Below are 56,990 nucleotides of genomic sequence, written 5' to 3' on the forward strand. Positions count from 1 at the left end.
GGAACGGACGCTTCCTTCGTACTCACCCTCGCGGGCTTTCCTCCGGGCGCTTCCCTTCGGTCTTGCGTTTCCGACTCTATCAGATCTTTCCGATCCGATTTCCTCGGTGCTTTCCAGGTTCCCGCTTCCGCGTTTCCCTTTCCGGCGCTTCCGACTCTATCAGATCCTTTCGGGCCTGATCCCCGGTCAGCGGGGGTTGTCCTCCCGGCCGTTGGGCCGTTCCGACGTCTCAAACTCTAGCGCGTTCCCCCGGCGATTCCAAAGTCGGCGCCGATCGGCCCCGACAAGATCGTCGAGTTCCCTATTCGAATTGAATTCGGGCACGCCGAAATCAACCCCGTCGGGAGATCTTGCTAGTGGTGTGAGTGCCGCTCGATGCGGCGGAAGTGCCGTCGCAGAACCGTTACGGCTCTGCGGCAACCCGAAGAACTCTACGGATTGCCCGGGGGGCTGTCAACCACCCCGTGTCAAGATCTTTTGCGTCCCGCGTCAGTCCAGGTCGGTGAGGCGCCCGCCGGCGTCCGGCTGGGCGTGTTCCACCCTACGCAGCAGCCGGGTGAGGACCTCGCCGAGGGCCGAGCGCTCCTCGGCGGAGAGGTCCTGCAGCAGGTCCTCCTCGAAGACCGAAGCAAGGCGCATCGCCTCCAGCCACTTCTCACGGCCCCCAGGTGTCAGCTCGACGATCACCCGAACGCGATTGGACTCGTCCCTCTCCCGGGTCACCAATCCTTCGCCGACCATGCGGTCGATCCGGTGGGTCATGGCGGCCGGGGTCAGGCCGAGCCGCTTGGCCAGGTCGCTCGGGCCCATGCGGTACGGGGCGCCGGACAGGACGAGGGCCTTGAGGACCTCCCACTCGGCGTTGCTGATGCCGAGGGCGGCGGTCTGGCGGCCGTACGCCACGTTCATGCGGCGGTTCAGGCGGGACAGTGCCGACACGATCTTCTCGACCTGGGGGTCGAGGTCCTGGAACTCGCGCTGGTAGGCGGCGATCTGCTCTTCGAGGGTCGGCTCGGCGGCCCCGGCGGTGTCGGCCATGGGCGGCAGTATCGCACGCTCACGCTTTGCCTTGAAGTCCTTCTCTCTGTACTCTTTAGCTTCGAACTTTAGGATCGAAGTCTTCACTGCTAACTAGTGAGAGAGGTGAACGTGACCAGGGCGATGGGCGCAGCGATGCGCCGGATCCACGTGGGGAACGCACTCAGCGCCTTCGGGCTCGGCTTCACCGTCCCCTACCTGTACGTCTACGTGGCGCAGGTGCGGGGACTGGGAGCCATGACGGCGGGTCTGGTGCTCGCCGTCTTCGCCGTCGCCGCGCTGATCGTGCTGCCGTTCGCCGGGCGGGCCATCGTCCGGCGCGGCCCGCTGCCGGTGCTGCTCGCCGCCCTGGTCGCCGCCGCCGTCGGCGCGCTGAGCCTGGGGGTGTCGGGCAGCGCGGCGGCCGTGCTGCTGTCGGCGGCCGTGCTCGGGGCCGGGCAGGCCGTGATGCAGCCGGCGCTGGCGACGATGATCGTGGACTGCTCGTCGGCGGATACCCGCTCCCGGGCGTTCGCCACGCAGTTCTTCCTGCAGAACCTCGGCCTCGGGGTCGGCGGCCTGATCGGCGGGCACCTCGTCGACACCACGCGGGTCTCCTCCTTCACGCTGCTGTTCTCGATCGAGGCGGCGATGTTCCTGCTGCTGGTCGTGGTGCTGGCGACCGTGCGGATGCCGCACTCGCCGCGCGTGGAGGAGGCGCCGGCCGGTTCGGCGCGGGGCGGCTGGAAGCAGCTGCTGGGCAACCGGGCCATGGTGCAGCTGTGCGTGCTGGGCTTCGTGCTGTTCTTCGCCTGCTACGGGCAGTTCGAGTCCGGGCTGAGCGCGTACGGCGTCGAGGCGGCCGGGATCTCCACCTCCGCGCTGGGGACGGCGCTGGCGGCGAACACCCTGATGATCGTGGTCGCGCAGTTCGCGGTGCTGCGGTTCGTGGAGCGGCGCCGGCGGACGCGGGTGATCGCGGCCGTGGGGCTGATCTGGGCCGTGGCGTGGGCAGTGGCCGGCTACGCGGGGCTCGGGGACGCGAGCCCGGAGATGGCCACCGCCGCGTTCGTCTCGACGTACGCCCTGTTCGGGCTGGGGGAGGCGATGCTGTCGCCGACGGTCGCGCCGCTCGTGGCCGACCTCGCGCCGAGCGGGATGGCCGGGCAGTACAACTCCGCCTTCGCCCTGGTGAAGCAGCTGGCGCTGGCCGTGGGGCCGGCGGTGGGCGGGCCGCTCGGGGCGTCGCTGCACGGGCCGTACATCGTGGCGTTCTTCCTGTTCTCGCTGGGGATGTCCGTGCTGGCCGTGCGGCTGGGGCGGGAGCTCACCGATGTGCAGGACCGGCCGTGGGCGGCGCGGAGCCGGGTCGTGGCCCGGGGTGCGGAGCCCGTGCCGGCCGACGTGTGAGGGGAATGCGGCTGCCCCCGGACGAGCGACCGCCCGTCCGGGGGCAGCCGTGTGTCCGCGGGTGTGCTCACGCGCGCGGCAGGGCGAACTCGCACCAGACCGCCTTGCCGCCGCCCGGGGTGCGTCTGCAGCCCCAGTTCGACGCGATGGTGGCGACGATCGCGATGCCCCGGCCCGACTCGTCGCCCGGTTCCGCGCGGCGGCGCCGGGGGAGGTGGTCGTCGCCGTCGGTGACCTCGATGATCAGGCGGCGGTCGGTGCGACGCAGGCGCAGGCGCATGGGGGGCGTGCCGTGCTGGAGGGAGTTGGCGACGAGTTCGCTGGTGGCCAGCACGCCCAGGTCGTGCAGGTCGGCGGGGAAGCGCCAGCTGGTCAGGACGCCGGAGGCGAAGGCACGCGCGCGGGGGGCCGCTTCCACGCCGCCGAGGAGTTCCAGGGCGGCGTTGCGGAAGAGCTCGCCGTCCGGGCCGGTGCGGGCGGGGTGCTGGAGGACCAGGACGGCCACGTCGTCGTCGTGGTCGGCGGTGACCCCGGCCGAGCGGACCAGGCGGTCGCAGACGACCTGGGGGGTGCCGGTGGCACCGGCCAGGGCGCGTTCCAGGGCGGCGATGCCCTCGTCCAGGTCCTCGTTGCGGCGCTCCACCAGGCCGTCGGTGTAGAGGACGGCCGTCGAGCCGGGGCCGAGGGGGACCGAGCCGGAGGAGTGGATCCAGCCGCCGGTGCCGAGCGGGGGACCGGTGGGTTCGTCGGCGCGCAGGACCGTGCCGTGCTCGTCGCGGACCAGGATGGGGAGGTGGCCCGCGGAGGAGTACACCAGCCGGCCCTCGTTGGGGTCGTGGACGGCGTACACGCAGGTGGCGATCTGGTTGGCGTCGATCTCGGTGGCCAGGCCGTCGAGGAGCTGCAGGACCTCGTGCGGGGGCAGGTCGAGGCGGGCGTAGGCGCGCACGGCCGTGCGGAGCTGGCCCATGACGGCGGCGGCGCGCACGCCGCGGCCCATGACGTCGCCGATGACCAGGGCGGTGCGGCCGCCGCCGAGGGTGATCACGTCGTACCAGTCGCCGCCGACGGCCGCCTCGGTGCCGCCGGGGTGGTAGGTGGCGGCGATGCGCAGGTCGTCGGGCTGTTCGAGCTCCTGCGGGAGGAGGGAACGCTGGAGGGTGACGGCCGTCTCGCGCTGGCGGCGCTCGCTGGCGCGCAGGCGCTCGGCGGCCTCGGCGTGGTCGGTGACGTCGGTGGCGAAGACGAGGACGCCGCGGCCGCCCCCGCCCTCGGTGACCGGGGTGCAGGTGAAGGTGTAGGAGCGGCCGTCGGGGGCCTTGCGGGACTTGACCGTGCGGGGCTTGCCGCTGCGCAGCACCTGGTCGAGGAGGGGCAGCAGGCCGAGGGCGTGGAGTTCCGGGAGCGCCTCGCGCGCGGGGGAGCCGACGGGGCGGGTGCCGAAGGCGGTCGTGTAGGCGTCGTTGACGTAGGCGATGCGGTGGTCGGGGCCGTGGACCAGGGCGGCGAGGGAGGGGACGCGGTCGAGGACCTCGCGCACGCGCAGGTCGTCGACGGCGGGGACGGGCGGCGGCTCGTCGGTCGGCTGTTCGGCGCGGGCCGCGGGCACGGAGCCTTCCCCCCGCCGGTCCGGGGAGACCGCCTGCTCGGTCCGCGCCGCGGCGCGGCGCTGCGTTCCGGGGAGCCGGGCGCTCCAGCGCGTGAAGTTCACGAATCCTTGCCTCGTGTAGTTGTCGGCGGCCGGCACCGGAACCGGCCGGGGCCCCGGGGGCCGCACCGGGGTGGGCGGCGGCCCGCCCGCGGTGGTGGACCAGTCTGGCAGTGCGCCGGCCGGGCCAACATCCGTCAGACGCCGGGCCGGCCGGTGGAGTTCCTGGGTCCGGTCAGTTCGACCCCTTCGGGTTGCCCGGCGGGTCGTGAGAAGGCTTTCCACCGGCCGCGAGTTCGAACTCCGCCCGGGGGTGTTCGAGTGATCCCAGGGAGACGATCTCCCGTTTGAAGAGCCCGGCGAGCGTCCACTCGGCCAGCACGCGCGCCTTGCGGTTGACGGTGGGCACGCGGCTGAGGTGGTAGGCGCGGTGCATGAACCAGGCGGGGTAGCCCTTGACCTTGCGCCCGTAGACGTGGGCGACGCCCTTGTGGAAGCCCAGGGAGGCCACCGAGCCGGCGTACCGGTGGGCGTACGTCTCCAGGGGCTCGCCGCGCAGCGCGTGCGTGATGTTGTCGGCGAGGAGCGCGGCCTGGCGGACGGCGTGCTGGGCGTTCGGGGCGCACTCCCCGCCGGGTCCGGCGCCGGTGACGTCGGGGACGGCGGCGGCGTCGCCCGCCGCCCACGCGTGCGCGGTGCCCTCGACCGCCAGCTGCGCGGTGCACCTGAGGCGGCCGCGGCCGGTGCGGGGCAGGTCGGTGGCGTCGAGCAGCGGGTGGGGTTTGACGCCGGCCGTCCACACGACGGTGCGGGTGGGGAAGCGGGCGCCGTCGCTGAGGACCGCCACCCGGTCCGCACAGGACTCCAGCCGGGTCTCCAGGCGTACGTCGATGTTGCGGCGGCGCAGTTCGGTGACCGTGTAGCGGCCCAGTTCGGCGCCGACCTCGGGCAGGATGCGGTCCGAGGCCTCGACGAGGATCCACTTCATGTCCTCGGGCCGGACGGTCCGGTAGTAGCGCGTGGCGTAGCGGGCCATGTCCTCCAGTTCGCCGAGGGCCTCGACCCCCGCGTAGCCGCCGCCGACGAAGACGAAGGTGAGGGCGGCGTCGCGCAGCGCGGGGTCGCGGGTGGAGGCGGCGATGTCCATCTGTTCGAGGACGTGGTTGCGCAGGCCGATGGCCTCCTCGACGGTCTTGAACCCGATGCCGTGGTCGGCGAGGCCGGGGACCGGCAGGGTGCGCGAGACGGAGCCGGGCGCGAGGACGAGTTCGTCGTAGGCCAGCCGCTGCCCGGGGCCGCCCTTCTCCTCGGTGGCGAGGGTGGTGACGGTGGCGGTGCGCCGGGCGTGGTCGACGGACCGGACCTCGCCGATGACGATCCGGCACCGGCCGAGGACGCGGCGCAGCGGGACGACGACGTGGCGGGGCGAGATGGCGCCGGCGGCCGCCTCGGGCAGGAAGGGCTGGTACGTCATGTACGGGTCCGGCGTGACCAGCGTGATCTCGACGGCGCCCCGCTTCAGCTCCTGCCGCAGGTTCTTCTGGAGGCGCAGGGCCGTGTACATCCCGACGTAGCCGCCGCCGACAACGAGAATGCGCGCACGTTCCTTCACCATCCCATGACGCACCCGCCGCTTGCGTTTGTCCACAGCCCCGACGAATTGTGTGACCGCGCAGCGCGGGCGCGCGGAACGGGGCGACGGGCCGCGACACGGGCAAGGCGGCCAGGTCAGGCAGGGTGCGCAGGGGGCGTGCGGGGGCGGCAAAGGGGACGTATACGACCCGTACTCCGATCGGGGGGCGCTCCGTGCGGAATCTGCCCCTTCTGAATTGACTGCCTCTCAACTATGTTCGTGTCGACGGGGTGTAGGGGGATGCGCTCATCGGGTCCGCGACGGGCGGGTTCGGCGACCGGGCTTGTTCCGACACGCTCCGGCTTCGATGGCGGGGAGAGTCTCCGGGGGGAGACGTCGTTACCGGGGGAACACACATGCATGTTCAGGAATCGCATTGGCCGTCCGCGTCCGCCGTGGCGGCCGGCGGCACGACGATGAGCGCGGCGGGGGGCGGACGCGGCGGTACGGCGCGGACGACCCCGCTGCGCGTGGACGCACAGCGCAATCTGGAGCACGTGCTGCGCGCGGCGCGCGAGGTCTTCGGCGAGCTGGGGTACGGCGCGCCGATGGAGGACGTGGCGCGGCGCGCGCGGGTCGGCGTCGGCACGGTGTACCGGCGTTTTCCGAGCAAGGACGTCCTGGTGCGGCGGATAGCCGAGGAGGAGACCTCCCGGCTGACCGACCAGGCGCGTGCGGCGCTCGGCCAGGAGGACGAGCCGTGGTCGGCGCTGGCGCGCTTCCTGCGCACCTCGGTGGCGTCGGGCGCGGGGCGGCTGCTGCCGCCGCAGGTGCTGCGGGTCGGGGTGGCGGACGAGACCGCCGCCCGGGTTCCGCAGCAGCGCACTCAGCCGGGCTCGGGCGAGCTGCGGCTGGTGCCCGAGGCGGCGGCCCACGCGCCGGAGGACGACGCCGGGGCGGCGGAGCTGCTCGAGGTCGTGGGCCGGCTCGTGGAGCGGGCGCGCGCGGCGGGCGAGCTGCGGCCGGACGTGTCGGTGGCGGACGTACTGCTGGTGATCGCGACGGCCGCGCCCTCGCTGCCGGACGCGGCGCAGCAGGCGGCCGCCTCGGCCCGGCTGCTGGACATCCTGCTGGAGGGGCTGCGGTCCCGGCCCGCGTGAGGCGGTGGCCGCGGAGCGACGACGGGGCGCGGGCGCTGCGGCGCCCGCGCGCCGGACGGAACTCCGCGGCATCCTTCCCCGAACGGGGGTGCGCCGGCACTTCTTTTCGACAAGTCCCCTCGGACGAGTGGATGATCCGTTCCGCGAGGCTCTGACCAGCGGTCACCGTGCGATTCTGGCGCGATGTTGGGGACGGGTCGGGCAGCGGGCGGGGGCGTGCCGCGGTGAGCGTCGACGGGCAGGACGGGTCCCGCGCCGACGGGGACGCCACGGCCGGCGCCCCGGCCGCACCGCAGGTGCCGGGTCAGGGGGGTCGCGGTGGGCGGGCCCGTGGGGACCACGGGGTCAAGGGCGTCGCCGGGGGCACCGTGCCCCCGCAGCGCGGCCGTCGTGCGGAGCCTTCGCGGGCCGGTCACCGCGAGGAGATTTCGCGGGCCGGGCGTCACGAGGAACCCTCGCGGACCGGCCGTCACGAGGAACCCTCGCAGACCGGCCGTCACGAAGAGCCCTCGCAGACCAGGCATCACGAAGAGTCTTCGCGGACCGGTCGTCACGAGGAACCCTCGCGGACCGGTCGTCACGAAGAGTCTTCGCAGACCGGTCGTCACGAGGAACCCTCGCGGACCGGTCGTCACGAAGAGTCTTCGCAGACCGGTCGTCACGAGGGCGGCGTGCTGCCGCCGCCCGGGGAGCTGCCCCCTTCCGACGCCGAGCTCATCGGCCGGATGCGCGCGGGCGACGACACGGCGTACGAGGCGCTGTACCGGCGCCACGCCGAGGCGGTGCGCCGGTACGCGCGCACCTGCTGCCGGGACGCCCACACCGCCGACGACCTGACCGCCGAGGTCTTCGCCCGCACGCTCCAGGCGGTGCGCGGCGGTTCCGGACCCGAGCACGCCGTCCGCGCGTATCTGCTCACCTGCGTCCGGCGGGTGGCCGCCGGCTGGACGCGGTCGGCGCGGCGCGAGCACCTGGTCGACGACTTCGCGGTGTTCGCCGCCCAGGCCGTGCGGGGGGCCGGGGTGTCCCGCGACGACACGCAGGACCCGGGCGCCGACGCGCGGGCGATGCACGAGGCCGAGCAGTCCCTGGCGATGCGGGCCTTCCGTTCGCTGCCCGAGCGGTGGCAGGCCGTGCTGTGGCACACCGAGGTCGAGGACGAGTCGCCCAGTGAGGTCGCCGCGCTCTTCGGGCTCGACGCCAACGGCACGCGCGTCCTGGCCAGCCGCGCCCGCGAGGGCCTGAAGCAGGCCTACCTCCAGGCCCACGTCAGCGCCGCCCTGGCCGGGGACGCGGAGTGCGCGCGCCACGCCGACCGGCTCGGCACCTTCGCCCGCGGCCGGCTCCGCACCCGCGCCGAACGGGGTCTGCGCCGGCACCTGGCGGAGTGCGCCAGGTGCCGGCTGGCCGCGAGCCAGATCCAGGAGGTCGCCGGCGGCATCCCCGCCGTCGTGCCGGTCGCGGTCATCGGCTGGTTCGGCACGGCCGGGTACGCCAAGGTGGCCGGGTCCGTCGCCGGGGGTGCGGGCGCCGGTGCCGCGGGCGCGGCCGCCGGTGCCGCGGGCGCGGCCGCCGCGGGCGGCTCCTCCGGCGGGGCGGGCGGTGGTGCGGGCGGCGGAGCGGCGGCTTCCGAGGGGCTGGGCGTCCCCGCGAAGGCGGGCATCGCGGCCGGTGTCGTCGCCGCGGCGGCAGCGGCCGCGTTCGCGCTCGTCCCGGCCGGCGACGACGCACCGGACGGCAAGCCCGCCGCCGGCCCCTCCCCGGCCGCCCCTTCCTCCTCCTCTTCCTCCCCGGCGGGGCGCCCCGCCGGGGACACGCCCGCGCCCCCCGGGGCGGCGCACGATCCGCGGCCCCCGGCGGTCGTGCCCCTGCACGCCCCGGCCCGCACGCCCGAGCCGGCGGCCCCCGCACCGTCCCCGGAGCCCGCCTCCCCGGCCGCGTCCGCCCCGCCCCGGTCCTCGGCACCCGGCACCGCGCCGGCCCCGGGCACGGCTCCCCCGCCCGTCCCGTCGCCGACCTCGACCCCGGCACCGCCCGCCCCTGCCGTCCACCGGTGGAGCGAGCTGCCGTACGACGTCGCCGGCGACGGCACCGGGCCCGAGATGCGGATCGCGCAAAGCAGCTGGGTGTGGCGGCGGCACGGACTGTCGATCGCGGGCCGGTCCTACGCGCACGGCGTGACCGTGCACGGCCGCTCCTCCGTCACCGTCGACCTCAACCGCTCCTGCACCGCGTACCGGGCGCTGGTCGGCGTCGACGATCTGACCGGGCACCTCGGCCCGGTGTCCTTCTCCGTCCACGCTGACGGCGTCCCGCTGTGGAGGTCCGGGGTGCTGACGGGCGGTCACGCGGCGGTCCCCGTCCACGTGGACCTCACCGGCCGCACGACCGTACGGCTGGTGGTCGAGCCGCACAGCCGTCTCGGCACCCCGGCACTGGCGAACTGGGCGGAGTCCCGGTTCGTCTGCGACTAGGGGCTGCCGTTCGGACCAGGTCGCGGGGGATCGGCCGGGTGTCGTCGGCCCCGCGTCCGCGGCGTGATCCGAACGACGGCCCCCGGGGCGTGCCCGGGCCGGAGCCGTCCGCGCCGGGGCGGGCCCGGCGTCAGACCCGTCGCCCCCCGGCCCCCGCCCCCAGCGCACCCCGCTGCGGGGCGATCCCCGCGGGTACCGCGCGCTGGCGGGCCGGTGTGCCCGTCCAGCAGGTGCCGCGGCGGGCCAGCAGCCGGCGCAGCCACAGTTCCAGGGAGACCAGGTCGGCCAGCCCGTCCACCGGGAGGGGTTCGCCGGCCGCCGCGCCGCGCAGGGCCTTGCGGACCACGCGCGCCTCCACCAGCCCCGCCTCCGCCAGCAGCGGCGTCTCGAACAGGTCCAGCAGCGGGTCCGCGGCCACCCGCAGCCCGGTGCGCGCCGCGGCCGCCGCCGTCGCCTGGGTCGGCGTGCCCCAGCCGGGCGGCACCTCCCGTACGCCCGCGCCCTCCAGCACCCGGCGCAGGATCGCCGCCCGCGCGCCCGGCTGCACCCGCAGCGCCTCGGGGAGCGCCCGCGCGGCCCGGACGACCTGGTTGTCCAGGAAGGGCGCGTGCAGCCGCTGGAAGCGGATCTCCGCGGCCTGCTCCAGCACGCGGACGTCCGCCGCGTACCGCGCGAGGGCCGCCCGCGCCCGGAAGTCGCCGGGCCGCTGGCCCGGGCCCACGTCGGAGCGGTGCGTCGACGCCTGGAGGCGAACCGATACTTCAGCCAGCGCCTCCCCGGTCAGCCAGCGCGCCGCCGGTCCGGGTCTGCCCCAGGTGAGCGCGGCGAGCGAGGCCTCCACCGCCCCGCCGGGCGTGTCGGAGTCGTCCGTGCGGTGGTCCAGCAGGCGCTCGGCCAGGGCCTCCAGGCCCGTCCGGTACGGCGTACGGGCCAGTCGCCGGGCCGCGGCGTACACGCGCGCGGGGACCATCACCGAGCCGTCCGCCTTCGCCAGTGCGGCCACGGGCCGGACGAGGTGGCGGCGTTTGCGGTCCATCAGCAGGTCGGCGAGGCGGGCCGGGTGGGCGTCCAGCACCTGGCGCGCGCCGTAGCCGGTGAAGTGGTCGGCGCTGCCGGACGCCAGCCGGGCCCGGTGCCGGGCCGCCGTGACCAGGCACGCCCCCGGCTCGTCGGTGAGCGGCCCGTCCAGGTCGGCGTACGGCAGGGTCTCCTCGCCGCCGGCCACGACCACGTGGTGCAGGCGGGGGTTGGCCGCCAGCGCGCCGGCCCGTTCCAGCTCGGCCTCCCGGCCGCCGGCGGTCAGGTCGTTGAAGGTGACGGCCAGCAGCCGCTCGCCGGCGCCGGTGCCGTGGCCCAGCACCGTGCCCGGCATGCCCGGCAGCCCGGCCGCGAGCAGCGCGAGGGTTCCGGAGGCGGGGCCGCCGGACAGGTCGGCGCCGATGCCGGGCACCGGCATCCCGCGCGCGGCACGCCGCTCGGCGGGTCCCATGCCGGGCACCGGGCCGGGGTCGATGCCGGCGCCGGGCACGTGCCGGGGGGCGGACAGCCGGGTGCGGACGGCCTCGACCAGCGCGTCCCGCACGGCGTCGACCGCGCTGTCCGGGTCGGCCGGGGGCGCGGCGACCGCGAGGGAGGCGACCGGCTCGTACCCGGCGATCTCGCGCGCCCCGGTGCGCAGGATGAGCGCGTGCCCCGGCGGAACGCGCTTCACGCCGTCGTACGGGGTGGAGTCGTGCAGCGCGGCGGGCACGTCGGGGGCGGCGAGCAGCGCGGCGAGGTGCCCGAAGTCGAGGTTGGCCTCGACGAGGTCCGCCAGCGGCAGCGCGGCGGTCGCGTACGCGGTGCCGCCGGCCCAGGGGGTGTGGAAGACGGGCCGGGCGCCCGCCAGGTCGCCGCAGACGGTGACGCGGCGGCCGACCTGCACCACGGCCGTGTAGCTGCCGGGCCAGGCGGTCAGGTGCCGCAGTGCGCCCCCGCGCGCGGCGAACAGGGCGACGCGCAGCTGCTCGTCGGAGGCGCCGCAGGTGCCGAGCACGGCGATGCGGGTCTGGGCGTCGGCCGTGACGACGCGCACTTCGTCGGGGCGCCAGTCGCCGACCGCCCAGAGCGGATCGGGGCCGTCCCACAGGAGCTGGGAGCCCACCGGCTGCACGATCTCTCCGTCGTGTCCGGCGCCGTACCCGGTGCCGTGTCCGGCGGCTCCCGCGGAGCCGGCCCGGACGGAGCCCGCGGCGGTGCTGCTCCAACCCACCAACCACCGCATCGACGCCTCCACAGGCTGTGGACAACCAGTGCACCGTACGAACTGGCTCACCATGCTGCCATGAAGGACACGCCGTAGAGGGTGCGCGAATCCGCTCGCGCTCCGTCGAATGCGCCCCGGCGTGCGCGTCCGCGCCCCGGCGGACACCGGCCACGCCATCGCGTCGCTCCCGTACGAGACGAGACGTGCGATGTGAATGCGCCCCGAAGCGCGCCCCCGAAAGCCTCAACGCGCCGTCAAGTGCCGTGGTAGAAGCGATGTCGACCCACGCAGAACAGGGTCTATTTTCAGCCAAATCGGAGCGGTGGAAACGGCGGCGAACACGCTCCGTACAGGCCCTGCGGACCGCCCGGCGGTCGCGCAGCCCGGGAGACGGAGGCCGCCTCCCGGACCGTTCCGCCACCCGCGGGGATGAAGGCGGCGGTGTCCCCCAGCCCACTGGATCCAGTACAGCGGGCCGACCCACGCGAGGACCATGGAACCGCTCCCGCGATGGCCGGAGAAGAGCGCACGGGCGGGCGCACGGCCACACACCGGGAGCACGTCGCGACTGCGCGTATCGGACCCGCACTTCAGTACGGACCACAATCCCGCCATCCGGAACAATGCCCCTTAACGCTTGGGATGCGGCGAACTACGCTGGGTTTACGAATGCCGCGTGGTTATGCCATCGCGGCAGCCGTCTGTGTCGAGGGGTGGCGCATGTCCAGGGAGCAACGCGGGCCGAACGAAAAACTCGGCGCCGTTCTCGCCCTCGCGGGAATCTCGAACGCGGGCCTCGCCCGGCGCGTCAACGACCTCGGCGCCCAGCGCGGCCTGACACTTCGCTACGACAAGACATCGGTGGCGCGCTGGGTGTCGAAGGGCATGGTGCCGCAGGGCGCCGCGCCGCACCTCATCGCCGCCGCCATCGGCCAGAAGCTCGGCCGCCCCGTGCCGCTGCACGAGATCGGCCTGGCGGACGCGGACCCCGCCCCCGAGGTGGGCCTGGCCTTCCCCCGCGACGTCGGACAGGCGGTGCGGTCCGCGACGGAGCTGTACCGGCTCGACCTCGCCGGGCGCCGCGCCGGCTCCGGCGGCATCTGGCAGTCGCTGGCCGGCTCGTTCGCAGTGAGCGCATACGCAACGCCCGCCTCGCGGTGGCTGATAACCCCGGCCGACAGCTCGGTGGCGCGCGAGGCGAACCCTGCGGAGGGCACCGGCGCACCGATCAAAGTCGGCCACAGCGACGTGCAGAAGCTGCGCGAGGCCGCCGAGGACGCACGGCGCTGGGACTCCAAGTACGGCGGCGGGGACTGGCGTTCGTCGATGGTCCCCGAGTGCCTGCGGGTAGAGGCGGCCCCCCTGCTGCTCGGCTCCTACTCCGACGACGTGGGCCGGGCGCTGTTCGGCGCCTCCGCCGAACTCACCCGCCTCGCGGGCTGGATGGCCTTCGACACCGGCCAGCAGGAGGCCGCCCAGCGCTACTACATCCAGGCGCTGCGCCTGGCCCGGGCCGCGGCGGACGTCCCCCTCGGCGGGTACGTCCTCGCCACGATGTCCCTGCAGGCCACCTACCGCGGCTTCGGCGACGAGGGCGTCGACCTCGCCCAGGCCGCCCTGGAGCGCAACCGGGGCCTGGCCACCGCCCGCACCATGAGCTTCTTCCGCCTCGTCGAGGCGCGCGCGCACGCGCGCGCCGGGGACGCCCAGGCGGCCGGCGCGGCCCTGAAGGCGGCCGAGAGCTGGCTGGAGCGCGCCCGCCCGGGCGACCACGACCCGAGCTGGCTCGGCTTCTACTCCTACGACCGCTTCGCCGCCGACGCGGCCGAGTGCTACCGCGACCTGAAGGCCCCGCGCCAGGTCCGCCGCTTCACCGAGCAGGCGCTGTCCCGGCCGACGGAGGAGTTCGTCCGCTCGCACGGCCTGCGCCTGGTCGTCTCGGCCGTCGCCGAACTGGAGTCGGGCAACCTGGACGCGGCCTGCGAGCAGGGCGTCCGGGCGGTGGAGGTGGCCGGACGCATCTCGTCCGCCCGCACCACCGAGTACGTACGGGACCTCCTGCACCGGCTGGAGCCCTACGGCGACGAGCCGCGCGTGGTCGAGCTGCGCGAGCGCGCCCGGCCGCTGCTGATGGCCCCGGCCTGAGTCGGGCGGCCTCCCGGGTTTGAGGGCATTGTCAGTGGCGCAGTGCACTATCGGAGCCGGGAGGTGGAACAGGTGCGGGCCCAGAGCGCATACGACTGTGACGTGCTGGTGATCGGCGGCGGGATCGTCGGCCTGTCGACGGCGTACGCGATCACGCGCGCCGCGCCGGGCACCCACGTCACCGTGCTGGAGAAGGAGCCGGGCCCGGCCCGCCACCAGACCGGCCGCAACAGCGGCGTCATCCACAGCGGCATCTACTACCGCCCCGGCTCCCTCAAGGCCCGCTACGCGGTGCGGGGCGCCGCCGAGATGGTCAAGTTCTGCGCCGAGTACGACATCGCCCACGCGGTGACCGGCAAGCTGATCGTCGCCACCGACCGCGCCGAGCTGCCCCGCCTGCACGCGCTGGTGCAGCGCGGCCGGGAGAACGGCATACCGGTGCGGGAGCTGGGCGCGGCCCAGATCGCCGAGTACGAGCCGGACGTGCGGGGCCTGGCCGCCATACACGTCGGGACGACCGGCGTCTGCGACTACACCGGCGTCGCCCGCCGGCTGGCCGAGGCGTCCGGCGCGGACATCCGCTACGGCGCGCGGGTCGTCCGCGTCGACCGCCGCCCCCACCTCGGCGTCGCCGCGCTCACCGCGCGCGGGGACGTGGTGCGCGGCCGGGTCCTGGTGAACTGCGCGGGCCTGTACTGCGACGAGGTCGCCCGGCTGACCGGCGACGACCCCGGCGTGCGGATCGTCCCCTTCCGCGGCGAGTACTACGACCTGGCCCGCCCCGAGCTGGTCCGCGGCCTGGTCTATCCGGTGCCCGACCCGGCCTTCCCGTTCCTCGGCGTGCACCTCACGCGCGGCATCGACGGCAGCGTGCACGTCGGGCCGAACGCGGTGCCGGCGCTCGCCCGCGAGGGGTACGGCTGGGGCACGGTCCGCCCGCGCGAGCTGGGCGCCACGCTGGGCTGGCCGGGCTCCTGGCGGATAGCGCGGCGGCACTGGCGGTACGGGGCGGGCGAGCTGCGGCGCTCCCTGTCGAAGACCGCGTTCACCCGGGCCGTGCGGCGGCTGCTGCCCGCGGTGACGGAGGACGACCTGGTTCCGGCGGCGGCGGGGGTGCGCGCGCAGGCGGTGCTGCGGGACGGGACGCTGGTGGACGACTTCCTGATCCGGGAGGGGGCGCGGGCGGTGCACGTGCTGAACGCGCCGTCCCCCGCGGCTACCGCCTCGCTGCCGATCGGCCGGGAGGTGGCTCGCAGGGCACTGGCCGTGCTGGGCGGGTGAGCGGGGCACGGCACCGGTGCCCGGCACCGGTGCCCGGGGCGGAGCCCGGCGTCGATGCCCGGAGCGGCATCGCGAAGCCCGCGTCGAAGCCCGGGTCGAAGTCCCCGTCGGCGCCCGGAGGAGCCCGGCACGCCCGGGCCGCCGCAGGCGTCACCCACTCCCGCCGGAGCCACCGCCCGGACCGTCCCGGGCATCACCCGCCCGCCCGCCCCCCGGCACCGCCGTAAAATCGACCCCACTGTGACTGACTCCGTGAACACCCCCGAAGCCCCCCGGCCCCTGCCCGGACCGTCCCTGCGGCACACCCGGCCGAAGGGGGAGCCGCGCTTCCCGGACGGGCCGAAGGCCGATCCCGCCGGGTCGCACTTCGAGCGGCGGATCCGGAGCTTCCAGCCCCGCCGGAGCCGGGTCACCGCGGGTCAGGCGGAGGCGTTGCAGCGGCTGTGGCCCCGGTGGGGCTTCGACATCGACGGGCACCGCCTGGACCTCGCCGAGCTGTTCGGCAACACCCGCCCCGTCGTCCTGGAGATCGGCTTCGGCATGGGCGAGGCCACCGCCCGGATGGCCGCCGCCGACCCCGGCACCAACATCCTCGCCGTCGACGTCCACACCCCCGGCCAGGGCAACCTCCTCAACCTCGCCGATCAGGCCGGCCTGACCAACGTCCGCGTCGGCAACGGCGACGCGATCATCCTGCTGCGCGAGATGCTCGCCCCCGACTCCCTCGCCGGCCTGCGCGTCTTCTTCCCCGACCCCTGGCCGAAGAAGCGCCACCACAAGCGCCGGCTCATCCAGCCCGCCTTCCTGACCCTGGCCGCCTCCCGCCTCCGGCCCGGCGCGGTCCTGCACTGCGCGACCGACTGGGAGCCGTACGCCGAGCAGATGCTCGACGTGCTCACGGCGCACCCGGACTTCGAGAACACGCAGGCGGCGGGCGGTTTCGCGCCACGCCCCGAGTTCCGCCCGCTGACCCGTTTCGAGGGTCAGGGACTGGACAAGGGTCATGTCGTGAACGATCTGCTCTTCCGTCGCGTACCGCACGGGCAGCAGGTGGAAGAGCACCTGGACCAGCAGCACGCACCGCGCGAAGACAAGCCCCCCGCCGGCGCCTGACCCCGCCTCGCACCCCGGCGGACGGCGCCCCTGCCTCGTTAGGGTCATGCCGTGGCCACCTGTCCCCCGTACCCGACACACCCCGGCGGCGGCGCGCCCGTCCGCGGCGGCCTGCGGCACCCGCACTGGTGGCAGCGGACCTGGGTGCGGTACGGGGCGTTGTGCACGCTCCTGGCGCTGTCCGGGCTCGTCATCCTCGCCCTGGTCCGTCAGCAGACCGGCACCGAGGGCTTCCTGGTCGGGCTCGGCCTCGCCGTCCTCCCGGTGCCCCTGCTCGTGGCCGCGTTCCGGTGGCTGGACCGGGTGGAGCCCGGCCCGTGGCACCACCTGGTGTTCTCGTTCGCCTGGGGCGCCTGCGCGGCGGCGCTGATAGCGATCGTCGCCAACAGCTTCGCCACGCGGTGGATCGCGACGGCGACGGCGGACCCCTCCGGCGCCGACACCCTCGGCGCCACGGTGATAGCCCCGGTCGTCGAGGAGTCCGCGAAGGCCGCGGCCGTCCTGCTGGTCTTCCTCTTCCGCAGACGCGACTTCACCGGGATCCTCGACGGCGTGGTGATAGCCGGGGTCACGGCCACCGGCTTCGCGTTCACCGAGAACATCCTCTACCTCGGCACCGCCTTCGGCACCGACCAGCTCACCGGCGACCGCGGCATCGCCTCCGTGACGGCGGCGACCTTCTTCGTCCGCATCGTCATGTCGCCGTTCGCGCACCCGCTCTTCACGGTCCTCACGGGCCTCGGTTTCGGCGTCTCCGCCCTCGCGGCACAGCGGCAGCGGGTCCGCCGCCTGCTGTTCCCCCTGTCCGGACTGCTCCTCGCGATGGGCCTGCACGCCCTGTGGAACGGCTCCTCGACCCTCGGCGAGTACGGCTTCTTCGCCGTGTACGCCACGTTCATGGTGCCCACGTTCGCGGTGCTGACCTGGCTGGTGATCTGGACGCGGCAGCGCGAGCTGCGGACCGTGCGCGAGGAACTGCCCGCCTACGCGGTGACCGGGTGGCTCACCCCGGCCGAGCCGTTCGCGCTCGGCTCGATGCGGGCGCGGCGCCTGGCCCGGCAGTACGCACGCCGGTACGCCGGCAGGGAGGCGGCCCGGGCGGTGGCGCAGTACGAGGCGTACGCGACCTCGCTGGCGTTCCTGCGCCACCGCGGGCGCCGCGGCCGGGCCGGCGCGGACTTCGTCGTGCGGGAGGGGGAGCTGCTGCGGGAGCTGTGGAGCCGGCGGGACGCCGCCCGTCCGGCGCTGGACCACGCGGCCCGGGCGACGGCCCCCGTGGTGCCGGCGACCGTGCCGCCCTGGCCGGTGCACGGCGGGTACGGCCACCCGGTGCCGTACCCGGCGTACAACCCGTACCGCTCCTAGGACCTCTCGGGGGACGGCTGGGCGGAGGCTTCCGTCAGCCGGTCGAGCTCCTCCTGCGCGAGCCGCAGTTCCGCCACTCCCAGCAGGGCCGGCAGCTGCTCCGCCGTCCGTGCGGAGGCGATCGGCGCGACCACGGTCGGCCGGTCCGCCAGCCAGGCCAGGGCGACCGTCGCGACGGGGACGCCGTGCGCCCCGGCGATCTCGTCCAGCGCGGCGAGCACCCGCCGCCCCCGCTCGGTCTCCAGGTGCCGGGCGGCGCTGCCCGCCCGCGCGCTGTCGACGGCCGCGCCCGGCCGGTACTTGCCGGTGAGGAACCCGGAGGCGAGCGCGGAGTACGGCACCGCCGCCAGTCCGGTCCGCTCGGCGAGGTCCTGCAGGCCGCCCTCGTAGGTGTCGCGCGAGACGAGGTTGTAGTGCGGCTGGAGGGCCACGTACCGGGCGAGGCCCTCGCGGTCGGAGAACTCCAGGGAGGCCCGGAGCCGCTCGGCGGTGATGTTGGAGGCGGCGATGTGGCGCACCTTGCCCGCCCGCACCAGTTCGTCCAGCGCGCCGATGATCTCCTCCACCGGCACCTCGGGCTTGTCGAAGTGGGTGTAGTAGAGGTCGATGTGGTCGGTGCCGAGGCGGCGCAGGGAGGCGTCGGCGGCGGCCTTGATGGTGGCGGCCGACAGGCCCGGGTACTCGGGGTGCTGGCTGACCTTGGTGGCGACGACGACGTCGGAGCGGTTGCCGCGCGCCTTGAGCCACTTGCCGATGAGGGTCTCGGACTCGCCGCCCCGGTTGCCCTCGGCCCACGCCGAGTAGGAGTCGGCGGTGTCGACGAAGTTGCCGCCGGCGGCGGTGTACGCGTCCAGGACGGCGAAGGAGGTCGCCTCGTCGGCGGTCCAGCCGAAGACGTTGCCGCCGAGGGCGAGCGGGAAGACCTCGAGGTCGGACGAGCCGAGTGTGCGCAGAGGAGTCATGCTCCTCGTCAACAGGTGTACCGGACGGCGGCATTCCGCCCGGTGCCGCACCGCCGGCGCGCGGCCGGCCGGCAGCCCTGACGTCGGGGGGACTCCGTCAGGACCGCCGGGGTCCGGGTCAGGGGGTGAGGCCCTTGCCGCGCAGCCAGGCCAGCGGGTCCACGCCGTTGGCGGAGCCGTCCACGTGGACCTCCATGTGGAGGTGGGCCCCGGTGACGTTGCCGGTGGCGCCCACCCGGCCGATGACGTCGCCGGTGGTGACCTTCTGGCCGACGCTGACGCTGATGGAGGACTGGTGGGCGTACCAGATCTCGGTGCCGTCGTCGAGGGTGAGCACGGTCTTGTAGCCGTACGAGCCGTCCCAGCCGGCCGACGTGATCGTACCGCTGTGGACGGCCTTGAGGAGGGTGCCGGTGGGCGCGGCGAAGTCCAGTCCGGTGTGGTAGCCGGAGGACCAGTAGGCGCCGGCCTGGCCGAAGGTGGAGGTGATCGTGTACGAGGAGGTCGGCAGCGTGTACTGCTTGGCCAGCTCGGCGAGGCGCTCGGCCTCGGCCTTCTTGCGGGCCTCCTCCTCGGCCTTGGCCTTGGCGGCGGCGGCCTTCTCCTCGGCCTCCTTCTCCGCCTTGGCGGCGGCCTCCTGCGCGGCCTTCTCGGCGGCGGCCACGGCCTCGGCGGCGGCCTTCGCGTCGAGCTGGTCCTGCTGCTGCTCGGCCTGGGCCATGATCCGGGCGCGCAGCGCCTCGCCGGCGTCGGCGGTGCCCTGCGCGGTGTCGACGGAGGTCATGCCGACGCTGCTGAGCGGGGTGGCCGACTCCTGCGGGGTTTCCTCGTCCGAGAGGAGGGAACCCACGTTGGGGAGGTCGGGCATGGAGATCGACACCGGCGGCTTGCCGGTCTGGGCGCTGGCCATGCCGCCCGCGCCGACGGCGGCTATGACGCCGACGCCGAGGACGGTGGAGCTGCGCGCGAGACCGCCGCGCTGCTTGGCGACGCGGTGCCTGCCGCGGACCGGGCGGATGGACTCCTCGGTGGGGTTCCACTCCTGGAACGGGCCCTCGTCGGTGCCGGGAGCGCCGTACCCGAAGGTGTCGGTGCTGCGCTGGCCGGGCACGTGCGGGGCCTCGGGGGCAGGCCTGTTGGACGCCACGTGGGCGTACTCCTTTCCTTCCGTCTCCGCCTACCGGGTTAGCTGACGGGTTCGGAGCGGGAAGGTCTCCTACGCGCGTATACCGGCCGTGTCTCCACGGCGGCATCCGCGTGATTCACCCCAAGGTGGTGGTTCCCCGGTTCCCTCGCGGGATTCGGCGCGTGCGCACGGAGCCGTCTCCTGTGACGGCTGGGACGACCGCGCTGCGTTATCGAACGTTAATGTACGCAGGGCGCTGATTCCAAGCTGTTCCGCTTGATCATTAACGATTTCCGCGTGGACTTACCCGTCATCGGCACCGTAAATCGGGCGAGTTGACCTCACTTCATGTAACCCACATGCTCTGATGGTCCGTCAGATGTGCTGCGGAGCGGCGCGGTTCGCTCACTAAGTGTGACCACGGCCCGGTGACGGCCCGCACACCGCCGACGGGAGGCGCGGAAACGACTCAGGGCCGGAACTCCATGAGTTCCGGCCCTGGGCCTTCAGTAGCGGGGACAGGATTTGAACCTGCGACCTCTGGGTTATGAGCCCAGCGAGCTACCGAGCTGCTCCACCCCGCGTCGTTGTGTCTCAACCATACGCCATCCGCGGGGCCCGAAGCACACACATGACGGGCCGAAGCCTCTCACCAGGGGTTTTCCGTGCGGAATGTGAGCGCGCTCACCCCAGCAGGTGCCGGTTGGGGGCCTTGGCCGGCCCTTCGAGTTCCGGCAGGACGACGACGGCGGCGCCTCCCGCCGCCAGCACCCCGCTGCCGTCGGCCCCGGCCACGAAGGTGTCCGGCTCGCGCCAGGCCGTGACGACCCGCCGCACCCCGGCGTCCAGGATCAGCCGGGCGCACGGCGCGGGCCGGGAGGCCCGGCGGGCGCAGGGCTCCAGGCTGCTGTAGACCGTCGCGCCGGCCAGGCGCGGATCGGTGGGGTCGGCCTTGGCCAGCGCCGCCTCCTCCGCGTGGACGACCGGATCGCCGCCCTCCCGGGAGTGGCCGCGGGCCAGTTCCGTGCCGTCGGCCGCCACCACGACCGCGCCCACGCTGAAGGCGGTGTCCGACGGCGGGCAGCGCCCGGCCAGTTCGCAGGCGAGGGCCAGCCAGTGGTGGTCGGCGGCGGACGGGACGGTTCCGGCGCCCGGCGCGGTGGGCCGGTAGCGCATGAGGACGACGTCACCGATCTGCCGGGTCTCCAGCAGCCGCAGCCGGCCGGCCTGGTAGCCGCCCGGCCCGAACAGCCGGGGCGCGTCCGGGTCGCCCACGAAGAGCGGGGCGAGGACGAGCTGGAGTTCGTCGGCCAGGCCCTGGGTGAGCAGCTGGGTGTGGATCTGCCCGCCGCCCTCGACCATGAGCCGCCGTACGCCGCGGACGTCGTGCAGGTGTGCCAGGAGGCGCCGCCAGTCCAGGGCGGCGCCGAGCGGGACGACGTCGGCCGCGATGCCGAGGGCGTGCGCCCGCCCGGCCCCCCGGTCCGTCGTGTAGAGGACCTTCTCGCCGCCCGTGTGCCAGAACGGAGCCGCCGGGTCCAGGTCGCCGGTGCCGCTGACGGTGACCTTGAGCGGGTACGCGGGCCGGCCCGCGGCGACGCGGGCGGCCCGCCGCTCGGGGGAGTTGACGAGCAGCCGGGGGTTGTCGGCGCGGATGGTCCCGGCGCCGACCAGGATCGCGTCGACGGACGCCCGCACCTCGTCGACCCGGTCGAAGTCCGCCGCGCTGGACAGCAGCAGGCGGTCGGGGCCGGTGTCGTCCAGGTAGCCGTCGAGGGAGACGGCGGCGGACAGCAGGACGTACGGGTGGGGCATCGGTGCTCCCCGGTGGTCAGTACGGGCGGGACTGGTCCGGTCCGGACTGGCCCGGACATCTTGGTTCAAGTTTGAAGCAAACCTACACTGGCGGCATGACGACCCGCTGGCTCACCCCCGAGGAGCAGCGCGCCTGGCGCGCGTACCTGGCCGCCTCGCTGCTCCTGGAGGACGCGCTCGACCGGCAGCTCCAGCAGGACGCCGGCATGCCCCACCTGTACTACTCCATCCTGGCCGCCCTGTCCGAGTCTTCGGGGCGGCGGCTGCGCATGACCGACCTGGCCGAGCGGCTGAAGATCACCCGCAGCCGGCTGACGTACGCGGTGACGCGGCTGGAGCGGGACGCCATGGTCCGGCGCGAGGCCTGCCCGTCGGACCGGCGCGGCAGCGTCGCCGCGCTGACCGACGAGGGCCTGGCGGTCCTGGAGCGGGCGGCGCCCGGCCACGTGGAGACGGTGCGGACCTCGCTGTTCGACCACCTGAGCGCGGAGCAGGTCGGGCAGCTGGAGGAGATCTGTTCCGGAGTGGTCCGGGCGCTCGGGGAGGACGGTGCCCGGCCGGTGTCCGACGGGGTGCCGTGGCGCCGCCGGTCGGCACCGCCCTGCGCGTGACGCGGTCGCAGCCGCAGCCGCAGCCGCGACCGCAGCCACAGTTGCTTCAACTTTCAAGCAAGAGGTAGGGTCCGGATGTCGTGACGCTGCTTCAAATCTGAAGCAGCCGGGGACGGCGCGTCCCCGTGCCGTACGCCCGGTCGCGCCCGTCCCAGCACCGACCCGGAACCCGGAGGCCCGCATGCCCGACTTCCCCGCCGCCGTCCCGCGGGCCCGCGTCCGGGTCCCGCTGCGCTTCCACGACGGCTACCGCGCCGACGCCGACGTCGTCACCTTCCACGGCCTGACCGACGGCCGGGAGCACCTGGCCCTCGTCCTGGGCGACCCCGGCCCGGTCCCCCTGGTGCGCCTGCACTCCGAGTGCCTGACCGGCGACGTCTTCGGCTCGGCCCGCTGCGACTGCGGACCGCAGCTGCGCGAGGCCGCCGAGCGGATCGCCGGCCGCGGCGGCGTCCTGCTCTACCTCCGCCAGGAGGGCCGCGGCATCGGCCTCTACAACAAGCTCGACGCGTACGCCCTCCAGGACCGGGGCCTGGACACCTACGAGGCGAACGCCGCGCTCGGCCTGCCGGAGGACGCCCGCGACTACACCGCGGCGGCCCAGATGCTCGGCGCCCTAGGGATCGGCGAGGTGGACCTGCTCTCCAACAACCCGGACAAGGCCGAGCAGCTCCGCGCCCTGGGCGTCGCGGTCCGCGACCGCGTCCCGACCGGGGTCTTCACCACCGCGCACAACGTCCGCTACCTGCGGGCGAAGGTGCTGCAGACCCGGCACACCCTGCCGCTCGGGGAGCTGGCGGATCTCGCGGAGGCGGCGGAGCGGACGGGGCCGGCGGAACTGGCGGAACTGGCGGAGCGGACGGGGCTGGCCGAGCGGACGGCGGGCTGAGCCGGGCACGGTCCGGCCGGAACGATCGGCGCCCGGCCCCTCAGCCGTGGGCCCGTGCCGTGAGGTAGGGATCGCGGCGGAGGACCTCACGGCTGCCGAGGAGGGTGCCGGCGGCCAGGCCGGCGGCGGGCAGCAGCAGTGCCGCGGCGGCCCAGGGGAGCCCGGGCAGGGCGTCCGTGACGGTGATCGGCAGTCCGAGGACGGCACTGAGCGGCCCGGCGAGCGCGACGGACAGACCGGTGCCGACGACCGTGCCGGCCACGCCCGCCACCCCGCCGGAGAGCAGGGCTTCGCCGAGCAGGATCCGGCGCAGTTCGGGCCGCCCGGAGCCGAGGACCCTGAGCACGGCGAACTGCCCGAGCCGCGCCCGCGTGCTGTCCCCCGCCCGGACGGCACCGAGCACGGCGGCGCCCAGCGCCAGGACCAGGACGCCGGCGCGCATGGCGAGGTCGGCCGCGCCGAACAGGCCGGGCAGGGCGCGGACCCGGTCGGACACCGGCGACGCGGAGAACCCGTCCTCCTGCAACGCCCGGGTGACGGCCGCCACCTGCCGCTGGTGCTCGACCACGACGACGGCGGACCGCGCGCCCTCCCTGTCCCGGAAGGCGTCCGGCGAACGGCCCGCCCGGGCCGCGGCCAGCAGGGCGGCGGTGTCCTCGGACAGATAGGCGACGCCGGGTCCGTCCGCCTGCCAGCCCGGGTCGTACACGGCGACGATCCGCAGCTCGACGACCTCGGTGGTGCCGGACGCGTCACCCGTCGCCCTGGTGTACCCGAAGGCGGCGGTCCGGCCGACGAGCGGGGCGAAGTCGGTGCCCTGCGCGGCGGCGGGCAGGACGACCTCGTCCGGGCCGAGCTCGGCGGGGATCCTGCCCCGGGTGACGGGCAGGTCGTCGCCCGGAGTCAGCGTCCGGCTGGTCAGGTCGTACGTCCCGCCCTCCTCGGCGTACACCGCGGCCGCGTAGTCGGCGACGACGCGGCGGACACCCGGCACGTCCGCGGCGTCCCGCAGGGCCGACGTGGTGAGCGGGCGGACCGACGCGTCGCCCTCGAACGAGGAGAGCTCGATCTGCGTGAGCCCGCCCGACCTCAGCACATCCCGCTCGACGGCACCGGCGGCCCCGCCGGCCACCCCGGCGGAAACGGTCAGCAACGCGGCCAGCACGACGAGCGCGGGCAGGGTCCTGCGCAGGGGACACCCGTCCCGCCACGAGCTGGAGAGGCTCCAGGGGCTCTTCACTCGACTCCTCCGGTGTTCCTGGCGCGCCCGAGTGGTGCGCCGATCACCCGACAAGGTGTCAGTTCCTCCATACGCCGGGTTTTTCGACGCATGACCGAAAGGCGATGGGTGTGCGGAGGGGGGAGACATCGCAGAGCAGGTGACAGGGCGTCAGTCCTGGTACGCGGTGCCCGCGGCCGAGGATCAGGAGACCGGTTCCAGCCATCGGAGAGCCGGACTTGTTCACACAGGCGTGGGACATGCGTGTACACCGGTTTCCCGGCCGGGAACGCGACGGCGCCCGGACCGGCCTGAGCCGGTCCGGGCGCCGTCGTCCGTAGGCCCTGTGGGACTCGAACCCACAACCAATGGATTAAAAGTCCACTGCTCTGCCAATTGAGCTAAGGGCCCAGGCGATGTTGCCTACCCGAGCATAGCCGCAGGAGGCCGTGTCGCCGATCGGGTATCGGGACGCGGCTGCGCGGGGCCGGTGGACGGGGCCGTGCGGGTGCCGCTTTCAGGCCACGCGCGGGGCCGGACCGGCGCTCCGCGCGGGGTCCGGGACCTGTCGCGCCCGAGCCCCGCCGCCCTCATCTCCTGCCGCCCTCTCCTCCCGGCTCCTCTGCCTCACGGCTCCCCTGCCTCACGGATCCACCGCCTCCGGTGTCCCCGTCCGGGCCGCCTCCCGTGCGCGGGTGCGGGCGTGGTCGGGGTTCAGGAACCAGTGGCGGGCCGAGGCCAGCCACCAGGTCGCGGCGAAGCCGAGGACGACGAGGACGGCGACCGGGGCGTAGTTGAAGGTCTCCGGGGTGACCGGGGAGACCTGGGGCAGCATGAAGAGGACGGTGATGAAACCGACCCACGCCACCGACACCACCCCCACCGCCCGCGACCAGCGGCCCAGGTGCCACGGCCCCCGCTCGAAGGCGTCCCCCTTGCGCAGCCGCAGCAGGGTCGGGATGACGTAGGCGATGTACAGGCCGATCACGGCGATCGACGTCACCGCGGCGTAGGCCGTCACGTTGATGAGGTAGGGCAGGCCCAGTGCCAGGGCGCCCAGTGCGGCGAGCCACACCGCCGCGACCGGTGTGCGCGTCCGCGGGTTCACACGGTGCCAGAGGTGCGAGAACGGCAGGGCCCCGTCACGCGAGAAGGCGTAGATCATGCGGCTGTTGGCGGTCACCGAGGCCATGCCGCAGAACAGCTGCGCCCCGATGACGACGAGGAGCAGCAGCTTGCCGGCGGTGGCGCCCAGCGCGTCGAGCAGGATCTGGGCGGGCGGCGCGCCGGTCGGGGAGGTCAGGGCGCCCTCGTAGGACTGGATGGCGAAGGTGAAGCCGAGGAGGAGGACGAGGCCCGCCAGCCAGGAGGTCCAGATGGACCGCACGATGCCCTTCGGGCCCGCGGTCGACGCGTCGCGGGTCTCCTCCGTCATGTGGGCGGAGGCGTCGTAGCCGGTGAAGGTGTACTGGGCCATCAGCAGGCCCAGCAGCACCACGTACACCCCGCTGCCCCAGCCCGTGTTGTTCACGAACTCGCCGAACACGAACGACGCCGGCTGGTGCCGGTCGGGCACGAAGGTCAGCGCGCCGACGATCACCGCCACGCCGAGCACGTGCCACCAGACGCTGACGCTGTTGAGCAGGCCGACGATCCGCACGCCGAAGGTGTTGAGCAGGCCGTGCAGCAGGAGGATCCCGGCGAAGAGCAGCATCGTGCGGCCGGGGGTGACCTCGAAGCCGAACTGGAGGTTCAGGTACGCGCCGAGGAACGAGGCCGCGCCGAAGTCGATGCCCGCCGTCACCGCGACCTGCCCGAGCACGTTGAACCAGCCCGTGAACCACGCCCAGGCGGCGGCCGTGCGCGGCGGCGCCAGCCGGTGCGCCCAGAAGTACAGCCCCGCCGAGGTCGGGTACGCCGAGCAGATCTCGGCCATCGCCAGCCCGACGAAGAGGGTCATCAGGCCGACGGCGACCCAGCCCCAGGTGATCACGGCGGGGCCGCCCGTGTTCATGCCGAACAGGTACAGCGTCAGGCACCCGGACAGGACCGAGATGATCGTGAAGGAGACCGCGTAGTTGGAGAACGCCGACATGCGCCGGGCGAGGACCTGGGTGTAGCCGAGCTGGGCCAGCCGCTCCTCGTCGGAGAGCGCCGCGGGCCCGGTCGGTCTGGCGTCGTCTGTCATGCCCCCAGCAATTCCCTCCGCGCGGGGGTGACATGCGTCACAGGCGGTGACGGTCGCGCATACGGAAAGGGCCCGTACGAACGAGTCGTACGGGCCCTTCGCGTTCAGCGGGGGTCAGCCGTTGCGCTTCCAGCGCGGCTTGTCCTCGCGGCGGCCGAAGGAGGAACCGCCGGTGCCGCGGTGGTCGTCACGACGGCCGTAGGGCCGGTCGTGGCCGGCGGAGCGGAAGCCGGGGCGATCGTCGCGACGCTCCCGGTTGAACGGACGGTCGCTGCCACGGTGCCCACCGCGCTCGTCCCGGCGGAAGCCGCCGCGGTCGCGGTCGCGGTTGAAGCCGCCCCGGTCGTCACGCCGCTCGAACGGACGCCCGCCACGGTCACCCCGGTCGGCCCGGTCGTCCCGGCGGAAGCCGCCGCGGTCACCCCGGTCGCCACGGTCGGCGCGGTCGTCGCGGCGGAAACCGCCGCGGTCGCCGTCCCGGCGGTCGAAGCCACGGTCCCGGTCGCGGTCACGGTTGAAGCCGCCCCGGTCGTCACGCCGCTCGAACGGACGCCCGCCACGGTCACCCCGGTCGGCCCGGTCGTCGCGGCGGAAACCGCCACGGTCGCCGTCCCGGCGGTCGAAGCCACGGTCCCGGTCACGGTCACGGTTGAAGCCGCCCCGGTCGTCACGCCGCTCGAACGAACGCCCGCCACGGTCCCCGCGGTCACGGTCGAAGGACCGCTCACGGTCGAACGAACGCCCGCCCCGGTCACCCCGGTCGGCCCGGTCGTCCCGCCGCTCCCGGCGCTCGTACGGCGCCGCGGTCTCCGTACGCTCCACGTGCTCGGCCGACTCCACGTCCTGCGCGGTCGGCTGCGCCGGCACGGACACCTCGGCCTCGGCCGCCGTCCCGTCGGTCTCCCCGGCCGGCACGGTGGCCGCGGGCAGCTCCTCGCCGCGCTCGCGCGCGACCCGGGCCAGCAGCCGGTCGGCCTCCTCGCGCAGCTCGGACGCGCGGCGCTGGGCACGCTCCAGCTCCTTGGCGAGCTGGGCGACCTCGCGCTCGGCCTGCTGCGCCGCGTTGCCCACCGACTCGGCCTGGACCTCGGTCATCGACCGGGCCCCGGTGATGTCGGCGACCTCCGGGTCGAAGGCGCCGGCGCCCTGGATGATGTGGCGCGAGGCGTCGACGCCCGCGTCCTCCATCAGCCGGAAGATCTGGCGCCGCTGGTGCGGCAGCGAGAGGGAGACGACGGTGCCGGTACGGCCCGCGCGGGCGGTACGGCCGGCCCGGTGCAGGTAGTCCTTGTGGTCACCGGCCGGGTCGACGTTCAGGACCAGGTCGATGCCGTCGACGTGGATGCCGCGCGCGGCGACGTCGGTGGCGACCAGGACGTTGACGTAGCCGTCCTTGAAGTCCGCCAGGGTCCGGGTGCGGGCGCCCTGGGTCATGCCGCCGTGCAGCGCGTCGGCCTTCACGCCGGACTCGCGCAGCTGGTCGGCGACGCGGTCGGCGCCGAGCTGGGTGCGGACGAAGATGATGGTGCGGCCCTTGCGGGAGGCGATGGCCGCGGTGACCGGCGCCTTGTCCTTGGGCTTCACGATGAGGATGTGGTGCGACATGGTCGTCACCGCGCCCTGCGCCGCGTCGACCTCGTGCGAGACCGGGTTCTTCAGGTACCGGTCGACCAGGGTCTTGATCTCGTTCTCCATGGTCGCGGAGAACAGCATCCGCTGGCCGCCCGCCGGGACCTGGTCGAGCAGCTCGGTGACCTCGGGCAGGAAGCCCAGGTCGGACATCTGGTCGGCCTCGTCGAGGACGGCGATCTGCACGTCGTCCAGGGAGCAGGCCCCGCGGTTGATGATGTCGCGCAGCCGGCCGGGCGTGGCGACCAGCACGTCGACGCCCTTCTCCAGGGCGTAGATCTGGTTGCCCATGGAGGTGCCGCCGCAGACGACCTTCATCTTCAGGCCGAGGACGTCGCCGTACGGCTGGAGCGCGTCGGCGACCTGCATGGCGAGCTCACGCGTGGGGGTGAGGATGACGGCGCGCGGCCGGTGCTTCTCGGTGCGGCCGCCGGCGAGCTGCGCCAGGGTCGGCAGACCGAAGGAGAGGGTCTTGCCGGAGCCGGTGCGGCCGCGGCCGAGGATGTCCTTGCCGGCCAGGGCGTCCGGGATGGTCGCCGCCTGGATCGGGAAGGGGGTGGTCACGCCGTTCTGCGCGAGCTTGCGCACGACGCCCTCGGGCAGGCCGAGGTCCGCGAACGTCAGCTCGGGGGCCTCGGTGGTCTCGGGGGTGTCCTCGGTGCTCTCGGGCACGACGACGTGATCAGTACTGGTGATGGACATGCGAATGCGAAACCTTCCGGAGTCGTCTCGTCGGCACGCGCCCGTCAACTCCGTGATTCGCGATTCGCAATACGACCGCCTCAATGCGGTCCACCACGGCAAGGGAGAGAGTACGCGCCACACGGCGCGCTCTGCGTTGGCGCCGGGCAAATAGGATCAAACGATCTGCCACCATACGCACCCCGGGGCCACGAAGGCAAATCGGGTCGCACGGCTGCAGGAGTCGAGGGTGGACAGTCTTCCACACCAACACGGCCGCCCGTCCGCGCATTCCCGGCCCGCCCGGCGCTAGGGGCTGTCGTTCGGATCACGCCGCGGACGCGGGGCCCGGCACGCGCATCCGCGGCGTTGTCGTCGGTTGCCGATGCTCCGCATCGCCGCCCTCCTCCGCCTTGCGGCTACACGCACCGGGCCCCGCTCACCGGCGCCGACGACCTACAGTCGATTCCCCGCGACCTGATCCGAACGACAGCCCCTAGGCCGGTGATCCGGCCTGCGGCGCCGGCTCGCGCTCGCCCAGCTGCGGCCCCGGCGGCTCGTGCGCCGACGACGACGGCTCGGGCACCGTCGGCTCCGGCGAGGTGGTCGGCTCGGGCGGGGTCGGCGTGGGCTCCGGCTCGGCCGGCCGGGTGGGGTCCGGATCGGCGGGCCGGTCCGGCAAGGTCGGCTGCGCGGGCCCGCCCGGCTCGTCGTCCGCCGGCGCGGACCCGGACACCGCCACGGACGGCGACGCCTCCGGGGGCGCCGACCCGTCCGCCCCCTTCTTGCGCTTCTTGCCCTTCCCCTTGCCGCGCCCGTGGGCGCCGTCGGCCGCCGCCGCGTCGTACCCGGCACCGCCGCCCGACAGCGCGGGCCCGCCGTCCGGCAGCTTCCCGCCCCGCTGCCCGGCGGAGTGCGAGGGCTTGGCGCTCCCGCCCGCGCCGTCGTCGCCCACGCTCATGCAGCCGGCGGCGGCGGCGACGGCCACGACCGTGGCGGCCAGGCGGACGGGTACGTACAAGGGGCGCACGGGGCACCTCCGGGGGCCGGTGATGAGTCAGTGTGCCCAACTCCCGCCGCCCGCAGGAGGACACGCGCCCCGTTCCGCCGGGCTCAGCCGTAGCCGAGGGCGTGCAGCCGCGCGTCGTCGATGCCGAAGTGGTGCGCGATCTCGTGGACCACGGTGACCTCCGTCTCGGCGACGACGTCCTCCCGTGTCTCGCACATCCGCAGGGTCGGCCCCCGGTAGACGGTGATCCGGTCGGGCAGCACCCCGGCGTACCACTCGCCGCGCTCGGTCAGCGGAGTCCCCTCGTACAGCCCGAGCAGCTCGGGGTCGTCCGCCGGGGGCTCGTCCTCGACGAACACCGCGACGTTGTCCATCAGTCGCGTCAGCTCCGACGGGATCCGGTCGAGCGCCTCGGCGACCAGTTCCTCGAACTCCTCGCGCGTCATCTCCAGCACACGCCCATTGTCGGGTACGACACACCCGTGCGAGAGCCTCCCGGTCCCCCGCATATCCCCACCCGCACAGGGGCATACGCGACCAATGGCCCGCGTCCCCGCCGCAGTCCGGAAGGTCATGAACGTCTCGCACCACGTCCGCGGGGTCCCGCGCGTCCTCGCCCGGCAGTACCGCTCCCGGCAGGCCCCGGCGACGGCCGAGCTCGTCCCGCAGCCGCATCCCTGGGTCCGCGCCCTCGGCCTGCCGGCGGTCGTCCTGCTCGGCGCCTGGCTGGGCCTGCTGATCGTGGGCAACGTCCGGGTCCCGGTCGGCCCCATGGACACCACCATGACCCTGCGCCCCTCCTTCACCGGCGGCACGAAGATCAACGTCTCGCCGCTCGGGGCGCTGCACCTGGACAGCCACGTCGCCCCGGTCCGCCTCGACGTGAACGTCGACCAGCTGGACCCGGTCCGCTCCCGGGCCCTGGTCGACCACCCCGAACGCCTCTCGGGACTCCAGGACGAGGTCACCCAGGACGTCGGCCGCGGCGCCGCCGACCTGGCCGTGCGCTCCTGCGTCGCCGTCGTCTCCGGCGCCACCGCCCTCGGCCTCGCCGTCTACCGCCGTCCGCGCCGCGCCCTGGCGGCCGGCGGCCTGGCCCTCACCCTGCTGGCCGCCTCCGGCGGCACGGCGTACGCCACCTGGAACCCCGAGTCGGTCCTGGAGCCCAGGTTCTCGGGCCTGCTGTCCTCCGCCCCCTCCCTGGTCGGCGACGCCCGCAGCATCGTCACCGAATTCGACGTCTACCAGAAGGAGTTGGCGCGCCTGGTGACCAACGTGACGAAGCTGTACGACGCCACCTCCACGCTCCCGGCCTACCAGCCGGACCCGACCACCATCCGGGTGCTGCACGTCTCCGACATCCACCTGAACCCGGCGAGCTGGAAGATCATCGCCTCGCTGGTGGAGCAGTACAAGGTGGACGTGATCGTCGACTCCGGCGACACCATGGACCACGGCACGGCCGCCGAGAACGGCTTCCTGGACCCCGTCGAGGACCTCGGCGCGCCGTACGTCTGGGTGCGCGGCAACCACGACTCGATGGTGACCCAGCAGTACCTGGAGGGCCTGGAGAACGTGCACGTCCTGGACGACGGACGGGCGACGACGGTCGAGGGCCTGCGCTTCGCGGGCATCGGCGACCCGCAGTTCACCCCCGACCGCTCCCGGCAGCCCGGCGCCGAGCCGTCGCAGCAGCTGGCGGGCGCCCGCCTCGCGTCGGCCCTGCGCGACCAGCGGGCGGCCGGCACACCGGTGGACATCGCCGTCGCCCACGAGCCGGCGGCGGCCCGGGAGGTCGACGGGGAGGTGCCGCTGGTGCTCGCCGGCCATCTGCACCGCCCGGAGATGGAGGTCCTGAAGTACGGCACCCGGCTGCGCGTCGAGGGATCGACGGGCGGCAGCGGGCTGCGGGCCCTGGAGCAGGAGCACCCCGATCCCATCGAGGCCTCGGTCCTCTACCTCGACCGGGACACCCGCCGCCTGCAGGCCTGGGACGCGATCCGGCTGGGCGGCCTCGGCCGGGCGACCGCCGAGGTCAGCCGGCACCTCCCGAAGGAGAACCAGCCCGGCGCCACGGCCCCTCCCGGCAGCCCGCCGGCCGGCGCCGCGACCCCCTCGCCGGAGACCTCGCCGTAAACCGTTTTGGCGAACCCTCCCGCCATCCCATATGCTTCTCACGTCCCCGACGCGCTGAGAAGCGCCCAGGCGGGCCGATAGCCCTCATCGTCTAGCGGCCTAGGACGCCGCCCTTTCAAGGCGGTAGCACGGGTTCGAATCCCGTTGGGGGCACGCAGTACAGTGTGCGACACTTAGCTACGTTGGTTCGCGCATCACCACGCTTGGTCCTGTGGAGCAGTTTGGAGTGCTCGCCACCCTGTCAAGGTGGAGGCCGCGGGTTCAAATCCCGTCAGGACCGCTGAGGTTTCACGTGAAACCTCGTGGCTGGGTAGCTCAGTTGGTACGAGCGTCCGCCTGAAAAGCGGAAGGTCGCCGGTTCGACCCCGGCCCCAGCCACCGCAGCAGACACCCCCTCCGGGATCCCGGAGGGGGTGTTCTCGTCTCGGCCCGCCGGGCGCTTCCGCCCGTGCGCGCTCGCGCCAGGAGCGGGCCCGGAAGCCCGCTCCCCCGCCCGGCGCACCGCCCGGAGCAAAAGCGTTCGCCACGAATTTCCCGAGGATGAGATCCTGGAACCCGTATGTCTACGCACCCCGCCCCCGCCCTCGGCACCCTCGCCCCCCGTCTGACCGAGCTGTCGCTGCGCGACGCGCACCGGCTCGGGCGCAGGCTCGAGGGCGCGCGCAAGATCCGCAAGCCGGAGGCCCGGGCCGCCGTCCTCGCCGAGATCGAGACGGAGGTCGCCCGGGCCGAGACACGGATGGCCGAGCGGCGCGCCCGCGTGCCCGAGGTGACGTATCCCGAGCAGCTGCCCGTCAGCCAGAAGAAGGACGCGATCGCCGAGGCCATCCGCGACCACCAGGTCGTGATCGTCGCCGGTGAGACCGGGTCCGGCAAGACGACCCAGATCCCCAAGATCTGCCTGGAGCTCGGGCGGGGCGTGCGCGGCATGATCGGGCACACCCAGCCCCGCCGGATCGCCGCCCGCACGGTCGCCGAGCGCGTGGCGGAGGAGCTGCGCACCCCGCTCGGCGAGGCCGTCGGCTGGAAGGTGCGGTTCACCGACCAGGTCGACCCGGAGGGCACCTTCGTCAAGCTGATGACGGACGGCATCCTGCTCGCCGAGATCCAGACCGACCGCGAGCTGCGCGCCTACGACACGATCATCATCGACGAGGCCCACGAGCGGTCCCTGAACATCGACTTCCTGCTGGGCTACCTCGCCCAGCTGCTGCCGAAGCGGCCCGACCTCAAGGTCGTCATCACCTCGGCGACCATCGACCCCGAGCGCTTCTCGCGGCACTTCGGCGACGCGCCGATCATCGAGGTCAGCGGCCGGACGTACCCGGTGGAGGTGCGCTACCGCCCGCTGCTGGAGGAGGACTCCGACGACGCCGACCGCGACCAGATCACCGCGATCACCGACGCCGTCGAGGAACTGATGGCCGAGGGGCAGGGCGACATCCTCGTCTTCCTCTCCGGCGAGCGCGAGATCCGGGACACCGCGGACGCGCTGGAGAAGAAGAAGTACCGGTTCACGGAGGTGCTGCCGCTGTACGCGCGGCTCTCGCACGCCGAACAGCACCGGGTCTTCCAGCCGCACACCGGGCGCAGGATCGTCCTGGCCACCAACGTCGCCGAGACCTCCCTGACCGTCCCCGGCATCAAGTACGTCATCGACCCCGGCTTCGCCCGGATCTCCCGCTACAGCCACCGCACCAAGGTGCAGCGGCTGCCCATCGAGCCGATCTCCCAGGCCAGCGCCAACCAGCGCAAGGGCCGCTGCGGCCGTACCTCCGACGGCATCTGCATCCGGCTCTACAGCGAGGAGGACTTCCTCGCCCGCCCGGAGTTCACGGACGCGGAGATCCTCCGGACGAACCTCGCCTCCGTCATCCTCCAGATGACCGCGGCCGGCCTCGGCGACATCGAGAAGTTCCCCTTCATCGACCCGCCGGACCACCGCAACATCCGCGACGGCGTCCAGCTCCTCCAGGAGCTCGGCGCGCTCGACCCGGCGCAGAAGGACCCGCGCAAGCGGCTCACCGAGACCGGCCGCAAGCTCGCCCAGCTCCCCGTCGACCCGCGGCTGGCCCGCATGGTCCTGGAGGCCGAGAAGAACGGCTGCGCCCGCGAGGTCATGGTCATAGCCGCCGCGCTCTCCATCCAGGACCCGCGCGAACGGCCCGCCGACAAGCAGACCCAGGCCGACCAGCAGCACGCCCGCTTCCGGGACGAGACCAGCGACTTCCTCGCCTTCCTCAACCTGTGGCGGTACATCCGCGAGCAGCAGAAGGAGCGCGGCTCGTCGTCCTTCCGCCGCATGTGCAAGCAGGAGTACCTCAACTTCCTGCGCATCCGCGAATGGCAGGACATCTACAGCCAGCTGCGCACGGTCGCCAAGCAGATGGGCATCCACCTCGACGAGCAGGACGCCCCCGCCGACCGCATCCACGTCTCCCTCCTCGCCGGCCTGCTCTCGCACATCGGCATGAAGGACGTGAAGGAGTCCAAGGACTCCGGCGCCAAGGACACCGGCGCCCGCCGCGAGCGCAACGAGTACCTGGGCGCCCGCAACGCCAAGTTCGCGATCTTCCCCGGGTCGGCGCTGTTCAAGAAGCCCCCGCGCTTCGTGATGAGCGCCGAACTCGTCGAGACCTCCCGCCTGTGGGCGCGCGTCAACGCGAAGATCGAGCCGGAGTGGGTCGAGCCCCTCGCCGGCCACCTCCTCAAGCGCACCTACAGCGAGCCGCACTGGGAGAAGGACCAGGCCGCGGTGATGGCGTACGAGAAGGTCACGCTGTACGGCGTCCCGATCGTCGCCCAGCGGAAGGTCAACTACGGCCGGATCGACCCCGAGGCCAGCCGCGAGCTGTTCATCCGCAACGCCCTGGTCGAGGGCGACTGGCGCACCCACCACAAGTTCTTCGCCGACAACCGCAGGCTGCTCAGCGAGGTCGAGGAGCTGGAGCACCGGGCGCGGCGCCGGGACATCGTCGTGGACGACGAGACGCTGTTCGACTTCTACGACCAGCGCATCCCCGAACACGTCGTCTCCGGCGCCCACTTCGACTCGTGGTGGAAGCGCAAGCGCCAGGAGCAGCCCGACTTCCTCGACTTCGAGCGCGAGATGCTCGTCAACGAGAAGGCGGGCGCGGTCACCAAGGACGACTACCCGGACTCCTGGCGCCAGGGGAACCTGAAGTTCCGCGTCACCTACCAGTTCGAGCCGGGCTCGGACGCGGACGGCGTGACCGTCCACATCCCGCTCCAGGTCCTCAACCAGGTCACGGACGAGGGCTTCGACTGGCAGATCCCGGGGCTGCGCGAGGAGCTGGTCACGGAGCTGATCCGCTCCCTGCCCAAGCCGATCCGCCGCAACTACGTCCCCGCGCCGAACTACGCCAAGGCGTTCCTGGACCGGTCGGTGCCGCTCCAGGAGCCGCTCACCACGACCATGGCGCGCGAGCTGAAGCGCATGGTCGGCGTCCCCTTCGAGGCCGAGGACTTCGACTGGGACAAGGTCCCCGACCACTTGAAGATCACTTTCCGGATCGTCGACGAGCGGCGCCGCAAGCTCGCCGAGGACAAGGACCTGGAGGCGCTCAAGCTCCGGCTGAAGCCGAAGGCCCGCAAGGTCCTCTCCCAGGCCGCGGCGGCGACCGCCGAGCGGCAGGGCGGCGAGTCCCTGGAGCGCAGGGGCCTGACCGACTGGACGATCGGCACCCTCACCCGTGTCTTCGAGACCCGCCGGGCCGGTCAGCCGGTCAAGGCGTACCCGGCGCTCGTCGACGACGGCGACACCGTCTCCGTACGTCTCTTCGACACCGAGGCCGAGCAGGCCGAGGCGATGTGGAAGGGCACGCGCCGGCTGATCCTGCGCAACATCCCGGTCAACCCGGCGAAGTTCGCGTCCGAGAAGCTGACCAACCAGCAGAAGCTCGCGCTGTCCTCGAACCCGCACGGCTCCATCCAGGCCCTGTTCGACGACTGCGCCATGGCCGCGGCCGACCGGCTCGTCGCCGACTTCGGCGGACCGGCCTGGGACGAGGAGTCGTACCGGAAGCTGTACGACAAGGTGCGCGCCGAGATCGTCGACACGACCGTCCGCACGGTGGGCCAGGTGCAGCAGGTCCTGGCCGCCTGGCAGGCCTGTGAGCGCCGCCTGAAGGCCGTCCGCAGCCCCGCGCTGCTGCCGAACCTCCAGGACGTCCGCGAGCAGCTGGACGGGCTCGTGAGGCCCGGTTTCGTCACGGCGACGGGACTGCGCCGTCTGCCGGACCTGATGCGCTATCTGGTCGCGGCGGACCGCCGCCTGCAGCAGATGCCGACCAACGTGCAGCGGGACACCACCCGCATGGAGAAGGTCCGCGAGATGCAGGACGAGTACGCCTGGCTGCTGGAGCAGATGCCGCAGGGCCGCCCGGTCCCCCAGCAGGTGCTGGACGTCCGCTGGATGATCGAGGAGCTCCGGGTCAGCTACTTCGCCCACGCGCTGGGCACGGCGTACCCCGTCTCCGACAAGCGGATCGTGAAGGCGATCGACGCGCTGGCGCCGTGACGGCACGCGGACGGAGGGTGAGTTCGACCAGGAGGCTCACCCTCCTGTAGAGTCCTTCTCGCAGCGCAACGCAGGAAAGCGCCGCACCTCTGGTCCTGTGGAGCAGTTTGGAGTGCTCGCCACCCTGTCAAGGTGGAGGCCGCGGGTTCAAATCCCGTCAGGACCGCAGTGAGAAGAGCCCGGGTCACGCGACCCGGGCTCTCGCGCGTCCGGGGCTCGTCGGCGCGACCTGAGGGCGCGCAGGGGGCGTGAACGCAACTGCCCGCCCTCCCCGGTGTCTTGACGCCGTCACATTCGCTCGGTACCCAGAAACCAGGGCCCGCTTCCCGCACGGCCCCCCTGGAGGTGGCGTATGGCGGCATCGGCTAGGCACGAGACGCGGGCACTGCTCCGCGCGCACCTGTCGGCCGCGTCGTCGTACCGGCACCTCACCCGGCACTGTCCGATCTGCCACCGCCTGCTGCGGCTGGCGATGGACTCCGCCCCGTCCGCCGCGGACGGCCCGGCGGAGACCGCCGAGGACGAGAGCCCCACCCCCGCCTGAGCGCCGCCGGCCCTCAACACCGGTCTCTCTAACGCAGTTGGTCCGGAGGCAACAGGCCTCTGGCATGTGACGGGTGTCACCGCATGACTTTTCAGAAGTGCGGTACTTACGCCTGTCCTACAACAAGTCAATTTAATATGTGCAATTGCACTACCCGGGAGCGCTCTCCCACGGAGGATCCGACACCCCTCCCCAGACTCCGACAAGGCTGCTCACAGCCGCGCCCGGGGACCGTACAGGAGGCGCACAAAAAAGATCGCGCTGGACCCGGCGGAGTCCAGCGCGATCCACGACGCACCCTGTTACGTGCCGTGAGAGCTCTGAGTGGCTTGGGCGAGGGGCCTGTTGGGGCAGGTCCCCGCGTCGCTTGGAGCTGTGGTTCCGGGCGTCCGGACCGGTTGGGGGACCAGCCTTCTCGCCCGGCTATTCAGTTGTTCAGGCCTCGCTGCGCTGCTGCGGGATGCCCGCGAGCAGAGCGCGGACCTCGGCCTCGCGGTAGCGGCGGTGCCCGCCGAGCGTGCGGATCGACGTGAGCTTGCCGGCCTTCGCCCAGCGCGTGACCGTCTTCGGGTCGACGCGGAACATGGTGGCGACCTCAGCCGGGGTCAGCAGCGGCTCGGCATCAGGGGTGCGAGCGGTCATGAGCGGCCTCCTCGGGAGAACCGAACCTTCTCGGTTCTTTCCTCTAAATTCTGCACCTTGACCCGCGTTGCCCGAAATGGCGGACGCGAGTCGAGTCGGTTATAGGACGAACGGCTTGTCCTCGGCACTACAACTACACCATCTGTCCAGCCGCGTCGGCCAAACCGATGGAATTGCCCTCCCAGGTGTTCATCAGCGACGGAAGCCGATGGACCATGCCATAGCGGACAGTCACGCCACTGTGACGATCAGTCACAGTGGCGATCTGGAGTCTTCATGACCCCCCAAAGCGTGCAATGCTGAGATTCCGCCCACAGTGCATCACACCAGGACGAAGAGAGTCCTGCCCGGACTCCTTGTCCTATTTTGGCATGAGGGAGGGCAAGGGGCGCAAGGGCCATGTACGTGCGGTCCGTCACGCTTGAGACGGTTGACACATAAGCCCGGATCGGCCCCTACGTCCGTTGTCAGCACGATGTTGACGGAACCTCAGAACCCCAGGGCGACGACGAAACCCCAAGAAGGGCGTCTGGTCAAACGTCAGTTCGCGGAGCGCAGGTCGCGCACCGCGCGCCAGCGCTCCACCAACCGCCCGTACGCCGCTCCGGCGGCCGCCCCGTCGCCGCGCCGCAGGGCCGCGATGCCCTCGGCGACGTCCGCCGCCGAGTGGTCGTCCCGCAGCGTGCCGGCCGACAGGGCGTGCACCAGGCCGCCGTAGTCCAGCTCCACGTACGAGCGCGGGTGGAACTCCTCCAGCCACCGGCCGACGTCCACCAGGCCGTCGATGAGCGGCCCCTCGTCGACGGCCTCCTTGAGCGCCCGCAGGGCCCGGGCCACCCGGCGCCGGGCCTGGACCATCGGCGTGCGGTAGCGCAGCACCGGCGCGGTGTCCCCGGCCGGGCCGGAGCCCTGGTCGTACTCCCGCTCCTCGTCGGAGACCAGGACGAACCAGTTGATCGGCACCTGCCAGGTCGCCGTGCGGATCCAGGGCCGGGCGTCCGGGTGGCCGGCGAGCCAGCGCTCGTAGTCCTGGGCGGCCTGGCGGCGCAGCACCGGGGGCAGGACCGCGTCCAGGACGGGCGGCGGGAGCTCCTCGGCGAGCTCGGCCAGGGCCTGCCAGCCGCGCAGCCGGGTGCGCCAGGGGCAGACGCAGAGCACGCCCTCGGCGTCGAGCACGAAGGCGTCCCCGCTCTCGTGCACCGGCACCGGGACGGGCGGGGTGGGCACCAGGTCGGCCAGCGCGCGGCGCAGCTCCTCCTGGTACGAGGGGCGGTCGGCGCGGCGGGCGTAGCGCTCCCAGTGGCTGCGCTCCGGCTCGGGGAAGGCGGCCAGCGGCTCGTACACCCGCAGGTAGGCCGCGTAGGGGACGATCACCGAGGACACCTTGGGCACGCCTGCTCCCTCCCCTGCTCGCCGTCGCGGAAAACTGCCGGGCCCCACGCGCACACGCGGTAAATCCCAGCAAATCGTCCCACGGACGCACTCCGCGAGAAGGTGATCCCGAACACGGTGCGCTCGGCGGGCCCGGCAGGCTCTAATCTCGTGCTCACAGGCGCCGCCACCCGCACGGGGCCTGCCTCCACCCGCCGCTACTTACTCAGGAGTCACCACAGTGACCGACGTAACCGACGGCGTCCTGCACACCCTCTTCCACTCGGACCAAGGGGGGCACGAGCAGGTCGTGCTCTGCCAGGACCGCGCCAGCGGCCTCAAGGCCGTCATCGCCATCCACTCCACCGCCCTGGGCCCCGCGCTCGGCGGTACGCGCTTCTACCCGTACGCGACCGAGGAGGAGGCCGTCGCCGACGCGCTGAACCTCGCCCGCGGGATGTCGTACAAGAACGCCATGGCCGGTCTCGACCACGGCGGCGGGAAGGCCGTGATCATCGGCGACCCGGAGACGGTCAAGAGCGAGGAACTGCTCCTCGCCTACGGCCGGTTCGTCGCCTCGCTCGGCGGCCGGTACGTCACGGCCTGCGACGTCGGGACGTACGTCGCCGACATGGACGTCGTGGCGCGCGCCTGCCGCTGGACCACCGGCCGCTCCCCCGAGAACGGCGGCGCCGGCGACTCCTCCGTGCTCACCGCCTACGGCGTCTACCAGGGCATGCGGGCCTCGGCCCAGCACCTGTGGGGCGACCCGACGCTGCGCGGGCGCCGGGTCGGCATCGCCGGCGTCGGCAAGGTCGGCCACCACCTCGTCGACCACCTGCGCGACGAGGGCGCCGAGGTCGTGATCACGGACGTGCGGGAGGACGCCGTACGGCGGATCCTCGACCGGCACCCCGAGGGCGTGACGGCCGTCGCCGACACCGACGCCCTGATCCGCGTCGAGGGCCTGGACGTCTACGCGCCCTGCGCGCTCGGCGGCGCCCTGAACGACGACACCGTGCCGGTGCTGACCGCCCGGGTGGTCTGCGGGGCCGCCAACAACCAGCTCGCCCACCCGGGCGTGGAGAAGGACCTCGCCGACCGCGGCATCCTCTACGCGCCGGACTACGTGGTGAACGCCGGCGGGGTCATCCAGGTGGCCGACGAACTGCACGGGTTCGACTTCGACCGGTGCAAGGCGAAGGCGGCGAAGATCTTCGACACCACGCTCGCGATCTTCGCACGTGCGAAGACCGACGGGATTCCGCCGGCCGCCGCGGCCGACCGGATCGCCGAGCAGCGGATGGCGGAGGCGCGTCCCCGGCACTGATCCGGGGCCCGCGCGGCGCGTTCGGCCGGTACCCGCCGGAGGGCACTTCGAGAGAACTCTCACTTCCTCCGGCGGGTCGACCGCGGATAAGTGGTTAAAATCGCGGTTGACCAGCGAGGACGGGGCGCCTCGAAGGTTCTGGGCACGGGCACGTCGTGCGGGCGACGTACCGTATGGGCGCGGGCTCAGGTACCGTGGAAGCCCTACGGACCGGTCTCTCCACGGAGAGCCCGTTCCGGACCATGAACGCGTGTCAAGACTCTGGGGCCGTCGAGCCCCGTCGTTGAGGGGGTCGAGCCATGGGGCGCGGCCGGGCCAAGGCCAAGCAGACGAAGGTCGCCCGCCAGCTGAAGTACAACAGCGGTGGGACTGACCTCTCACGCCTGGCCGAGGAGCTGGGCGCATCGACGTCGAACGCGTCGCCGAACGGCGACCGTTTCGAGGACGATGAGCATGACGACGACCTGTACGCACGGTACGCCGACCTCTACGAGGACGACGACGAGGACGAGGAAGAGGACTCCTCGCGCCACCGTCGCGGCGCTTGACCTTGCACTGAGCAGCAACCCGGTCGGTGACCTCGGTCACCGACCGGGTTCTGTGCTGCCCGCGGGGGTCATGACCTCGTCTCCGTGGTCATGACCCCTCTCCGCGTGTCTCAGTTCGCGTAGTCGCCGACCAGGGCGGCGCCGGTGGTGTGGTCGCCGCGCTCGGTGATCTCGCCGGCCACCCAGGCGTCCACGCCGCGGTCGGCCAGGGTCGTCAGGGCCGCGTCCGCGGACTCCTGCGGCACGATCGCGATCATGCCGACGCCCATGTTCAGCGTCTTCTCCAGCTCCAGGCGCTCGACCCGGCCCGTCGTCCCGACGAGGTCGAAGACCGGGGCGGGGGTCCAGGTGGAACGGTCGACGACCGCGTGCAGCCCGTCGGGGATCACCCGGGCCAGGTTGGCCGCGAGGCCGCCGCCGGTGACGTGGCTGAAGGCGTGCACCTCGGTGGTGCGCATCAGGGCCAGGCAGTCCAGCGAGTAGATCTTCGTGGGCTCCAGCAGCTCCTCGCCGAGGGTGCGGCCGAGCTCGTCGACGTGCGCCTCCAGGGCCAGGCCCGCCTGGTTCAGCAGGACGTGCCGGACCAGCGAGTACCCGTTCGAGTGAAGTCCGGAGGACGCCATGGCGACGACCGCGTCACCCGTACGGATGCGATCCGCGCCGAGCAGCCGGTCGGCCTCCACCACGCCCGTGCCCGCGCCGGCGACGTCGAAGTCGTCCGGACCCAGCAGGCCCGGGTGCTCGGCCGTCTCGCCGCCCACCAGGGCGCAGCCGGCCAGCACACAGCCCTCGGCGATGCCCTTGACGATCGCGGCGACGCGCTCGGGGTGGACCTTGCCGACGCAGATGTAGTCGGTCATGAACAGCGGCTCGGCGCCGCACACCACGATGTCGTCCATGACCATGGCGACCAGGTCGTGGCCGATGGTGTCGTAGACGCCCAGCCGGCGGGCGACGTCGACCTTCGTGCCGACGCCGTCGGTGGCGGAGGCGAGCAGCGGGCGCTCGTACCGCTTGAGGGCGGAGGCGTCGAAGAGGCCGGCGAAACCGCCGAGGCCGCCGAGGACCTCGGGGCGCTGGGTCTTCTTCACCCACTCCTTCATCAGCTCGACCGCGCGGTCGCCCGCTTCGATGTCGACGCCCGCGGCTGCGTAGCTGGCACCAGTTGTCTCAGACATGACGATGAGAACCTTCGTGTCGTACGGCAGGTATTGCGGGGCGCCCTACGGGCGGCGGATGGCGTCGGCGGCGGCCGTGGCGGCGGGCCCGGCGGCCAGCTCGGTCTCCAGGAGCTGCTTGCCGAGGAGCTCGGGGTCGGGCAGCTCCATCGGGTACTCGCCGTCGAAGCAGGCGCGGCACAGGTTCGGCTTGGCGATGGTGGTCGCCTCGATCATGCCGTCGAGGGAGATGTACGCCAGGGAGTCGGCGCCGAGCGAGGTGCCGATCTCCTCGATGGTCATGCCGTTGGCGATGAGCTCCGCGCGGGTGGCGAAGTCGATGCCGAAGAAGCAGGGCCACTTCACGGGCGGCGAGGAGATCCGGATGTGGACCTCGGCGGCGCCGGCCTCGCGCAGCATGCGGACCAGGGCCCGCTGGGTGTTGCCGCGCACGATCGAGTCGTCGACGACGACCAGGCGCTTGCCCTTGATGACTTCCTTCAGCGGGTTCAGCTTCAGGCGGATGCCCAGCTGCCGGATCGTCTGCGAGGGCTGGATGAACGTCCGGCCGACGTAGGCGTTCTTCACCAGGCCGGCGCCGAACGGGATGCCGGAGGCCTCCGCGTAGCCGATGGCGGCCGGGGTGCCGGACTCCGGGGTCGCTATGACGAGGTCGGCCTCGACGGGGGCTTCCTTCGCCAGGCGGCGGCCCATCTCCACACGGGAGAGGTACACGTTCCGGCCGGCGATGTCGGTGTCCGGGCGGGCCAGGTAGACGTACTCGAAGACGCAGCCCTTGGGCTTCGCTTCCGCGAATCGGGAGGTGCGCAGACCGTTCTCGTCGATGGCGACGAACTCGCCCGGCTCGATCTCGCGGACGAAGCTGGCGCCCGTGATGTCGAGGGCGGCGGTCTCGGAGGCGACGACCCAGCCGCGCTCCAGCCGGCCGAGGACCAGCGGGCGGATGCCCTGCGGGTCGCGGGCGGCGTACAGCGTGTGCTCGTCCATGAAGACGAGCGAGAAGGCGCCCTGGACCTGCGGGAGGATGTGGTGCGCGGCCTCCTCGATGGTCAGCGGCTTGCCGTCCTCGTCGACCTGGGCCGCGAGGAGCGCGGTGAGCAGGTCGGTGTCGTTGGTGGCCGCCACGCGCGGGGCGCGGCCGCCCTCCTGCTTGGGCAGGTCGGCGACCATCTCGGCGAGCTGGGCCGTGTTGACCAGGTTGCCGTTGTGACCGAGCGCGATGGAACCGTGCGCGGTGGCGCGGAACGTCGGCTGGGCGTTCTCCCACACGGAGGCGCCGGTGGTCGAGTAGCGGGCGTGACCGACCGCGATGTGACCCTGGAGCGAACCGAGCGAGGTCTCGTCGAAGACCTGGGAGACCAGGCCCATGTCCTTGAAGACGAGGATCTGGGAGCCGTTGCTGACCGCGATACCCGCGGATTCCTGACCCCGATGCTGGAGGGCGTAGAGCCCGAAGTACGTGAGCTTGGCGACCTCTTCACCCGGAGCCCAGACACCGAAGACGCCGCAAGCGTCCTGGGGGCCCTTCTCGCCGGGGAGCAGGTCGTGGTTGAGTCGTCCGTCACCACGTGGCACGTCTTCGAGTGTAGGCGAGATCGACCACCGGTCCGAATTGGGGATGCCGGACCAAAAGTGGATCACCGCTCGGCGACCGCCCGGACGCTGGTGCCGTCGTCGCTGGTCAGGGTGAGGGTGCGGTGGTCGACCGCGTAGCGCAGGCGTCCGTCGAAGAGGCGCAGCAGCCTCTTCTCGGTGTCCATGAGTGAGTCTTCGCACATCATTCGGGTCGTCGAGGGCGCACCGACGGTGATATGGCCGTCGCGGACGGCGGCCCGGGCGGTGACGTGGTTGCAGCCGAGGCGGCCGGAGACGGTGTCCTTCGCGTCGTCGAAGGTGAGGCGGGCGCGGCCGCCGGTGCCGGTGATCGTCCACGTGGTGCCGTGCAGCGGGGCGGGGCGGGCGGTGTCCCTGGTCAGCCGGACGGTGTCGCCGTCTTCGGTGGTGAGGGTGAGGCGGCCGTCCGTCACCTCGGTCGTCAGGGCGCTCTCGGCGAGGGTGCGGGAGAGGGTCCTCTCGAAGGCCGTGGGCCGGTCCTCGCAGGCCTTCTCGGTCGCCGTGGTGTCGCTGAGGCGGACCCGGTCGCCGTCGAGGGCGGCCCGGGCGCTGAAGTGGTTGCAGCCGAGGCTGCCCTCGGCCCGGCCGGCCTGGTGGATCGTCAGGTGGGCGTCGGCGGGGGCGCGGTGCGTGGTGCCGTCGACGGTGACGCTGTCGACGCTCCAGCGGACGCCGGTGACGGGCCGCTCGGTGCCGGCCGAGCCGCTGCCCGCCCGTTCGCCGCCGCAGGCCGCCACCAGCGGGACGAGCACGGCGGCGGCCGTCAGGGTCATGCGCTGCTTGAGCGTGTCCATGCCCCTTCGACGGGGATGCGGGGCGAACGGTTCCCCTTACCCCAGCAGCGGCAGGTACGCCGTCAGGTCCGCCCGTTCGCCGCTGGCGCTGACCTTGGCGTCCCGTACCGCGTCCCGCCACGTCGTGCGGCCGGCCGCCAGCCGGATCCAGGTGAGCGGGTCGGTCTCGACCACGTTGGGCGGGGTGCCCCGGGTGTGCCGCGGCCCCTCGACGCACTGCACGACGGCGTACGGCGGGACGCGCACCTCCGTGGAGCCCCCGGGTGCCCTGGCGGCGAGCGCGTCGGCGAGCAGCCGGGTGCAGGCGGCCAGGGCCTGGCGGTCGTAGGGGACGGCGAGGCCGGGCACGGCGTCGTTGAGGTCGTCGGTGTGGACGATCAGCTCGACGGTGCGGGTGACCAGGTAGTCGGACAGGGGCAGGGCACCGGCGTTGGTGTCGAGCAGCCGGCCGCCCGGGTGGGCGGCGAGGGAGGCGGTGAAGCGCTCCTCGGTGGCGGCGAGGTAGGCGTCCAGGTCCGGGTGGTCCTCGGCCAGGGCGCGGGCGTGGCCGGCGATGTCCGGCGCCGAGGCGCCGATCGCGGACGGCCAGTCGAGCAGCGTGCCGTCCTGCCGCGCCGGTGCCGGCAGGTCGGTCAGCCGGACGACCGCCCGCAGCGCCATCCCCACGTGCGCGACCAGCTCCCGCACGGTCCAGTCGCCGAGCCGGGTGGGCAGCGCGAGCTGCTCCGGGGTCAGGCTGGGGACGGCCGCCCGTACGTTGCCGAACTGGGCCAGGACGGCGGTGCGGATCTTGACCGGGTCGTAGGTGCGGGAGCGCTTCTTGGCCGGGGGCATGGGGATCAGCCTAAGGGCTGCCTGACCCTTCCCGTCGTCGCCCGGAGGGCGGTCCCGCGGCGTCGGGTGTGTTCTCGGCGTGCCGGGCGCAGAGCCTCGTACGGGACGTACTCGGCTCTGCGCCCGGTGCGGCGAGAGTGCGTCAGGGCGTCGCGAGACAGGCGGGAATGGTCAGACAGACCCTGGGCGGGCCGGACGGTCGCCCCGGGCGCCCGGGACACCTCGCCGCCGCGGGGCACGCCGGGGCCGCGCCGGCGGAAGGGGTCGCCCCGGGCCGGGGCCGCCCCTCGGCCCGCAGGGCCGGGCGGTGCGGTCGGGTTGCCGGGGTCCCCGCGGCGGGCGGCCGGCCGGCCCGCTCGCGCCCGGCCGCCTCCGCGGACAGCGGGTGCGGCGGCCCGGGCGGCGGACCCCGGTGCGCGCGGTCGTCGTTCCCCCATGCCGGGCGCGGCTGTCGAGCCCGGCGCCGGTCCGGTCAGGAGCGGGTCGCGGACAGGGCGACCAGCAGCGGCACCACCCGGCCGGGCGGGACCTCGTAGCGGCCCCGGCCGGTGGTGTGGAGCCAGCCCGTGCCGGTCAGGTGGCGCAGGTGGTGGTAGATCTGGCCGGTCGTGCCGACCTCGTCGAGGCCGGCGAGCTCGGCGGCGGTGCGCCGGCCGTCGAGGATCTCGCGGAGCAGCCGCAGCCGGACCGGGTGGCCGAGCGCGGCGAAGGCGTCGGCGGCCGGCTGCCAGTCGCCGTCGAGCAGGTCCCCGGTCAGCGTGCCCTCCTGCCACGCGTACTGCTCCCCCGTGGGCAGCCGTACGGCGCCGGTGAACAGGACGCCTCCGTCGGCCTCGCCGAGCTCGGCCAGCCGCGCCCTCCATCCCTCCAGGGCCCAGAAGTCGCCCTCGTCGGGACGGGGCGCGGGCCGCTCCGCGGCCTCCAGGGCGGCCAGGCGGCGTTCCAGGTCGGTGACGCGTCGTTCGAGATCCATGAGCCACATATTACGGAAGTACGTAATTACGTGCAAGCGTGCCCGGTCCGGCGCCGGACATGCGGGAGCCCCCGCCCGGCGGACCGGACGGGGGCTCCCCGGAAGGTGCCTACGCGAGCAGCGCCGGGATGGTGCCCTCGTGGGCCTCGCGCAGCTCGGCCAGGGTGAGGGCGAACTCGCCCTGGACCTCCACCGTGTCGCCGTCCACGACACCGACGCGGGTGGCGGGCAGGCCGCGCGCGCCGCACATGTCGGTGAAGCGGAGCTCCTCCGAGCGCGGCACGGCGACCAGGGCGCGGCCGGCCGACTCGGAGAACAGGAAGGTGAAGGCGTCCAGGCCGTCGGGGACGACCAGGCGGGCGCCCTTCTCCCCGAGCAGCGCCGACTCCACGACCGCCTGGACCAGACCGCCGTCGGACAGGTCGTGCGCGGAGTCGATCATGCCGTCGCGGGAGGCGGAGACCAGGATCTCGGCGAGCAGGCGCTCGCGCTCCAGGTCGACCTGCGGGGGCAGGCCGCCCAGGTGGTCGTGGATCACCTGGGACCAGGCCGAACCGCCGAACTCCTCGCGGGTGTCGCCGAGGAGGTAGAGCAGCTGGCCCTCCTCCTGGAAGGCGACCGGGGTGCGGCGGGCCACGTCGTCGATCACGCCGAGGACGGCGACGACCGGCGTCGGGTGGATGGCGGCCTCGCCGGTCTGGTTGTAGAGCGAGACGTTGCCGCCGGTCACCGGGGTGCCCAGCTGCTGGCAGGCGTCGGCCAGACCGCGCACGGCCTCGGCGAACTGCCACATGACCGCCGGGTCCTCGGGCGAGCCGAAGTTGAGGCAGTCGGAGACGGCCAGCGGCTTGGCGCCGGTGGTGGCGACGTTGCGGTACGCCTCCGCCAGGGCCAGCTGCGCGCCCGTGTAGGGGTCGAGCTTGGCGTACCGGCCGTTGCCGTCGGTGGCGATGGCCACGCCCAGGCCGGTCTCCTCGTCGATGCGGATCATGCCGGAGTCCTCGGGCTGGGCGAGGACCGTGTTGCCCTGCACGAACCGGTCGTACTGCGAGGTGATCCAGGACTTGGAGGCCTGGTTGGGGGAGGCGACCAGCTTCAGGACCTGGTCCTTCAGCTCCTCGGCCGTCCGCGGGCGCGGCAGCTTGTTCGCGTCGTCGGCCTGCAGCGCGTCCTGCCACTCGGGGCGGGCGTAGGGGCGCTCGTAGGTCGGGCCCTCGTGGGCGACCGTGCGCGGGTCGACGTCGACGATCTTCTCGCCGTGCCAGAAGATCTCCAGGCGGTCGCCGTCGGTGACCTCACCGATGACGGTGGCGATGACGTCCCACTTGTCGCAGATCTCCAGGAAGCGGTCGACCTTCTCCGGCTCGACCACCGCGCACATGCGCTCCTGCGACTCGCTCATGAGGATCTCCTCGGGCGAGAGCGTGGAGTCGCGCAGGGGCACGTCGTCCAGGGTGACGCGCATGCCGCCGGAGCCGTTCGAGGCGAGCTCGCTCGTGGCGCAGGACAGGCCGGCCGCGCCCAGGTCCTGGATGCCGACGACCAGCTTCTCCTTGAAGGCCTCCAGGGTGCACTCGATGAGGAGCTTCTCCTGGAAGGGGTCGCCGACCTGGACGGCCGGGCGCTTGGAGGGCTTGGCGTCGTCGAAGGTCTCCGAGGCCAGGATCGAGGCGCCGCCGATGCCGTCGCCGCCGGTGCGGGCGCCGTACAGGATGACCTTGTTGCCGGCGCCGGACGCCTTGGCGAGGTGGATGTCCTCGTGGCGCATCACGCCGATGCAGCCGGCGTTCACCAGCGGGTTGCCCTGGTAGCAGGAGTCGAAGACGACCTCGCCGCCGATGTTGGGCAGGCCCAGGCAGTTGCCGTAGCCGCCGATGCCCGCGACCACGCCCGGCAGGACGCGCTTGGTGTCGGGGTGGTCGGCGGCGCCGAAGCGCAGCGGGTCGACCACGGCGACCGGGCGGGCGCCCATCGCGATGATGTCGCGGACGATGCCGCCGACACCCGTGGCCGCGCCCTGGTACGGCTCGACGTAGGAGGGGTGGTTGTGCGACTCGACCTTGAAGGTGACCGCGTAGCCCTGGCCGACGTCGACCACGCCGGCGTTCTCGCCGATGCCGACCAGCAGGGCGTCGTTCTCGGGGGCCTTCTCGCCGAACTGGCGGAGGTGGACCTTGGAGGACTTGTACGAGCAGTGCTCGGACCACATGACCGAGTACATGGCGAGCTCGGCACCGGTGGGCCGGCGGCCGAGGATCTCGACCACGCGCTCGTACTCGTCCTTCTTCAGGCCGAGTTCGGCCCAGGGCAGCTCGACGTCGGGGGTCGCGGCCGCGTGCTCGACCGTGTCCAGAGGCGTCCGGCTCATACGTTGACCAGCTTCTTGAGGATCGAGGTGAAGAAGGGGAGGCCGTCGGTGCGGCCGGTGCCGATCAGCGGCTCCACGGCGTGCTCCGGGTGCGGCATCAGGCCCACGACGTTGCCGGCCTCGTTGGTGATGCCGGCGATGTCGTTGAGCGAGCCGTTGGGGTTGAAGTCCAGGTAGCGGAACGCGACCCGGCCCTCGGCCTCCAGCTTGTCCAGCGTGTACCGGTCGGCCACGTAGCGGCCGTCCATGTTCTTCAGCGGGATGTGGATCTCCTGGCCGGCCGTGTAGTCGGCGGTCCAGGCGGTGTCCGCGTTCTCCACCCGCAGCTTCTGGTCGCGGCAGATGAAGTGCAGGTGGTCGTTGCCGAGCATGCCGCCGGGCAGCAGGTGGGCCTCGGTGAGGATCTGGAAGCCGTTGCAGATGCCGAGGACCGGCAGGCCGGCCTTCGCCTGCTCGATGACGGTGTCCATCACCGGCGAGAAGCGGGCGATGGCGCCCGCGCGCAGGTAGTCGCCGTAGGAGAAGCCGCCGCACAGCACCACGGCGTCGACCTGCTTGAGGTCCTTGTCCTTGTGCCACAGGGCGACCGGCTCGGCACCCGCGACCCGGATCGCGCGCTGCGTGTCCCGGTCGTCCAGGGAGCCCGGGAAAGTGACGACGCCAATACGAGCGGTCACTTCACGGCCTCCGCGACTTCCTCGACCCGGACGGTGAAGTCCTCGATCACGGTGTTGGCGAGGAAGGATTCCGCAAGATCGTGGATGCGGGCGAGGGCGGCCTCGTCGACCGGCCCGTCAACTTCCAGTTCGAATCGCTTTCCCTGGCGGACGTCCGAGATCCCTTCGAAACCCAGCCGCGGCAGTGCGCGCTGCACCGCCTGGCCCTGGGGGTCGAGGATCTCCGGCTTGAGCATGACGTCGACTACGACGCGTGCCACTGGCACTCCCGGTGTGTGGTGCTGAGCAGGTTCCTTCAGACTACCCGCACAAAATTTCTACGCGAGTAGAGTTGTAGGAAACTACGTGACCCCTGTCACGATCCGGTATCGGCGGGAGGCGGTCGGGAAAAGTTCCGGGAAAGTTCCCGCTTCGACCGCGGACCCCTATTGCGTCCGGACGCGCGGGGAGATTTAGTCGAGCTTCACTTTGCATTGCCGGGCACTGTACAAATGAATTGTCATTAGCAGATACTTTGCCCGATAACAGGCGGACAGCCGACATCTCCACGACGTCCCGACACCTCATCGCAAGACGTCAACCCGGAGATGTCGCACGAAGGGACCGATATTCGTGGCGCAGAAGGTCGTGGTCACTCTCTTCGACGACATCGACGGCTCGGAAGCGGCGGAGACGATCGCCTTCGGACTGGACGGCACGTCGTACGAGATCGACCTGAACGAGGCCAATGCCAGGGAACTGCGCACGGCGCTCGCCCCGTACGTGGCGGCCGGCCGCAAGCGGTCCCGGTCCGGCCGGGCCTACGAGCAGACCGAGGTGGCCCCCGACCCGGCGGCCGTCCGGGCCTGGGCCCAGGCCCACAAGCTGGAGGTCCCCGCCCGCGGGCGCATCCCCAAGAAGGTCTACGAGGCGTTCGCCGAGGCGCAGTGACGGCGCCCGGGCCCCCGGCCCGCCGGCCGTCGCCCGTCCGGACATCCGCCCCTCGCGGCAACCGACTTGCGCAGTACCCCCGCTGATCAGCTAGAGTCTGGAGCACGCCGAGGGGCGAGGCCGAAAGGCCCAGCTCACTCCGGACGTGCGGGTGTAGTTCAGTAGCAGAACATCCCCCTTCCAGGGGGAAGGCGCAGTGTGCAATTCCTGTCACCCGCTCTGCATCGCCGTACCGACCACTCCGGTGGATCAGGTAGGCTGGTGCCCGCACCGATCGGTGAAAGCCGGTCGGCCGCAATGCGGACGTAGCTCAGTTGGTAGAGCGCAACCTTGCCAAGGTTGAGGTCGCGAGTTCGAGCCTCGTCGTCCGCTCGGGAAAGAGACCCCGGTCCTCACGACCGGGGTCTTCTTCGTGTTCGGGGTGCGGGCGGGGTCTGACATTTGTCATGCCGAGTGATGACAGCGCGCACTGCCGCCGGGGCCGGCCGGCCGGGACGCTGGAGGCATGGGAGCGAACGAACACGAACACGTGATTGAGGTCACCGACCTGCGGCGTGTGTACGGGGGCGGGTTCGAGGCGGTGCGCGGCATCAGCTTCGCCGTGCCGCGCGGGGAGGTCTTCGCCCTGCTGGGCACCAACGGCGCGGGCAAGACGTCGACGGTCGAACTGCTGGAGGGCCTCGCCGCGCCGGCCGGCGGACGGGTGCGGGTGCTCGGGCACGACCCCTACACCGAGCGGGCCGCCGTACGGCCCCGGACCGGGGTCATGCTCCAGGAGGGCGGCTTCCCGTCCGAGCTGACCGTCGCCGAGACCGCGCGGATGTGGGCGGGCTGCGTCAGCGGGGCGCGGCCCACGGCCGAGGTGCTGGGGCTGGTCGGGCTCGCGGACCGGGCCGGCGTACGGGTCAAGCAGCTCTCCGGGGGCGAGCGGCGGCGTCTGGACCTGGCGCTCGCGCTGCTCGGCGAGCCCGAGGTGCTGTTCCTGGACGAGCCGACGACCGGGCTGGACGCCGAAGGGCGCCGGGACACCTGGGAGCTGGTGCGCGCGCTGCGCGACACCGGGACGACCGTGCTGCTGACCACGCACTACCTGGAGGAGGCCGAGTCGCTGGCCGACCGGCTCGCGATCCTGCACCGGGGGCGCATCGCCGCCACCGGGACACCGGCCGAGGTGACCGCCTCCCAGCCCTCCCGGATCTCCTTCGACCTGCCCGACGGCTACTTCCTGGGCGACCTGCCGCCGCTCGACGCGCTGGGCGTGTGCGGGCACGAGGTGGACGGGCGGACCGTGCGGCTGCGCACCCGGGAGCTCCAGCGGGCGGCGACCGGGCTGCTGGTGTGGGCCGAGCGGGCCGGAGTGGAACTGCGCGGGCTGGACGTGCGGTCCGCGTCGCTGGAGGAGGCGTTCCTGCGGATCGCGCGAGAGGCGTCCGCGAGCGCCGCGACGGCCGAGGAGTACGTGGCATGAAGGACGCGACCACCACACCGCGCGGGCGGATGGCGGCGCTCGCACGCGCCGAGCTGACGCTGCTCGGGCGCAGCAGGGGCACCCTCTTCGCCGTGCTGTTCGTGCCGCTGGTGCTGCCGTTCAGCCTGCGCGGGGCGCTCGACGAGAAGGACCTGGCCGAAGTCGGGCTGTCCGTCGGCACGGTGATGCTGCCCGCCGCGATCGGCTTCTCGCTGCTGTTCGCCGTCTACGGGGCGCTCGTCGGCGTCTTCGTCACCCGGCGCGAGGAGCTCGTCCTGAAGCGGCTGCGCACCGGCGAGGCGCGGGACGCCGAGATACTGGCCGGGTCCGCGCTGCCGGCCGCCACGGCCGGCACCGTCCAGTCGCTGCTCCTGGCGGTGGGCTGCACGGTCCTGCTGGACATCCCCGCGCCGCCGGCCCCGCACCTCGCCGTCGCCGGCCTGCTGGCGGGGATCGCGCTGTGCGTGGCGCTGGCCGCGCTCACCGCGAGCTTCACCGGGACCGCCGAGAGCGCGCAGGTCACGCCGATGCCGTTGCTGATGGTGTCGATGCTCGGTTCGGGGGTGGCCGTCCCGCTGGAGGTGCTGCCCGACCGGGTGGCCTCCGTCTGCGAACTGCTGCCGCTGTCGCCCGCCATCATCCTGGTGCGCGGCGGCTGGACCGGCGACCTGTCGGCCTACGAGGCGCTGGGCGCCGTGGCGACGGCGGTGGCCTGGACGGCCGTGGCGGTGTTTGCTGTACGCCGGTGGTTCCGCTGGGAGCCCAGGCGCTGACGTACGGGGGGGAGCGGGGAGATGCGCGAACCGGGGGGATGGTGGCGGCGCAAGAGCACGCCGGCCAAGGTCGAGACCTACACGCGCTGGTCGTACCACACCTTCACGGTGGTCGAGGTGAGCGTGGGCGGGCTGTCCGCCTTCGGGCGGGTCGGGCCGCGGGTCGCCGTCGCCCTGCTGCTGCTGGTCTGCCTGCACGCCGCGGTGGGCGCCGTGACCGCGTCCCGGGCGCTGGACTGGACGCGCGGGCGGCGCGAGCAGCCCGTACGGCTGCTGTGGGTGCTCGGCGCCGTCACCGCCGTGATCGCGCTCGCCGCCCTGGCGATCGTCGAGCACGCGCCGGGCGGCGGTGACGTGGCCGGGGCGGCGGGCGGGCTCTTCGGGGTCGTGGTGATCTTCGGCGTCGGGAACTGCGCGCTGGGCGTCCGCAGCCGGCGGCGGGTGTTCGGGATCGTGGCCGGCTTCGCCGCCGGATCGGCCGCCCTGACGGCGGTGGTGGGCGCCCCCGCCGTGCAGGTGCTGGTCGTCCTGCTGACGGTGCTGTGCGGCGGCGGGTTCCTCGCCTTCACGTCCCTCTTCTCCGTCTGGCTGCTCGACGCCGTCTACCGGCTCGACGAGGCCCGCGAGACCCGGGCCCGGCTGGCCGTCGCCGAGGAGCGGCTGCGGTTCGGGCGGGACCTGCACGACGTACTGGGGCGGAACCTCGCCGTGATCGCCCTGAAGAGCGAGCTGGCCGTGCAGCTGGCCCAGCGCGGGCGGCCGGAGGCCGTGGCGCAGATGGTCGAGGTGCAGCGGCTGGCGCGGGAGTCGCAGCGGGAGGTGCGCGAGGTCGTGCGCGGCTACCGCGAGGCCGACCTCGGCAGCGAACTCGCCGGGGCGCAGGGAGTGCTGGAGGCGGCCGGCATCGACTGCGCGGTCACCGGGTCGGCCGCCGGGCTGCCGGCCGCGGTGCAGTCCGCGCTGGGCTGGGTCGTCCGGGAGGCGGCCACCAACGTGCTGCGGCACGGGGACGCGCGGCGCTGCGCGGTGCGGCTGGCGGTGACGGAGGGACGCGCGGTGCTGTCCGTGGAGAACGACGGGGCGCCGGTGCCCGGGGCCGGGCAGGTCCCCGGTCAGGCCTCCGGCCGCGGTGTCTCCGGCGGGTCGGGGCTGGCCGGGCTGCGGGAGCGGCTCGCCGAGATCGGCGGGACGCTGCGGGCGGGTCCGGCCGGGCGGGGGGTGTTCCTGCTGACGGCCGAGGTGCCGCTGCCGCCGGGCTCCCGGGCCGCCGCCGAGGACCGTGCCGCCGAGGACCGGGCCGGCAAGGACCGTGCCGGCGAGGACGCCGAGGCCGCCGGCGGGACGGACTCCGGGCCCGCCGCTCCCCTTTCCCCCGCTTCCCCCGTCTCCTCTTCCGTGAGGGAGGTCACCCCGTGACGTCCGGACGGCCCCTGCGCCTGCTGCTCGCCGACGACGAGCACCTGATCCGGGGGGCGCTCGCCGCCCTGCTCGGGATGGAGGACGACCTGCTGGTCGTCGCCGAGGCCGCCACCGGGCCCGAGGCGCTGGCGATGGCGCGGGCGCACGCCCCGGACGTCGCCGTGCTGGACCTGCAGATGCCCGGCGCGGACGGTGTGAAGGTCGCCACATCCCTGCGGGCCGAACTGCCCGGCTGCCACGTGCTGATCGTGACCAGCCACGGACGGCCCGGGCATCTCAAGCGCGCGCTGGCGGCCGGGGTGCGCGGGTTCGTCCCCAAGACCGTCAGCGCCCAGCGGCTCGCCGAGATCATCCGCACGGTGCACGCCGGAAACCGCTACGTCGACCCCGAGTTGGCGGCCGACGCGATCGCCGCGGGCGACTCGCCGCTGACCGCGCGGGAGGCCGAGGTGCTGGAACTCGCCGCCGACGGGGCGCCCGTCGCGGAGATCGCGCAACGGGCCGCGCTGTCGCAGGGGACCGTGCGGAACTACCTGTCGGCCGCCGTCTCGAAGCTCGGGGCGGAGAACCGTCATGCGGCGGTGCGTCTCGCACGCGAGCGAGGTTGGGTATAGTTGCTCTCGCGCCACGGCGCAACGCGGACGTAGCTCAGTTGGTAGAGCGCAACCTTGCCAAGGTTGAGGTCGCGAGTTCGAGCCTCGTCGTCCGCTCCGGATCCAAGGCCCCGGTCATCGACCGGGGCCTTCGGCGTTCCCGGGCCCGCGCGGGGCCCGGGTGCCCGGTCAGCTCCAGCTGGTGCCCGTCAGACGCTCGTACGCCTCCACGTACTTGGCGCGGGTGGCGTCCACGACCTGCTGCGGCAGCGCGGGCGGGGGCTGCTCGCCGCGGCGGTCCCAGCCGGACTCCGGCGAGGTCAGCCAGTCGCGCACGAACTGCTTGTCGTACGACGGCTGCGCCCGGCCCGGCTGCCACTGGTCGGCCGGCCAGAAACGGGAGGAGTCCGGGGTGAGCACCTCGTCCGCGAGGACGAGGTCGTCGCCGTCGAAGCCGAACTCGAACTTGGTGTCGGCGAGGATGATCCCCCGGTCCCGGGCGATGTCGCGGGCGCGGGAGTACGCGGCCAGGGTCGCCTGGCGCAGCCGGGCCGCGGTGTCCGCGCCGACCTGGCGGGCGACCTCCTCGTAGGACACGTTCTCGTCGTGCTCGCCGACGGCGGCCTTGGTGGCCGGGGTGAAGATCGGGCCGGGCAGCTCCGAGCCGTCCGCCAGGCCCTCGGGGAGGGCGAGGCCGCAGACGGTGCGGGACTCGTTGTACTCGGCCAGGCCCGAACCGGTGAGGTAGCCGCGGGCCACGCACTCCACGGGGACCATCCGCAGCGACTTGCAGACCAGGGTGCGGCCCGCCCACTCGGCGGGGGCGCCCTCGGGCAGGTCGGTGCTCAGGACGTGGTGGGGGATCAGGTCGGCGAGCTGGTCGAACCACCACAGGGAGAGCTGCGTGAGGACGCGGCCCTTGTCGGGGATCTCGGTCGGCAGCACCCAGTCGTAGGCGGAGATGCGGTCGCTGGCGACCATCACGAGGTCGCCCGCCTCGCTCTGGTACAGGTCGCGCACCTTGCCGGTGTGCAGGTGCACCAGACCCGGAACCTGGATCGGCTCGGGCTTTTCGACGAATCCGGACACGGTTCCTCCCCGTGGTTCTGTCCAATACTCCCGATTCTCCCGTACGCCGGGGGGAGCGGGGACAGCGGGTTCGATCGGGGCCGGGGGGCGGGGCGCGGTGGGCGGGGTGCTGCGGGCGCGTCGCGGTGGGCGGGGTGCTGCGGGCCGGTCGCGGCGGGCGGGTCAGTCCCGCTTGCAGATGCGGTCCAGGAGGTTGGCCGTCGCGCGCTGGACGCGGGGGTCCACATGGCCGGGGCGGTCCAGGGCCGGGGACCAGGCGAAGGTGCCGGAGGCGAACACCCAGGCGCCGGAGGGGGCGCGGTACAGGGAGGTCTCCTGGTGGCGGGTGGCGCCCTCGCGGTCGGTGTACGGGGAGTGGGCGAGCAGGATCCGCTCCTCGTGCCCGGGCAGCGGGGTACGCGGGAAGTAGCGGTCGGCCTCGCCCGCCACCAGGCCCTCGATCCCGTCGCCCTCGTGCGCGCCGGTGGCCTCCCACAGCCAGTGGCCGGCGTTGCGGACGATCAGGGGGTGCGGTTCGGGGACGTGGCCGGCGTACTGGATGCCGAGCAGCTGCTGCTCGGGGCGGTCGATCTCGCGCCACAGCGCCGGCTTGCCCGGGCCCCTGCGCTTGCGGCAGGTCAGCAGGCGGTCGGGGGCGCCGGAGGGGGACGGACCCAGCTCCACCTGCCAGTACATGGTGTGGGCGGAGAGGAAGACGAGCGAGGTGCCGTGGTCGCGGGCGTGCTCGACGGTGCGGCGCATCGGGACCGACCAGTACTCGTCGTGGCCGGGGAAGACCAGGCCCCGGTGGCGGGTGGGGTCGACGCGGCCGGAGTGCAGGTCGCGGGCGTCGGCGTAGGCGAGGTCGTAGCCGTAGCGCTCGGCCCAGCGGATGAAGTCGTAGGCGTGGCCGACGTGCAGGGGCAGGCCCCAGCCGGCGTAGGGGCGGTCGAAGGAGACCGTCGTGGCGGCGCCGTCCTCGCCGAGCAGGCGGCCGTCCTCGTCCCAGGCGTGGTGGAGGCTGGCGCCGGTGCGGCCGTCCGCGGGGTAGAGGTTGTGGGCCTGCCAGGTGATGTCGGGCAGCACCACGAGCAGGTCCGCGGGGCGGTCGTCGCGGACCGTGAACGGCACGTGGGAGCGGTAGCCGTCGGCGGTGGTCAGGACGGCGACGTACGCGCCGATGTTCCAGTACGACGGGATCTGCAGCCGCCACGACAGCCACCAGTGGTGGCAGGAGACCGTGCGGTCGGCGGTGAGCGGCGGCGGCTGGACGATGCCGGACAGCCGGGGGCTCGTGGTGATCTTGGCCGCGCCGTCGCCGCCGTAGTGGCCGATGCGGTAGATGTCGACGCTGAACTCCTGGGGCGGGTCGACCGTGACGTGGAAGTCGATCGCCTCGCCGGGGGCGGCCGCGCCGGTGGCCGTGAAGCCCTTGATCTGGCGGTGCACGTCGTCCGCCGAGCGGGGGCCGCCCGAGGAACGCGGGCCGGGCACCCGCTCCGTGCCCCGCGGCCCGGAGGCCGGGGCCTGCTCGACGTACCAGGGGACGAGCGTCCCCGAGTCGAAGTACGTCTCCCCGCCGCGCGGCCACGGGACGGGGCCCTGCCCGAAGGGACCCGGCACGGCGTGT

The 56,990-nt window shown here is 73.3% G+C and carries 43 protein-coding genes, 9 tRNA genes and 1 riboswitch (1 of these 53 running past the window's edge); of the genes, 26 read left to right on the forward strand and 26 right to left on the reverse strand.

Translation table 11 applies throughout. The features are described 5' to 3' along the window. Nucleotides 1-489 precede the first annotated feature (489 nt). On the reverse strand, nt 490-1,038 hold the full coding sequence (locus ACIF8T_RS05595; protein WP_400031520.1) for a MarR family winged helix-turn-helix transcriptional regulator: 549 nt from the start codon (nt 1,036-1,038) through the stop codon (nt 490-492). A gap of 123 nt (nt 1,039-1,161) precedes the next feature. On the opposite strand from ACIF8T_RS05595, the gene ACIF8T_RS05600 reads away from it, so the two are divergent. After that, nucleotides 1,162-2,427: an MFS transporter gene (locus tag ACIF8T_RS05600; protein WP_400032337.1), complete on the forward strand. Its 1,266-nt coding sequence runs from the start codon at nt 1,162-1,164 to the stop codon at nt 2,425-2,427. 67 nt (nt 2,428-2,494) lie between these two features. Here the strand turns inward: ACIF8T_RS05600 and ACIF8T_RS05605 are convergent, their stop codons facing one another. Both ACIF8T_RS05605 and ACIF8T_RS05610 read right to left on the reverse strand, forming a co-directional pair. Next, a complete protein-coding gene (locus ACIF8T_RS05605; RefSeq protein WP_400031522.1) occupies nt 2,495-4,138 on the reverse strand; it encodes a SpoIIE family protein phosphatase in 1,644 nt (547 codons plus the stop codon). 172 nt (nt 4,139-4,310) lie between these two features. Continuing rightward, nucleotides 4,311-5,690 carry an NAD(P)/FAD-dependent oxidoreductase gene (locus ACIF8T_RS05610; protein ID WP_400031524.1) on the reverse strand — a complete coding sequence of 460 codons (1,380 nt, stop codon included), beginning with the start codon at nt 5,688-5,690 and terminating at the stop codon, nt 4,311-4,313. Between the two features lie 374 nt (nt 5,691-6,064). Between ACIF8T_RS05610 and ACIF8T_RS05615 the strand changes: the two genes are divergently transcribed. Both ACIF8T_RS05615 and ACIF8T_RS05620 read left to right on the forward strand, forming a co-directional pair. Then, nucleotides 6,065-6,808 carry a TetR/AcrR family transcriptional regulator gene (locus tag ACIF8T_RS05615; protein WP_400031526.1) on the forward strand — a complete coding sequence of 248 codons (744 nt, stop codon included), beginning with the start codon at nt 6,065-6,067 and terminating at the stop codon, nt 6,806-6,808. 224 nt (nt 6,809-7,032) lie between these two features. Continuing rightward, nucleotides 7,033-9,282 carry a sigma-70 family RNA polymerase sigma factor gene (locus ACIF8T_RS05620; RefSeq protein ID WP_400031528.1) on the forward strand — a complete coding sequence of 750 codons (2,250 nt, stop codon included), beginning with the start codon at nt 7,033-7,035 and terminating at the stop codon, nt 9,280-9,282. A gap of 130 nt (nt 9,283-9,412) precedes the next feature. Here ACIF8T_RS05620 and ACIF8T_RS05625 read toward each other — a convergent pair whose 3' ends face one another. Then, nucleotides 9,413-11,545 carry an asparagine synthase-related protein gene (locus ACIF8T_RS05625; RefSeq protein WP_400031530.1) on the reverse strand — a complete coding sequence of 711 codons (2,133 nt, stop codon included), beginning with the start codon at nt 11,543-11,545 and terminating at the stop codon, nt 9,413-9,415. 702 nt (nt 11,546-12,247) lie between these two features. Between ACIF8T_RS05625 and ACIF8T_RS05630 the strand changes: the two genes are divergently transcribed. The 4 genes from ACIF8T_RS05630 to ACIF8T_RS05645 all read left to right on the forward strand — a co-directional run bounded on the left by ACIF8T_RS05630 (nt 12,248) and on the right by ACIF8T_RS05645 (nt 17,431). Then, nucleotides 12,248-13,672 (forward strand): MFS transporter, encoded by a 1,425-nt coding sequence (locus ACIF8T_RS05630; protein WP_400031532.1) that lies wholly within the window; start codon nt 12,248-12,250, stop codon nt 13,670-13,672. A 63-nt stretch (nt 13,673-13,735) separates the two neighbouring features. Then, nucleotides 13,736-14,953, forward strand: a complete 1,218-nt coding sequence (lhgO, locus tag ACIF8T_RS05635; protein ID WP_400031534.1) for an L-2-hydroxyglutarate oxidase — start codon at nt 13,736-13,738, stop codon at nt 14,951-14,953. 240 nt (nt 14,954-15,193) lie between these two features. After that, complete coding sequence (gene trmB, locus ACIF8T_RS05640) at nt 15,194-16,066, forward strand: tRNA (guanosine(46)-N7)-methyltransferase TrmB (RefSeq protein WP_400031536.1); 873 nt, start codon at nt 15,194-15,196, stop codon at nt 16,064-16,066. Between the two features lie 51 nt (nt 16,067-16,117). After that, nucleotides 16,118-17,431: a PrsW family intramembrane metalloprotease gene (locus ACIF8T_RS05645; RefSeq protein ID WP_400031538.1), complete on the forward strand. Its 1,314-nt coding sequence runs from the start codon at nt 16,118-16,120 to the stop codon at nt 17,429-17,431. On the opposite strand, the gene ACIF8T_RS05650 is transcribed toward ACIF8T_RS05645, so the two are convergent. From ACIF8T_RS05650 to ACIF8T_RS05665, 4 genes are all read right to left on the reverse strand, one after another. Continuing rightward, nucleotides 17,428-18,393, reverse strand: coding sequence for an aldo/keto reductase (locus ACIF8T_RS05650; RefSeq protein ID WP_400031540.1), 966 nt, complete (start codon nt 18,391-18,393; stop codon nt 17,428-17,430). The genes ACIF8T_RS05645 and ACIF8T_RS05650 overlap by 4 nt on opposite strands. Nucleotides 18,394-18,511: 118 nt before the next feature. Continuing rightward, entirely contained in the window at nt 18,512-19,540 is a 1,029-nt protein-coding gene (locus tag ACIF8T_RS05655; protein WP_400031542.1) for a M23 family metallopeptidase, read from the reverse strand. 12 nt (nt 19,541-19,552) lie between these two features. After that, nucleotides 19,553-19,710, reverse strand: a riboswitch (cyclic di-AMP (ydaO/yuaA leader). A 319-nt stretch (nt 19,711-20,029) separates the two neighbouring features. Further along, nucleotides 20,030-20,103: transfer RNA gene (locus ACIF8T_RS05660), tRNA-Met, on the reverse strand. 100 nt (nt 20,104-20,203) lie between these two features. Further along, nucleotides 20,204-21,334, reverse strand: a complete 1,131-nt coding sequence (locus tag ACIF8T_RS05665) for a dihydrofolate reductase family protein (protein WP_400031544.1) — start codon at nt 21,332-21,334, stop codon at nt 20,204-20,206. A gap of 95 nt (nt 21,335-21,429) precedes the next feature. On the opposite strand from ACIF8T_RS05665, the gene ACIF8T_RS05670 reads away from it, so the two are divergent. Together ACIF8T_RS05670 and ribA are read left to right on the forward strand one after the other, a co-directional pair. Next, complete coding sequence (locus ACIF8T_RS05670) at nt 21,430-21,945, forward strand: MarR family winged helix-turn-helix transcriptional regulator (protein WP_400031546.1); 516 nt, start codon at nt 21,430-21,432, stop codon at nt 21,943-21,945. Between the two features lie 181 nt (nt 21,946-22,126). After that, nucleotides 22,127-22,834, forward strand: a complete 708-nt coding sequence (gene ribA / locus ACIF8T_RS05675) for a GTP cyclohydrolase II (RefSeq protein WP_400031548.1) — start codon at nt 22,127-22,129, stop codon at nt 22,832-22,834. Between the two features lie 40 nt (nt 22,835-22,874). Here ribA and ACIF8T_RS05680 read toward each other — a convergent pair whose 3' ends face one another. The 6 genes from ACIF8T_RS05680 to ACIF8T_RS05705 form a co-directional block, all read right to left on the reverse strand. Continuing rightward, nucleotides 22,875-24,074 (reverse strand): ABC transporter permease, encoded by a 1,200-nt coding sequence (locus tag ACIF8T_RS05680; protein ID WP_400031550.1) that lies wholly within the window; start codon nt 24,072-24,074, stop codon nt 22,875-22,877. Between the two features lie 317 nt (nt 24,075-24,391). Then, nucleotides 24,392-24,464: transfer RNA gene (locus ACIF8T_RS05685), tRNA-Lys, on the reverse strand. 232 nt (nt 24,465-24,696) lie between these two features. Further along, entirely contained in the window at nt 24,697-26,241 is a 1,545-nt protein-coding gene (locus ACIF8T_RS05690) for an amino acid permease (protein WP_400031552.1), read from the reverse strand. Between the two features lie 114 nt (nt 26,242-26,355). Further along, nucleotides 26,356-28,572: a DEAD/DEAH box helicase gene (locus tag ACIF8T_RS05695; RefSeq protein ID WP_400031554.1), complete on the reverse strand. Its 2,217-nt coding sequence runs from the start codon at nt 28,570-28,572 to the stop codon at nt 26,356-26,358. Nucleotides 28,573-29,047: 475 nt separating this feature from the next. Further along, nucleotides 29,048-29,581 carry a hypothetical protein gene (locus ACIF8T_RS05700; RefSeq protein WP_400031556.1) on the reverse strand — a complete coding sequence of 178 codons (534 nt, stop codon included), beginning with the start codon at nt 29,579-29,581 and terminating at the stop codon, nt 29,048-29,050. 83 nt (nt 29,582-29,664) lie between these two features. Then, nucleotides 29,665-30,015: a metallopeptidase family protein gene (locus ACIF8T_RS05705; protein ID WP_400031558.1), complete on the reverse strand. Its 351-nt coding sequence runs from the start codon at nt 30,013-30,015 to the stop codon at nt 29,665-29,667. Between the two features lie 85 nt (nt 30,016-30,100). On the opposite strand from ACIF8T_RS05705, the gene ACIF8T_RS05710 reads away from it, so the two are divergent. The 7 genes from ACIF8T_RS05710 to ACIF8T_RS05740 all read left to right on the forward strand — a co-directional run bounded on the left by ACIF8T_RS05710 (nt 30,101) and on the right by ACIF8T_RS05740 (nt 36,780). Continuing rightward, nucleotides 30,101-31,696 (forward strand): metallophosphoesterase, encoded by a 1,596-nt coding sequence (locus ACIF8T_RS05710; RefSeq protein ID WP_400031559.1) that lies wholly within the window; start codon nt 30,101-30,103, stop codon nt 31,694-31,696. A gap of 80 nt (nt 31,697-31,776) precedes the next feature. After that, nucleotides 31,777-31,849, forward strand: a tRNA-Glu gene (locus ACIF8T_RS05715). Nucleotides 31,850-31,901: 52 nt separating this feature from the next. After that, nucleotides 31,902-31,976: transfer RNA gene (locus ACIF8T_RS05720), tRNA-Asp, on the forward strand. Between the two features lie 24 nt (nt 31,977-32,000). After that, nucleotides 32,001-32,074, forward strand: a tRNA-Phe gene (locus ACIF8T_RS05725). A gap of 181 nt (nt 32,075-32,255) precedes the next feature. Further along, nucleotides 32,256-36,236 (forward strand): ATP-dependent RNA helicase HrpA, encoded by a 3,981-nt coding sequence (hrpA, locus tag ACIF8T_RS05730; protein ID WP_400031561.1) that lies wholly within the window; start codon nt 32,256-32,258, stop codon nt 36,234-36,236. Between the two features lie 91 nt (nt 36,237-36,327). After that, a tRNA-Asp gene (locus ACIF8T_RS05735) sits at nt 36,328-36,402 on the forward strand. Between the two features lie 186 nt (nt 36,403-36,588). Further along, nucleotides 36,589-36,780 (forward strand): DUF6274 family protein, encoded by a 192-nt coding sequence (locus ACIF8T_RS05740; RefSeq protein ID WP_400031563.1) that lies wholly within the window; start codon nt 36,589-36,591, stop codon nt 36,778-36,780. Nucleotides 36,781-37,215: 435 nt separating this feature from the next. Here the strand turns inward: ACIF8T_RS05740 and bldC are convergent, their stop codons facing one another. Together bldC and ACIF8T_RS05750 are read right to left on the reverse strand one after the other, a co-directional pair. Further along, a complete protein-coding gene (bldC, locus tag ACIF8T_RS05745; RefSeq protein ID WP_003949541.1) occupies nt 37,216-37,422 on the reverse strand; it encodes a developmental transcriptional regulator BldC in 207 nt (68 codons plus the stop codon). 540 nt (nt 37,423-37,962) lie between these two features. Continuing rightward, complete coding sequence (locus ACIF8T_RS05750; protein WP_400031565.1) at nt 37,963-38,814, reverse strand: hypothetical protein; 852 nt, start codon at nt 38,812-38,814, stop codon at nt 37,963-37,965. 220 nt (nt 38,815-39,034) lie between these two features. Here ACIF8T_RS05750 and ACIF8T_RS05755 point away from each other — a divergent pair, with 220 nt between their 5' ends. Together ACIF8T_RS05755 and ACIF8T_RS05760 are read left to right on the forward strand one after the other, a co-directional pair. Beyond that, on the forward strand, nt 39,035-40,123 hold the full coding sequence (locus tag ACIF8T_RS05755; RefSeq protein WP_400031567.1) for a Leu/Phe/Val dehydrogenase: 1,089 nt from the start codon (nt 39,035-39,037) through the stop codon (nt 40,121-40,123). Nucleotides 40,124-40,422: 299 nt separating this feature from the next. Further along, the gene (locus ACIF8T_RS05760; protein ID WP_400031569.1) at nt 40,423-40,671 is read left to right on the forward strand and encodes a DUF3073 domain-containing protein; all 249 of its coding nucleotides are present in this window, start codon (nt 40,423-40,425) and stop codon (nt 40,669-40,671) included. 110 nt (nt 40,672-40,781) lie between these two features. Here the strand turns inward: ACIF8T_RS05760 and purM are convergent, their stop codons facing one another. The 8 genes from purM to purS form a co-directional block, all read right to left on the reverse strand. Further along, complete coding sequence (gene purM / locus ACIF8T_RS05765; protein WP_400031571.1) at nt 40,782-41,849, reverse strand: phosphoribosylformylglycinamidine cyclo-ligase; 1,068 nt, start codon at nt 41,847-41,849, stop codon at nt 40,782-40,784. Between the two features lie 45 nt (nt 41,850-41,894). Further along, nucleotides 41,895-43,424: an amidophosphoribosyltransferase gene (gene purF, locus ACIF8T_RS05770; RefSeq protein ID WP_400031573.1), complete on the reverse strand. Its 1,530-nt coding sequence runs from the start codon at nt 43,422-43,424 to the stop codon at nt 41,895-41,897. Nucleotides 43,425-43,486: 62 nt separating this feature from the next. Beyond that, nucleotides 43,487-44,257, reverse strand: a complete 771-nt coding sequence (locus ACIF8T_RS05775) for an META domain-containing protein (RefSeq protein ID WP_400031575.1) — start codon at nt 44,255-44,257, stop codon at nt 43,487-43,489. A gap of 36 nt (nt 44,258-44,293) precedes the next feature. Further along, nucleotides 44,294-45,091 (reverse strand): sterol carrier family protein, encoded by a 798-nt coding sequence (locus tag ACIF8T_RS05780; RefSeq protein WP_400031577.1) that lies wholly within the window; start codon nt 45,089-45,091, stop codon nt 44,294-44,296. Between the two features lie 472 nt (nt 45,092-45,563). Further along, nucleotides 45,564-46,064, reverse strand: coding sequence for an ArsR/SmtB family transcription factor (locus ACIF8T_RS05785; RefSeq protein ID WP_400031579.1), 501 nt, complete (start codon nt 46,062-46,064; stop codon nt 45,564-45,566). A 109-nt stretch (nt 46,065-46,173) separates the two neighbouring features. Next, nucleotides 46,174-48,432 carry a phosphoribosylformylglycinamidine synthase subunit PurL gene (gene purL / locus ACIF8T_RS05790; RefSeq protein WP_400031581.1) on the reverse strand — a complete coding sequence of 753 codons (2,259 nt, stop codon included), beginning with the start codon at nt 48,430-48,432 and terminating at the stop codon, nt 46,174-46,176. Next, on the reverse strand, nt 48,429-49,109 hold the full coding sequence (gene purQ, locus ACIF8T_RS05795) for a phosphoribosylformylglycinamidine synthase subunit PurQ (protein WP_400031583.1): 681 nt from the start codon (nt 49,107-49,109) through the stop codon (nt 48,429-48,431). The genes purL and purQ overlap by 4 nt, the downstream gene beginning before the upstream one ends. Continuing rightward, nucleotides 49,106-49,369, reverse strand: a complete 264-nt coding sequence (gene purS / locus ACIF8T_RS05800) for a phosphoribosylformylglycinamidine synthase subunit PurS (protein ID WP_010045045.1) — start codon at nt 49,367-49,369, stop codon at nt 49,106-49,108. Before purS ends, purQ begins: the two co-directional genes overlap by 4 nt. Nucleotides 49,370-49,721: 352 nt before the next feature. Here purS and ACIF8T_RS05805 point away from each other — a divergent pair, with 352 nt between their 5' ends. The 8 genes from ACIF8T_RS05805 to ACIF8T_RS05840 all read left to right on the forward strand — a co-directional run bounded on the left by ACIF8T_RS05805 (nt 49,722) and on the right by ACIF8T_RS05840 (nt 54,409). Further along, nucleotides 49,722-50,039, forward strand: a complete 318-nt coding sequence (locus ACIF8T_RS05805) for an Lsr2 family protein (RefSeq protein ID WP_400031585.1) — start codon at nt 49,722-49,724, stop codon at nt 50,037-50,039. A 147-nt stretch (nt 50,040-50,186) separates the two neighbouring features. Next, a tRNA-Gly gene (locus tag ACIF8T_RS05810) sits at nt 50,187-50,258 on the forward strand. Between the two features lie 80 nt (nt 50,259-50,338). Beyond that, a tRNA-Gly gene (locus ACIF8T_RS05815) sits at nt 50,339-50,411 on the forward strand. 133 nt (nt 50,412-50,544) lie between these two features. Beyond that, on the forward strand, nt 50,545-51,507 hold the full coding sequence (locus ACIF8T_RS05820; protein WP_400031587.1) for an ABC transporter ATP-binding protein: 963 nt from the start codon (nt 50,545-50,547) through the stop codon (nt 51,505-51,507). Then, nucleotides 51,504-52,280, forward strand: a complete 777-nt coding sequence (locus ACIF8T_RS05825) for an ABC transporter permease (RefSeq protein WP_400031589.1) — start codon at nt 51,504-51,506, stop codon at nt 52,278-52,280. Before ACIF8T_RS05820 ends, ACIF8T_RS05825 begins: the two co-directional genes overlap by 4 nt. Before the next feature lie 21 nt (nt 52,281-52,301). Next, nucleotides 52,302-53,696 carry a sensor histidine kinase gene (locus ACIF8T_RS05830; RefSeq protein ID WP_400031591.1) on the forward strand — a complete coding sequence of 465 codons (1,395 nt, stop codon included), beginning with the start codon at nt 52,302-52,304 and terminating at the stop codon, nt 53,694-53,696. Further along, nucleotides 53,693-54,313: a response regulator gene (locus tag ACIF8T_RS05835; protein ID WP_400031593.1), complete on the forward strand. Its 621-nt coding sequence runs from the start codon at nt 53,693-53,695 to the stop codon at nt 54,311-54,313. The genes ACIF8T_RS05830 and ACIF8T_RS05835 overlap by 4 nt, the downstream gene beginning before the upstream one ends. A gap of 23 nt (nt 54,314-54,336) precedes the next feature. After that, a tRNA-Gly gene (locus ACIF8T_RS05840) sits at nt 54,337-54,409 on the forward strand. 72 nt (nt 54,410-54,481) lie between these two features. Here the strand turns inward: ACIF8T_RS05840 and ACIF8T_RS05845 are convergent. Beyond that, entirely contained in the window at nt 54,482-55,381 is a 900-nt protein-coding gene (locus tag ACIF8T_RS05845; protein ID WP_400031595.1) for a phosphoribosylaminoimidazolesuccinocarboxamide synthase, read from the reverse strand. A 162-nt stretch (nt 55,382-55,543) separates the two neighbouring features. Next, nucleotides 55,544-56,990, reverse strand: the 3' portion of a protein-coding gene (locus ACIF8T_RS05850) for a N,N-dimethylformamidase beta subunit family domain-containing protein (RefSeq protein WP_400031597.1). The gene runs 44 nt beyond the window's last position; 1,447 of the gene's 1,491 nt are visible here — the last part of the coding sequence; the start codon falls outside the window, past its right edge; its stop codon occupies nt 55,544-55,546.

It is taken from the genome of Streptomyces sp. NPDC085946 (assembly GCF_044540485.1).
Taxonomy (GTDB): Bacteria; Actinomycetota; Actinomycetes; order Streptomycetales; family Streptomycetaceae; genus Streptomyces.

Coding starts and splice junctions, on each gene's coding strand:
- ACIF8T_RS05595 (WP_400031520.1), bottom strand. CDS start 1,038: ATGGCCGACACCGCCGGGGCCGCCGAGCCGACCCTCGAAGAGCAGATC.
- ACIF8T_RS05600 (WP_400032337.1), top strand. CDS start 1,162: ATGGGCGCAGCGATGCGCCGGATCCACGTGGGGAACGCACTCAGCGCC.
- ACIF8T_RS05610 (WP_400031524.1), bottom strand. CDS start 5,690: ATGGTGAAGGAACGTGCGCGCATTCTCGTTGTCGGCGGCGGCTACGTC.
- ACIF8T_RS05615 (WP_400031526.1), top strand. CDS start 6,065: ATGCATGTTCAGGAATCGCATTGGCCGTCCGCGTCCGCCGTGGCGGCC.
- ACIF8T_RS05625 (WP_400031530.1), bottom strand. CDS start 11,545: ATGCGGTGGTTGGTGGGTTGGAGCAGCACCGCCGCGGGCTCCGTCCGG.
- ACIF8T_RS05630 (WP_400031532.1), top strand. CDS start 12,248: ATGTCCAGGGAGCAACGCGGGCCGAACGAAAAACTCGGCGCCGTTCTC.
- ACIF8T_RS05650 (WP_400031540.1), bottom strand. CDS start 18,393: ATGACTCCTCTGCGCACACTCGGCTCGTCCGACCTCGAGGTCTTCCCG.
- ACIF8T_RS05665 (WP_400031544.1), bottom strand. CDS start 21,334: ATGCCCCACCCGTACGTCCTGCTGTCCGCCGCCGTCTCCCTCGACGGC.
- ACIF8T_RS05670 (WP_400031546.1), top strand. CDS start 21,430: ATGACGACCCGCTGGCTCACCCCCGAGGAGCAGCGCGCCTGGCGCGCG.
- ribA (WP_400031548.1), top strand. CDS start 22,127: ATGCCCGACTTCCCCGCCGCCGTCCCGCGGGCCCGCGTCCGGGTCCCG.
- ACIF8T_RS05690 (WP_400031552.1), bottom strand. CDS start 26,241: ATGACAGACGACGCCAGACCGACCGGGCCCGCGGCGCTCTCCGACGAG.
- ACIF8T_RS05695 (WP_400031554.1), bottom strand. CDS start 28,572: ATGTCCATCACCAGTACTGATCACGTCGTCGTGCCCGAGAGCACCGAG.
- ACIF8T_RS05710 (WP_400031559.1), top strand. CDS start 30,101: ATGGCCCGCGTCCCCGCCGCAGTCCGGAAGGTCATGAACGTCTCGCAC.
- hrpA (WP_400031561.1), top strand. CDS start 32,256: ATGTCTACGCACCCCGCCCCCGCCCTCGGCACCCTCGCCCCCCGTCTG.
- ACIF8T_RS05740 (WP_400031563.1), top strand. CDS start 36,589: ATGGCGGCATCGGCTAGGCACGAGACGCGGGCACTGCTCCGCGCGCAC.
- bldC (WP_003949541.1), bottom strand. CDS start 37,422: ATGACCGCTCGCACCCCTGATGCCGAGCCGCTGCTGACCCCGGCTGAG.
- ACIF8T_RS05760 (WP_400031569.1), top strand. CDS start 40,423: ATGGGGCGCGGCCGGGCCAAGGCCAAGCAGACGAAGGTCGCCCGCCAG.
- purM (WP_400031571.1), bottom strand. CDS start 41,849: ATGTCTGAGACAACTGGTGCCAGCTACGCAGCCGCGGGCGTCGACATC.
- ACIF8T_RS05775 (WP_400031575.1), bottom strand. CDS start 44,257: ATGGACACGCTCAAGCAGCGCATGACCCTGACGGCCGCCGCCGTGCTC.
- ACIF8T_RS05780 (WP_400031577.1), bottom strand. CDS start 45,091: ATGCCCCCGGCCAAGAAGCGCTCCCGCACCTACGACCCGGTCAAGATC.
- ACIF8T_RS05785 (WP_400031579.1), bottom strand. CDS start 46,064: ATGGATCTCGAACGACGCGTCACCGACCTGGAACGCCGCCTGGCCGCC.
- purL (WP_400031581.1), bottom strand. CDS start 48,432: ATGAGCCGGACGCCTCTGGACACGGTCGAGCACGCGGCCGCGACCCCC.
- ACIF8T_RS05820 (WP_400031587.1), top strand. CDS start 50,545: ATGGGAGCGAACGAACACGAACACGTGATTGAGGTCACCGACCTGCGG.
- ACIF8T_RS05825 (WP_400031589.1), top strand. CDS start 51,504: ATGAAGGACGCGACCACCACACCGCGCGGGCGGATGGCGGCGCTCGCA.
- ACIF8T_RS05830 (WP_400031591.1), top strand. CDS start 52,302: ATGCGCGAACCGGGGGGATGGTGGCGGCGCAAGAGCACGCCGGCCAAG.